The following is a 50,032-nucleotide window of genomic DNA, read 5'->3' on the forward strand; positions in this document are numbered from 1 at the left end:
TTTATTTTATTGATAGTTATCATCTATTTTCTGAAGCTATACTAGAATCTATAACAATAACAATTTAATATCAAATTAATCAAGTTATGGATACTACAAATATTTCAGAATCGAAAGTTAAATCTCTTATTCAAATTGCAGTGCAGAAGCATCAGTCAGGTCAAAAGAATGATGCTGAATTGCTAGATAAAACAGAAGTAGCTGAAATCCTCGAACTAGCAGTTCAACAGCAACGAGACAATCGTTTAGTGGAAGCGGAACTGCTATATATTCAAGTTCTGGAAAAACAACCTGACAACCCTGAAGCTTTATATGGTTTAGGGATGTTGGCGCAGCAGATGGGGCAATACCAAACTGCTGAACAGTGGCTAAGTGCGGCTTCGCATGTTCAACCAAATTCTGTTAATACTTGGTTCAGTTTAGGTAATTTGCGTTTAGTCCAGGAACAGTTTTCAGAAGCAGAGAAAGCTTATAGGCAAGCTTTAGTTTTGTTACCTAACTCACTGCCAATTTACAACAACTTGGGCTATACTCTGCAACAACAAGGATTATTTGAAGAAGCAATTAACTATTATCAAAAAGCTCTAGAGTTAAAGCCAGACTTTATAGAAGCAGAGACGAATTTGGGCAATGCGCTACACGCTAAAGGTAAGCTCTCCAGCAATCAGAAAATGCACTATGCACAATTAAATAATAAATTGGGTGTTGCCCGGAAAAAAGCTCTTGATTTTAAAAATGCTGTTACTTGTCACAAGCAAGCGATCGCACTACAGCCAGACTTGCAAGAAGCTCATTATAACTTGGGGTTAGCACTGCAAGAACAAGGAGAATTAGAAGAGGCGATCGCATCATATCAAAAACTCTTGGAACTTAATCCCAACTATGGAGAAGTTTACCTCAACTTAGGCAAAATTTACCAACAGCAGAATAATTTAACAGAGGCGATCTCTGCTTATCAACAAGGGTTAAAGCTAATTAATCCACATTATGCCAAAGTATTTGCAGCTACCCAAGAAAACAAAGATGAGATATCAGCAACTCCCCTACTTCTTCAAAAAGAGGTGCAAATAGGTGAGTATTACTTTCCACTAATCCCTTCAGTATCGGAAACGGAAGACAAGCGACCTTTTTGGAGTGTGGTTATTCCTGCATATCAACGTCCTGATTATCTGCTAGAGTCCTTAGTCAGTGTCATAGCTCAATGGTCAGGTATTGAGGAAATGGAAATTCTTGTGATTGATGATGCAAGTACGCCACCTCTGTATCAACTAGTAAATGCGATCGGGCGAGGAATAGTACGCTATTACCGCAATCCGCAAAATCTTAGACAGCAGGGAACTTGGAATGCAGGAGTTAGTAATAGTCGAGGATTGTGGATTCACTTACTTCATGATGATGACTATGTGTTGCCAGGTTTTTATACTCGCCTCAAGCAGAGTCTAGAAGGTTGTCCAGATTCCGTTGGAGCAGCTTTTACAGGTTATGAAAATATCAATGAGACAAGAGAAATTATTTTCCGCCAACAATTGTACGGGCAAAATAGAGGTATAGTTTCAGATTTCTTGCAAGTTATTGGTGTAGCAAACCCATTGAATCCGCCTGCTGTTGTGATTCGTCGAACAACTTATGAACGGCTAGGTGGATATCATACAGAATTAACCTCTACTCTCGACTGGGAACTCTATAAACGTATTACCACCTTCTATGATTGGTGGTACGAGCCAGAAATTTTGGTTCATTATCGTGTACATTCCCAAAGTATGAGAACTGAACTTTCCTTATCTGGAGATCGGATAGCATCCATCCGTCGTTCTATTGAGATTTCTGAGAGCTATCTTCCGGCTGAGTTTTGTGCAGAAATTACGGCAAAATCACGTAGACATTACTTTATTAGTTGTTTAGCAGATATAGAAATTCCTTTAAAAGCTGGTCATATTGCTGGAGCTTTTCGCACAATTCAAGAGGTTCTCAAAATTGATCGCTCTCCTCAAGCATTGGCAAAGTTATTCGCTTGGTTGGAACAAGATAGGGCAGCTCCGTTACGGGATGAGATAGCCTTAAGGTTGACCTCACTACCTTTGAATAATTGTGTAGCAACAACTTGAAGACTGTTCATAACAAAAGAGAATTTATATGGCAATGCTTACTGAAGCCCTCGAACTGGCAAAGCAATATCATCGAGCTAATCACTTAAACGCAGCTGAGCAGGTATACCGTGAAATTTTGGAAAACCAGCCAGACCACCCTGAGGCTTTATACGGATTAGGTTTGCTAGCGCAGCAAAGGGGTCAGAATCAATCTGCTGAGAAGTTGTTTAAGGTAGCTCTTCAAGCCCAACCAGATTTATTCAAGGCTTGGTTCAATTTAGGCAATCTCCATCAAGCTCAAGGACGCTTACCTGAAGCAGTAAATGCTTATCAGCAAGCCTTAGCCATTCTGCCAGACGCAGCTCCTATTTACAATAACCTGGGCTATACCCTCCAACAACAAGGTAAGCTTGACGAGGCGATCGCCTGTTATCAAAAATCCCTGGAGTTGCAGCCCAACTGCACTGAAGCCGATGTGAATTTAGGCAATGTACTATACATCCAAGGGAAACTTTCAACAGAACAACAAGCCCACTATGCAGTATTAAACAATGAGTTGGGCATTGCCCGCAGACAAGCAAATGATTTGACGATTGCTGTTAGTTATTATCGGCAGGCGATCGCTATGCAGCCTGACTTGGTAGATGTGCATTATAACTTAGGAACTGCTCTTCAAGAACAAGGCGAGTTAGACAAGGCAAGTGATTGTTATCAAAAAGTTCTGGAACTCAATTCGAGCTACACAGAATCAATTAATCAACAACTCCTGAAAATGACTCAATCTTACCATCAGCTGCATAGCGAACTAGGAGTCATATCACTCAAGCCAGAAAAAAATAGCCGAGGTAACGTACTTCTCTCATACATTATTAATCCGTTTCTATTAAAGACTGGTCAATCTATCCCCCATAATCACACCGAGTACTGGGAGTCGTTTCAGATCGCTACAACATTTTTAGAGCTTGGCTATTGCGTTGATGTTATTAGCCATAGAAATGTAGGATTTATTCCTCAAAAACACTACTCGTTTTTCATTGATATCCGCTGGAATCTTGCAAGGCTAACACCACTACTTAACGAAGACTGTATAAAAATATTTCATATAAATACTGCTCATATTTTATTCCAGAATGCAGCAGCAGCTAATCGGTTTCTAGCGCTACAACAGCGCAAAGGCATCACCTTGAATCATCAAAAGCACGAAATGTCTAATCTAGGTATTGAAGATGCTGATTGTGCTACTGTTCTCGGCAACGAATTCACCGTCAATACCTATCGATATGCAAATAAACCAATCTATCGCATTCCCATTTCGACACCAGTGGTTTATCCCTGGTCAGAATCGAAAGATTTTGAAGCTTGCCGAAAGCGATTTCTTTGGTTTGGTGGAGCTGGAATGGTGCATAAGGGGCTAGACTTAGTTTTAGATGCTTTTGTAGATATGCCAGAGTACCATCTCACTGTTTGTGGCCCGGTAAAACAAGAGAAGGAGTTCGAGCAGGCTTTTGATCAAGAACTTTATCAAACTCCCAATATTCATACTTATGGTTGGATTGATATTAGCAGTCCAGAGTTTATAAACCTTACAAACACTTGTATTGGGCTAGTTTATCCTTCTTGTTCAGAAGGTGGTGGTGGCAGTGTGATTACTTGTATGCACGCTGGGCTAATTCCAATTGTTAGCTACGAAGCAAGTGTGGATGTGGAGAGCCAGTTCGGTGTGATACTCAAAAATTCTTCCATTGAAGAAATCAAAGATTCAGTACGGAAAATTGCTAACCTTCCTGCTTTACAACTTAAGCAAATGTCCCATAAGGCATGGGAGTTTGCTAGAGCTAATCACACCAGAGAAAAATTTGCAAAGGAATATCGGAAAACGGTTGAAACCCTTATAAACACCCATATTTTATCACCTTCTTAATGCTGCTCTTTTCAAAAACTGATATGAACACCATTTCTTCAAACCTCCAACTTGCTGTGCAGCATCATCGTGCCAATCGTTTAGCCCAGGCTGAACAGAGTTATCGTCAGATACTGGCAGAACAACCAGACCACCCTGAGGCTTTATACGCATTAGGTATGCTGGCGCAGCAAAACGGTCAGTTGGCGGTGGCAGAGCAGTTTTTGAGTGCTGCCGTTCAAGTGCAACCAGATTCTGTTAAAGCTTGGTTTAGTTTAGGTAATTTGTCTTTGGCTCAAGAGCAGTTCTCACAAGGAGCGATCGCTTATCGTCAAGCTTTAGCTCTACGACCGGACTCACTACCAATTTACAACAACTTGGGCTTTGCTCTGCAACAACAAGGACTATTTGATGAAGCAATTAACTACTATCAAAAAGCCTTAGAGTTGAAGCCAGACTTTACAGAAGCCGAGGCAAATTTGGGTAATGCACTCCACGCCCAAGGCCAGCTTTCAAAAGAACAACAAATCTACTATGCTCAATTGAATCACCAGTTGGGTGTTGCCCGGAAACAAGCAGGAGATTTGAAAACTGCTGTGGCTTTCTATCGAGCTGCGATCGCTTTACAGCCTGATTTACTAGATGCTCACTATAACTTGGGAGTTGCGCTTCAAGAACAAGGTGATTTTGAAGAGGCAATAATCTCTTATCAAAAAATATTGGAACTGAATCCTCACAACGGAGAAATTTACTTCAAATTAGGCAAAATTTACCAAGACCAAAACAAATTACCAGAGGCAATCGCTGCCTATCAACAAGGGTTGAAGCTCACCAATCCCCAGTACCTCAAAGCATTTATAGCTGAACCAGGAACCGAAAAAGCTGAGGAAGTACCGATTACACCGGAACTTCCTCAAGGAGAGGTAATTGTGAGAAACTATAAGTTTCCCAAGATTCCAGCAGTTGCAGCTAGTGAAAAGAAGAGGCCATTCTGGAGTGTGGTGATTCTTGCATATCAACGTACTGACTATCTTCTCGAATGTCTAGCTAGTGTTTTAGCACAATGGACTGGCGAAGAGGAGATGGAAATTTTAGTAATGGACAATGCCAGTACGCCGCCACTCTTCGATCTAGTGAATGCTATTGGCAGAGGTATAGTAAGCTACTACCGTAATTCGCAAAATATTGGGTTAGTAGGAAACCATAACACAGGTATTACACTCAGTCGAGGGCAATGGATTCACATACTTCACGATGATGATTATGTTCTCCCTGGTTTTTATTCCCAACTCAAGCAGAGTCTGGAAGATTGTTCGGATTCTGTTGGAGCAGCTTTCACAGGTTTTGATAATATTGACGAAAAAGGGGTGTTTCTTTCCAAAGGGGATATTTTTTACTGGTATGGAGAAGACAGAGGTATTATTCAAGATTGGCTGTCACAGATTGTAGTGACAAATCCGTTGAGACCCTCGGCAATAGTTGTTCGTCGGCAAACCTATGAAAGACTAGGGGGATATTGTTCTGAGTTGAGCGATCTTAACGGGTGGGAACTGTGTAAACGGATTGCTACTTTTTATGATTGTTGGTATGAACCAGAAATTTTGGCTTGTTATCGCGTAGATACGAGTTGGTACACTAACAAAATGTCGAATAAGCTTTTTTTGACAGGAAATCACGCAGTATTTCTTCGCCGTGCCATCGAGATTACAGAGAGTTATCTTCCTACTGATTTTTGTACAGAGATTACAGCAAAAGCCCGTAGCTATAACTTTGAATATATTCTAAAAAGGAGGGTAATCATTCCTCTCAAAGCTGGTAATCTGACTGGTGCTTTGCGTATGCTCCAAGAGGCTCTAAAAATCGATCGGTCTCCTGAAGCGGTAGCAAAGTTATTTGCCTGGTTGACTCAAGATGAAGCCGCTCCCCTCAGAGATGAGATTGCTGCCAAGTTGCTTGCTGTTCCTGGAGAAAATATTCCAGACAATATTCCTACTGAATTAAAATCCCCACAAACTGCGATCGCACCATAGGATATGAAAATACTTGTAACTGGAACTGAAGGTTATATCGGCTCGTTATTAGCTCCCCTCTTAATCCAACAAGGTCATGAAGTTATTGGGTTGGATACTGGCTTTTATAAAGTAGGTTGGCTATATAACGGCACCAAGGTAACTGCCAAAACCCTCAACAAAGACATCCGTCACATTACAACAGAAGACCTGCAAGGCGTAGAAGCAATAGTTCACATGGCAGAACTCTCCAACGACCCTTTAGGTCAGTTAGCCCCTGATATCACCTACGATATCAACCACAAAGGCTCAGTACATTTAGCGAAGCTGGCGAAAGCAGCCCGAATCCAACGCTTTGTCTATACATCATCATGTAGCGTCTATGGTTTTGCCACTGAAGACTACGTTAGCGAAGAGTCTACCATCAATCCCCAAACAGCTTATGCCAAATGCAAAGCACTTGTCGAACAGGATGTGAAACTCCTTGCTGATGATAGCTTCTCTCCCACCTTTCTCCGAAATGCCACAGCCTATGGCGCCTCTGGGAGAATGCGCTTTGATATCGTCTTAAACAATCTAGCAGGTTGGGCATGGACAATTAAAGAAATCAAGATGAACAGCGACGGTACACCTTGGCGTCCCTTAGTGCATCTGTTAGATATCTGCAAAGCAATTATCTGTACCTTAGAAGCTCCGCGTGATGTAATTCACAACCAAATTTTCAATGTCGGTGATACAAATAGCAACTATCAAGTCAAACAAATTGCTCAAATAGTTGCAGAAGTTTTTACAGATTGTAAATTGAGCTTTGGTAAACATGATCCTGACAACCGCAGCTATCGGGTTTTATTTCATAAAATTAACCAAAATTTACCAGGATTCAAATGTGAATGGGATGCCCAGCGCGGTGCCCAACAACTCTATAATGTCTTCCAGCAAATTGATATGGATCGAGAAACATTTGAATTTAGAGGCTTTACTCGTCTGAAACAACTGGAATATCTCATTCGCACTCAGCAAATCAATCGAGATTTATTTTGGCAGACTGTTTAAAATATAAGTTATGAATTTACTAAAATCAACAAATAATCAACCAATAACTGGTAACTGTCTGTTCTGTGGGACAGGCTTACACCATACCTTCGTAGATTTAGGTATGTCTCCTCCCTGCGAAAGTTATCGCAGTCTCAAACAACTCAATGAATTAGAGCCATTTTATCCTCTGCATGTCTATGTTTGTGAGAAGTGTTTTTTAGTTCAACTCCAAGAATACATTAGCCCAGAAAATATTTTTAGTGACTATGCTTATTTTTCTTCATACTCTGATAGCTGGTTACAACACGCTCAAAAATATGTTGATTTGGTAGTAGAACGTTTCCAATTAAACCAGGAAAGTCAAGTAATAGAAATTGCTAGTAATGATGGCTACTTACTGCAATACTTTGTTGCCAAAAGCATCCCAGCGCTGGGAATAGAGCCAGCAGCAAATGTTGCTGAGGTAGCAATTAAAAAAGGTATTCCTACAGTTGTCAAATTTTTTGGTCAGGAGACAGCAAAAGAACAGGTTGCTAAGGGCAAACAGGCAGATTTATTACTCGGAAATAATGTCCTTGCTCACACACCATATCTCAATGATTTTGTCAAAGGAATGAAAATTATTCTCAAACCGCATGGTGTAATTACTATGGAATTTCCACACTTGATGCGGTTAATCGAGGAAAATCAGTTTGATACTATTTACCATGAGCATTTCTCTTATTTTTCCTTTCTGACTGTAGACAAGATTTTTGCTGCTCACGGTTTGACAATTTTTGATGTAGAAGAATTAACTACTCATGGTGGTTCTTTGAGAATTTATGCCCGCCATAATGAAGATTCTTCTAAACCTATTACTGACCAAGTATCAGAACTGAAAAATAGAGAAGAAGCAGCTGGTTTTACGCAATTAGAATACTATTTTTCTTTTGGAGAACAAGTTAAAGAAACGAAACGCAACTTATTAGATTTTTTGATCGAAGTTAAGCGAGAGGGAAAATCGATTGTTGGTTACGGTGCTCCCGGTAAGGGAAATACTCTCTTAAACTATTGCGGTATCCGCACAGATTTTCTTGACTATACAGTAGACCGTAACCCTTATAAACAGGGTCAATTTTTACCAGGAACTCATATTCCGATTTTTCATCCAGATAAAATTGCCGAAACAAAGCCTGACTATATACTAATTTTGCCCTGGAATCTGAAAAATGAAATTATGAAACAAATAGCTTACATTCGGGATTGGGGAGGTCAATTTGTTGTACCAATTCCTGAAGTTAATGTCTACTCTTAAGTATTTAATATTTTTGATCGTCAACAAGGGGTAATTGAGATGAAAGTAGTTTTATTTTGTGGTGGTTTAGGAGCCAGAATGAGAGAATATTCAGAAAGTATTCCTAAGCCAATGGTGAATATTGGTTATAGACCAATATTATGGCATGTCATGAAATACTATGCTCACTATGGACACAAAGATTTTATCTTATGTCTTGGTTACAAGTCTGACCTAATTAAAAGCTATTTTTTGAATTACAATGAATGGCTTTCAAATAACTTTACCCTTTCTAACGGTAGCCAAATTCAGTTGTTTAATCGAGATATTCAAGATTGGAATATTACATTTGTAGATACAGGCTTAACTGCCAACATTGGTCAAAGATTCAAAGCAGTAGAAAAGTATCTAGAAGGAGAAGAAGTATTTTTAGCTAATTATAGTGATGGTTTGACAGACTTACATTTACCAACGTATATTAATAATTTTCATCAGCGTGATAAAATCGGTAGTTTTTTATGTGTCAGACCGAGCCAAACTTTTCACTTAGTTGACATGAAAGAGGATGGGTTGGTAAAAAATATCCAAGATGTAAAACAATGTGATATTTGGATTAATGGAGGATATTTTATCTTTAAAAAAGATATTTTTAACTATATAAATTATGGTGAAGAACTTGTCCTTGAGCCTTTTCAAAGATTGATTGCCAAAGAAGAACTTTTTGCATATAAATACACTGGCTTTTTCGGAGTAATGGATACGTTTAAAGAGAAACAACAGTTGGATGATATGTATGCTCAAGGCAAAAGACCTTGGGAAGTTTGGGGAGATGAACAAGTACAAGTCGACCATGTATGATCCAACTTAGTTTGAATAAGATAGAAGAATCTGAGTACAAAATCCTTTGTCTCGGTTCTCATTGTGATGATATCGAGATTGGTTGTGGAGGCACAATCTTAAAGCTGATAGAGAATTACCAAGATGTTGTTATCTATTGGGTTGTCTTTAGTTCCAATGAGCAAAGAGCAGAGGAAGCAACCACAAGCGCTAGTCTCTTCTTAAAAGAAATCCCAGTCAAGAAAATTATCATTAAAAATTTTCGAGATGGCTTTCTACCTTTTCAAGGGATAGAGGTGAAGGAATGCTTTGAACAGTTGAAGCAAGAATTTTCACCAGATATAATCTTTACTCATCATCGAGACGATCGCCATCAAGATCATCGCTTAATTTCTGACTTTACTTGGAATACCTTTAGAAATCATTTAATTTTGGAATATGAAATACCCAAATATGATGGTGATTTGGGTATTCCTAATTTCTTTGTCCATTTAAATGAAACACTCTGCTGTCGAAAAATTCAATATATTTTGGATGCGTTCCCTACCCAGAATAATAAGCAGTGGTTTACAGAAGAGACTTTTCGTTCAATTCTCAGAATTCGCGGAATTGAATCAAATTCACCGAGTAAATATGCTGAAGCATTTTACTGTCGAAAAATAGTTTTCTGAAAAATTAGAATTTGAATTTTCTCTCAAGTTTACAAATTTATGATATTTACTGAAACTAAAATAAAAGAAGCATTTATTGTTGATTTAGAGTTGCATCAAGATATTCGGGGCTTTTTTGCTCGGAGTTTCTGTACTCAGGAATTTCAAGATCGTGGTTTAAAATCTACTATTGCCCAATGCAATTTATCTTTTAACTATAAAAAAGGAACGTTGCGGGGTATGCATTATCAAATGCCTCCTTCTCAGGAAACAAAATTGGTGCGTTGTATCAGGGGAGCTATTTATGATGTAATTATCGATTTGCGTCCAGAATCTCCTAGCTATTTATCTCATATTGGTATAGAGTTGACTGCTGAAAATCGTCTTGCTCTCTATATCCCAGATAGGTGTGCTCACGGTTTTCAAACTCTGAGCGATGAGACGGAGGTGATGTATCAAATGGGTGATTTATATGCACCAGAATATGCTGGTGGGTATCGCTACGATGACCCAGCTTTTGGTATTGAATGGCCTCTACCTGTGACTGAAATTTCGGAAAAAGATAGGGCTTGGAGTTTATTTGAATCGAAAAAAATTGTAACGCCTGCGGTGACGTAATGCTTTTAAGAACAATTTCTATAGGATTAGTATAACGCAGAGGCACAGAGACACAGAAAATCAGAATTTAAAAAATTGAATTTTGAGTTTTATACTCAACACTGTGTTCAAACTTTGTTACAGCAGATGAGGGGGGGAAGTGAATACAATTTATTTTGATTCGACTTTTAGTGATGAAATCAGACGCAAGCATCTCTACAATGGACAAATATTTGTTTTTTCTCCTTGCGCCAGTGCGATCGCTCTATGTGATTTTGCTCGTGGCATGGTTAAAGAAGCATTTGCCCCTTTAGATCCGAGAGAAGCACAACATAGTTTGCCTGTAGAGAAATACGTTGAGATTTTAGCACAACTCAAGCCAGCTTTTATCCATCATCCTGAATCTAAACAACTCATTCAAAGCATCTTGAAAGAGAGTGGATGTGACTTGAACAAAACCTATTTCGATGTACCTCGCCTGAGAACAGCAACTAGCGATCGCTATCTGACTGCTGGTATTGCTTACGCTTTCCATCCTCATCGTGACACCTGGTATTCTGCTCCTCAGTGCCAGATCAACTGGTGGCTTCCTGTCTACGATATTACCTCAGAGAATACGATGGCATTCCATCCCCGCTACTGGAGTCAACCAGTTAAGAATAGCTCAAGAGATTATAACTACGCTCAGTGGACTAAAGAAAGTCGCAAAAATGCGGCACAGCACATTAAAACAGATACGCGCAAGCAACCCCATGCGGAAGAAACTTTAGAAATGGAGCCGCAATTGCGGTTAATTACACAAGTCGGTGGCATGATTCTCTTTTCAGGAGCGCAGATGCACTCAACTATTCCCAACACATCAGGCTATACCCGTTTCAGTATTGACTTTAGAACTGTACATTTTGATGATGTCATAGCTCAACAGGGTGCGCCAAATATTGATTCAGCTTGTACAGGAACTTCTTTAGGCGACTTCTTACGAAGCAGAGATTTCTACTCTATTCCAGAATCTTTAGTGGCTTTGTATGACACTCCAGCACCAACACTACTCCAAAACTGAATTGCAACAATAGTACTCTCATCATGGTAACTTTAATAGGTCAGGTTGCAGTTGTCACAGGAGCTAGTAGCGGTATCGGTAGAGCGATCGCCTTGGGTTTAGCGGCACAAGGTGTACAACTTTGTTTGTTAGGACGCAACCTTGAAACCCTACAAATAGTTGCTGCTATCGCTAAGGAAACTTCCCCTAAAGTTGTTTGTTATGCAATCGATTTGATGGTTGATGAAGATATCAGCAAACTACAAACAAGTCTTGAGCGAGATTTTGAACAGGTCGACCAGCTCATTCTAAGTGCAGGTATGTTCTCAATGGGGACATTTCAAAAGAGTTCTGTTCAAGACTTTGACTTGCTTTATCGGGCCAATGTTCGTGCGCCCTATATCTTGACACAAACTTTACTCCCCATGCTTTTATCCAGTCAGGGACAAATTTTGTTTATCAACTCCAGTGTAATTATGAGTCCCAGAGCAAATGTAGGACTATTTGCTGCTACTCAACACGCCCTCAAGGCGATCGCTGACACTCTCCGTATAGAAGTTAATGCCGACCAAGTGCGGGTCATGAGCGTGTTTCCTGGACGTACTGCTACTCCTCGACAAGCAATAATTCACGAGATGGAGGGTAAACCCTATTACCCTGAACGTCTTATGCAACCAGAGGACGTGGCCGCTGTAGTCATTAACGCCCTGAGTTTACCTCGAACTGCTGAAGTTACTGATATTAGCCTCAGACCATTCGTGAAACCCTGATTTGCTCAAAGTTCAAAATAGCTGAAACTGACAAAGACATGAGCCTTAACCCGATCACAACACTTTCAGATCACATTGCTCAGGAAATTTATCAACTCATCTTCCAGCTATATCCCATTTGCCGTAGTATTACAGGTAATGGTTTTAGAGAAACTTTAAAAATTCTCCAGCAGTATATTCCTTTATCAGTTCATGAAGTGCCAACAGGAACTGAGGTATTTGATTGGACAGTTCCTAATGAGTGGAATATTAAAGATGCCTATATTAAAAACTCTCAAGGTGAAAAGATTGTAGATTTTACTAATTCAAATTTGCACGTTGTTAACTATAGTATTCCCATACATCAAAAATTATCTTTTCAAGAACTGAAATCACATCTATTTACACTTGCCGATTATCCTAATTGGATTCCTTACCGAACTTCATATTACAAAGAAAGTTGGGGTTTTTGCCTCACTCACAATCAATATTTGCAACTAGAAGATGAAGAATATGAAGTATGTATTGATTCTTCTCTAAAACCAGGTTATTTGACTTATGGGGAGTATTATATTCCAGGAGACAGTACCGATGAAGTCTTGATTTCTTGCCATGCCTGTCATCCTTCACTGTGTAATGATAATCTTTCGGGAATTGCGATCGCTACTTTTATCGCTAAATATTTAAGTCAAACTACACCAAAATATTCCTATAGATTTCTTTGGATTCCTGGAACCATTGGCTCAATTACATGGTTGGCTCTCAATGAAGCTAAAGTCAATAACATTAAACATGGCTTAGTATTAACTTGTTTAGGAGATTCAGGCAACTTTACCTACAAAAAAAGCCGTAGAGGTGACACTGAAATCGATAAAGTTGCTGCTTATGTACTCAAAAACTCAAAACAAGATCACAAAATTATAGATTTCTTCCCCTATGGCTATGATGAGCGACAATATTGCTCACCTGGATTTAATTTAGCTGTAGGTTGCTTCATGCGATCGCCTCATGGTAGTTTTCCTGAATACCATACTTCAGCTGATGATTTAAATTTCGTTCAACCCCAATATCTTGCCGAGTCATTCTTTCAATGTCATTCGATGTTGTATATCCTCAACAATAACGAAATCTACTACAACAAAAATCCTAAATGTGAGCCCCAGTTAGGTAAAAGAGGAATATATCGGACACTTGGTGGTAACAAAGATAGTGGACTAAATGAAATGGCAATCCTGTGGGTTTTAAATTTATCTGACGGTCAGCATACTCTATTAGATATTTCAGAAAGGTCTGGAATGTCATTTGATGTGATTAAATCTGCTGCCGATACATTATCAACACATGACTTATTAACAATTAAAACCAACTAAGTACAGCTAACCCTGAAGTTCGTAGCGAATGGACTCAAACAAACTTTGCGCTCCTTTGCGCTATACTCTGTGTCCCTCTGCGTTTAAACTCAAACCCTCAATTAGGCAAGTCCTGCTCACCAGCTAGTCTAAAAGAAAATCCAGGCTTGAAAACCCCTGGAGGTGGGTTTGATGTGTGTAGCCGCGAATTCTATTTGCTAGGGCAGCCAACTTTTTCTATATTATTATCCCCAATTGTTCTGTGAGAATACTTATTGTGTATTGATATACTTAATGTTATTTTTACATTTTATTTAGAATTACTGCCCGGAAAATAGCTTAACTTTATAATCTAGAATAAACTTCACCTCTTCATTATTGCTTGGAAAAATATCCTATTTAACTTCATGATTACTTGAACTAAATGTCCTTACTTATACCATTGTAAGAGCAGTTTAGATGATTGATATTAGAGAAGTAGTTTAAAAACATACCTTGTCTAGTACATGAATAAAAAATGGGCTGTTAAACGACTTACAATCAATCTCACATCAGGCGAGGCACAGAAGCTTGAACAATACTGTTCAACAACGGGGAGACCAGCAACTGATGTAATTCGAGAGTTAATTCGCTCTCTTTATCCTAAAGATGAAAAAGCCTCTGAAACCTCGTGAATCAGACTGCAAAAAAATCAAACAGGATAAGTACATTTTAATTTGTGACTGAAATATGCTGCTTAACAGTTATCAGCTAACAGTGAATCCCCATAACTAAAGTTAGGGAATTTAAAGAAAAATACTCTCTTACAAAGTTCAGAGCCGAGGAAATCTTCGCTCTGACTTTTGCTTTGGATATGGTGCAATCATCTTGATACATTTGCATAATTAAAAATATCAAATTAATTAAAGAAAAGGTAGAATTCAGAATTAAGATGCTCTTGCTATAGCAATCCTAAATGAGATTGGGAAAGTTTTTGTCACGGTCGTCCTTGGTCATAAGTCATTCGTCATTTGTGATTCAAAGACAAATGACTAATGACTGAAAAAGACTCATGATACAAGCCCCTAAATTTATTTATGGAGAAAAAAATGTATTTCGAGACGCGTTGCACGAGAAATACGGCGTCCGTTTACTTGCCCCTAAATTTATTTATGGGGATTAAAAATGTTTGACTTTTGACTTTTGACTTCCCCGTTCGCGTAGCGGACGCACCAGAAGGGGCTGACTGCCAACAGAAAAATATTTCACATTTAGGACTGTTATAGCTTGCTTACCCGTAGCGTTAGCGAGTCCGCAACGTTTTGCAAACCACCAAACTTCAAGTTTTGTGGGTGTATTTAACCAAGGATGGAACCGCGTAATTGAAGAACCATTCAGCGTCCTTGATATTCAGTCAAATACCCAGTCTTATGAATTGGGCTATCGGCAACCACTGGTGCAAAAACCAACCCAAGAGTTGGCAGTGGGGCTATCGTTCTCGCGCCAGTCAAGCCAAACTGAGTTGGGTATTGATAACATTGGGCCGTTTCGACTCTCTCCAGGTGCAGATGCGAACGGAAAAACCAATATTTCGGTTCTGCACTTTTTTCAAGAATATACCCAGCGAAGCAACCAGTATGTATTTGCGGCGCGATCGTAATTGAGTTTTGGCGTAGATTGGTTCGATGCTAATGTCAGCGATAATGAACCAGATAGCCGCTTTTTCGCGTGGCGGGGACAGGCGCAGTGGGTGCGGCAATTAGCACCAGATACTCTATTTTTAGCTAGGGGCGATTTCCAATTGGCAGCAGATTCCTTAGTACCTTTGGAGCAATTTGGTCTTGGCGGACAGCTAAGTGTACGAGGGTATCGCCAAGACGCATTACTCACAGATAATGGTCTGTTATTTTCGGCGGAATTTCGATTGCCAATTGTGCGCGCTGCCAAAATTGGCAAAGTGTTGCAACTGACACCCTTCATTGATGTAGGTAAAGGCTGGAATACCAAAGGCGAAAATTCATCACCGAGTACCCTTGTTAGTACTGGGTTGGGGCTGTTGTGGAAACAGGGTGATGACTTCTTGGCCCGCCTAGATTGGGGCATTCCCCTAATCTCAGTGGACGGTGAAAAGCGATCGCTCCAGGAAAATGGACTGTATTTTTCAGTGAGTTACTCAGCATTTTGAGGAAAGCGATCACCTTGTTAATGGTTCAAGATTATACCTTTTTGGGCAACCTAAAATACAAGGTATAAATAAAGGCTTGGCAATGACAACGACTTCCATTTGGTTGGGTCTGTGCAGTAGAATAGTGCCGTTGATGGTAATGCCACTTTGGTGCGGCTTTGCCAACGCCCAGGTAACTCCCGATGGCACCCTCAATACTACTGTCTCCCAAAGCGGTAATAATTTCACTATTACTAACGGTAGTGCCGCCAACAGTAACTTATTTCATAGTTTCCAGCAGTTTTCGGTTTTCACTGGCGGTTCGGCTACTTTTGATTTAGCGAACACGCCCAACATTTCTAACATCTTTAGCCGTGTTACTGGCGGTAATATCTCTAACATTGATGGCTTGATTCAGACGATTAACGGCAAAAACCCTGTTAGTCTCTTCTTGATCAACCCTAGTGGGATAATCTTTGGAGCCAATGCTCAACTGAACATTGGGGGTTCGTTTATTGGTACAACTGCCGGCAGTATTAAATTTGCCGATGGCGTTGAGTTTAGTGTAATTAATTCTGAATCTGCCCCGTTGTTAAGTATCAATGTTCCTATTGGGTTGCAACTGGGTAACAATCCCGCACCCATCAACATTCAAGGCACAGGACACTCTTTGATTAATCGCAGTGGACTAGCACTGGTTCCTCCGATTCAGATTCCTAGTTCTACAAAACTGCGGGTACAGCCGGGAAACACGTTAGCTTTAGTGGGTGGCGACTTACATCTAAATGGGGCAAACCTGGTTGCCGAAAGAGGGCGAGTTGAATTGGGTAGTTTAAGCGGTACAGGATTGGTAAAGCTGATACCAACCGTACAGGGCTATACACTGGGATATGAGGATGTACAAAGCTTTGGCGATATTCAGCTGGCACAGCGATCGCTATTAGATATCAGCGGCGTGAATGCAGGTTCCGTTCAAATTCAGGGTAGGCAAATTCAATTCACCGATGGCTCTCTGGTACTGGCGCAAAATTTTGGCAATCTCCCCGGTGGTGACATTCGCTTTCAGGCTACAGAGTCCATCGATCTGATTGCCAAAACAGCTGATGGCACAATTCGGAGCGGAGTGCGTAGTGATGCTCTGGGTATCGGAGCTAGTGGTAATATCAGCGTGATTACTCCCAGACTGACCATCAATCGGGGAGCGGGGTTGAATAGCACAACTCTTGGAGCAGCTACCAGTGGCAATATTTACATCAATGCTACCGCCATTGAACTGTCAGGCTTTTCACCCACTAATCCTGCTGACGTGACCACAATTAACACTACTACACTGGGCACTGGAAATGCTGGTGATGTTTTCGTCAATGGTAATAGTTTACTAATATCAAGCGGAGCCTCACTATCTTCGGCTACCTTTGGCAGTGGTTCTAGCGGTAAAGTGATAATTCGCAACACCAATACCACGGTGATCGGAGAAAGTCCCTCTGGACTTTACAGCAACATTAGCTCAACTACATTTGCAACCGGAAGTGCCAAAACCTTGACCCTGGATACTGCCAAATTGCAAATTCTGGATGGGGGAGCAGTTGCCACCACCTCATTTTTTGCAGGTAATGGGGGAGATTTGAGCATCAATGCTACTGAAGCGATCGTCATCAGTGGTCAAGGTCGGGCAACTAATAGTAGCATTAACGCCTCCACCATCCGACCCAATCCGTCATTGCGCAAACGATTCGGTCTGCCAGATATATTAACAGCCAATGCCGGCACTGTGAGCATTACCACACCGAACTTAACGCTGACGGATGGCGGGACAGTCGGTGTCACCAATCAAGGTAGTGGAAATGGTGGCAATCTTAACATCAGTGCAGATACCATCCAATTAAAGAATCAAGGGTTTATCCAGGCACAAACAGAATCCGGTAATGGTGGCAATATTACATTGTCCGCCAAAAACCTGCTGCTTTTGCAAAACAATAGCCTAATAACCTCAACAGCTATGGGTTCAGGGAATGGAGGTAATATAAACATCAATGCACCGATCATCGCTGGCTTAAAAAACAGCGACATTATTGCCAATGCAGTGCGAGGCAGAGGTGGTAATATCCAAATCACCACTCAAGGCATCTTTGGGCTGAAGTTCCGCAACCAACTCACTCCTGATAGTGATATTACAGCCAGTTCCCAATTTGGGGTAAGTGGCACGGTTCAAGTTAATACTATCGGTATCGATCCAAATTCGGGTTTAGTCGAACTACCAGTAAATGTCACCGATCCATCCCAGCAAATTGCTACAGGCTGTGAAGGCAATGAAGGCAGCCGCTTTGTGGCAACGGGACGAGGTGGTATACCGCAAAATCCCAATCAACAGGTGACGAGTGATGTCTACGATGGGCTACGCCTACGCACCTGGGATGATGTGCGAGATTTGTCTGCTTACCGCAAAACGGGTGAGCTAAATGCCCAGATTCCAGCATCCTCAAAGGTTCTCGTCGAAGCCACAACCTGGCATCGCAATGCTGACGGTAAAATTGAATTAATTGCGGTTCAACCAGCCCATGTACAACCATCTTTAACCTGTGCTACGGTGTCAAATTAGTCAGTCACGACGCTGGAAATGGTAAAGTCCAAACAAGCGGAGGTTTTGATATGGCTCAAGCTTTACCCAAACTATTTACCTTTGAAGAATTTATCGAATGGCTGCCGGAAAACACTCTTAAGCGTTACGAATTACACGACGGGATAATTGTTGAAATGCCTCAGCCGAGTGGAAAACATGAAAAAGTTACGGGATTTTTAGCAGGAGAAATTACTGTTGAGTATTAAACGCTTGAAACTGCCATACTTTATCCCCAAAACAGTGTTAGTAAAACCACCAAGAAAATCATCGGGTTACTCGCCGGATGTCGTATTAATCAACGATGCTAATTTACAGAATGAGGAATTATGGGAAAAAGAATCTACGGTGACTCAAAGTAAATCCATTCCTTTGGTTATTGAGGTAGTAAGTTCAAACTGGGAAGACGATTATTACACCAAATTAGGTAATTATGAAGCAATGAAGATTCCCGAATATTGGATTGTTGATTATGCAGCTTTGGGGGCAAGAAAGTTTATTGGGAATCCGAAACAACCAACTATTTCTATTTATCATCTAGTTGATGAAGAATATCAATTCACCCAATTTCAGAATTCGGAACGTATTATATCCCCTACTTTTCCAGATTTGAAACTGACTGCTAATCAGATTTTTAATGGTGCTTTGTAGAGCCTTTTTTTATCTACAACTCCAGAAAACTCCCGATAAAATTATAATAGCTGCTAATTATTTTGATTCCACGCAAGGGTGTTACCAACACGATTATTTCGGGAATCCTAAGACTATCAGTTCAAGGGAAGTATTTATGCTATGAGAGCGATGTCTAAGGACAAGCCCTTCTCTACGAGAGGCTGCGCCAACGGGTTCGGGGGATCGCAATCGACGGGAACCGCCAAGACAAGACTGCGACCCCTTCACCGCGAAGCGTCTACGCTTTTCTATTTATATTCACAAGTGGCTTATTAACTCCAGGGATGATGCTAAGGGCGATCGCTCAGGTGACATCTGATGGTACTACCAATACCAGTGTCAACCCAAGTGGTAATAATTTTAATATTCTTAACGGTATACAAAAAGGTAAGAATTTATTTCACAGCTTCAGTAATTTCTCTATATTTATATCATGTCCGGCTGATTAGTTATGATTCTTGCATCTGTGCAAAAATCTGAAAACTCTTTCTCCCCCAGCAAGAACTGCCTTCTTAATGATAAGTCTTTAACCGGACATGATATTACGGGTGGTTCAGCGACTTTTGATTTAATCAACACACCAAATATTACTACCATATTTAGTCGAATCTCTCACACATATACAGCAGTCCTTAACCTGTGCTGCGTTTGCCAGGAGTTAATTTGCCCCAGGAATTCAAACGGTTTAATGCCAAGCGATGTCTAACGACAAGCTGCTTCTCTACGAGACGCACTCGCGTTCGCGCCTACGCAAGTACACAAGAGCGCTCAAAGAGTTTCTTTGTGCTTGCTGTTAAAAGCAATACCATTTAGGGAATATTAAATTGGGTATAAAAGGAGGCTTTTTCATGAAGGTCTTTTCTGTTTGCTTGGGTTTGCTTAATCGAATATTGGCAGCTTCTATGCTTCTGCAATAAAGTTGAGTTAATTGTGGCGCAATCTCCTGCACATATACAGCCGCCCTTAACTTGTGCAGCTGTTCCAAAAAGTTAATTTGCCCAGGAATTCTGTAACCAAGTTCATTAAAAACAAGTAATAAAATATACAATTTATTAAAAATATTATCGGTAATTCTTTATGATTTTCCTTATTAAACAACGTCGTTGGCTATATATTAGTCTGAGTATTTTGAGCTTGTGTTTGGCAGTAACCATTACACCTGCTAGAGCATCTTTGCAAATACCAACAACTTCTATCCTGAATGTGTCAGTATCCACTTCTTCCCAGCCGACCAATTGGCTAGAACAGGGGCGAAACCTCTACCGTTCGGGACGCTTTGCAGAAGCAGTAACGATTTGGCAAACGGCAGCACAACAGTATCATACCCAAGGCGATCGCCTGAACGAAGCTCTAAGTTTCAGTTACCTCTCATTGACACAACAGGAGCTTAATCAATGGCAAGCAGCCCAACAATCTATTGAGCAAAGTCTGAAACTATTGCAAACTTCTATTCCCTCTGCTGATGCAATTCTTTGGGCACAGGTACTCAATACCCAAGCAAATTTGCAATTGCACACTGGCAAAGCCGAAACCGCCCTCGAAAGTTGGCAACAAGCTGAAAAATTTTATGAGCAAGCAGGCGACACAATGGGAAGCCTGGGTAGTCAAATCAACCAGGCACAAGCTTTACAAACTTTAGGATTTTACCGCCGTTCTAAACAACAGTTAGAGGTACTGACTCAAAAACTCCAAGGGATGCCGGATAATGAAATCAAAGTCAGTGGACTGCGATCGCTTGGTTTAGCTCTGCAAATAATTGGTGATAGTAAAAGTCAACAGATTTTAGAGCAAAGTTTAGCGATCGCTCGCCAAATTTCAGCCCAACCCCAGTTAAGTTCTATTCTGATCAGCCTGGGCCAAACTGCCGTTGACTTGCAAGATCCAGAAGCCGCATTAGATTACTTTGAACAGGCTCAACTCTTAACAACTAACCCAAGCGATCGGTTACAAGCGCGTTTAGCTCAGTTCAAACTTTTCCTCAATTACGACAAACTAGAGTTTGTTAACCCACTCGCACCTCAACTACTCCAAGAACTCCGGGAACTGCCCCCCAGTCACACTTCACTCTACGCAGCGATCAATTTTGTTGCCGCCCTCAACCGCCAGTCAAATTCTGACCCAATCCTACCGCTGAAAGATTTGGCACAACTGATGGCAGTCACAGTCAAATCTGCACAGCAAATCCAGGATACTCAAGCCGAAGCTCACGCACTAAATCAGTGGGGAAAACTCTATCAGCGTACACAGCAGTTATCCCAAGCACAGGAGTTAACTCAGAAATCCCTCAACATTGCCCGCCAACTCCAAGCTAACGATATCATTGCTCAATCTGCTTGGCAGGTGGGACAGTTGTATAAACAACAAGGCGATCGCTCAAAAGCGATTACCACCTATACAGAGGCAGTCAACGCCTTAAAGGCACTGCGGGGAGATTTGGTGGCTATCAACCCTGATGTCCAGTTCTCTTTTCGCACCAGTGTAGAGCCGGTCTACCGGGAACTGGTTGATTTACTTCTAGAGGATCAACCGAGTCAAGCAGAATTAATACAAGCTCGTGAATTGATTGAGGCACTCCAAATTGCGGAACTTGATAACTTTTTTCGGGAAGCCTGTTTAGATAGAACTCAACAAATTGATCGAGTCGATCCCACTGCAACCGTCCTTTATCCCATCATCCTGCCAGATCGTTTAACAGTAATCCTCTCGAAAGCAGGGCAACCACTCCGTTCCTATGTCATTCACAAATCTCAAGCTGAAATTCAGCAGACTCTAGACAACTTTTTGGTTGCTCTTAACCCTGTCTCAGATTCTAAAGACCGGGATCGAGTGTCTCAACAGATTTATAATTGGTTGATTCGTCCAGCAGAAGCAGATCAAGCATTCATTGATACCAAGACATTGGTGTTTGTTTTAGATGGTCGGTTGCGGAATATTCCCATAGCAGCTCTTTCTGACGGTAAGCAATATCTGATCGAGAAGTATGCTGTGGCGCTCTCACCAGGATTGCAACTGATGGCTACGCGATCGCAAAATCAAAACCAGATGAGTGCGATTGTGGGTGGCATTAGCCAATCTCGCGCTGGCTTTAGTGCTTTACCCGCCGTGGAATCAGAAGTGAAACAAATCTCCAAGGCAGTATCTTCCTCTGTGTTGCTGAACCAGAAATTCACCAGTCAAGCCGTTGCTGAACGTGTGAAATTTAGTAGTGCAAGTATTGTTCACTTAGCAACCCACGGACAGTTTAGTTCCCGCCTCGAAGACACCTTCTTGCTCACTTGGGATGGAGAAGTCAATGTTAAGGAGTTATCTGAACTCCTGAAAAATCGGGGTAACAATCCATCGAAAGCCATCGAGTTGCTGGTACTAAGTGCCTGTGATACAGCAGCAGGAGACGATCGCGCCGTCCTCGGACTAGCAGGCTTGGCTGTTAAATCCGGCGCTCGCTCAACTATTGCCACCCTATGGCCCGTCAAAGATCAGGCAGCCGCGATGCTCATGACTCGCTTCTATGACCAACTGCGACAACCCAAAATCACTAAAGCCGAAGCACTAAGACAAGCACAAATTAGTCTAATTCGCCAAACTGATTTCCACGAACCGTTCTTTTGGTCTGGCTTTGTTTTGATCGGCAACTGGATTTAACTAAGTAATACAACGGATTATATTGCAAATAATTTAGGCTATTTTTTACAGCCTTTTAGCTTAAGCTCGCCTATACTGCTAGTAGAAGTTCCCTGACTTTATTGTTACTTAGACTTATTCTTTGAACTTCTGACCATAGTCAAAAGAAACGTATTTTGTTTGTATCACATTTCAATGACATAAGGAAAAGCATTATGAAACGTCGATATTTAGCTAGTACATTAAGCGTCATCGCTTTGATCGCTAGCAGTGCATGGACTAGTGCTCATGCTGTTACATTTACCCCACCCGCCAACAGTGGCTCTCCCAGACAAGCAACTGGAGGAGCTTCTCGCGGTAGTATGTTTGCCCCTGCTGTCGGGAAAGGTGCGCCCAGGCAGGCAACTGGAGGAGCTTCTCGCGGTAGTATGTTTACCCCTGCTGTCGGGAAAGGTACGCCCAGACAGGCAACTGGAGGAGCTTCTCGTGGCAACCTCTTTACACCTGCCGACGGGAAAGGTACGCCCAGACAGGCAACTGGAGGAGCTTCTCGCGGCAAGCTCTTTACACCTGCTGTTGGCAAAGGCGCTCCCCAACAAGCAAGTGCGGGTGCTTCTCGCGTTGGTACTTACTACTTGAATCCATCGACCATAAATACAACGCAACCAGCAGCGCTAATCGCCCTCTTGCCTCAAAATTTCTATGGCACAACAGTATCTGAACGTCCCACAATATTGGTGTATCTCCCGGCTTCCAATGCCGAAGAAGCAGTATTCAGCCTCAAGGATGAAGCTGGCAATATGCAACATCAGATGAACATTTCAGTTGCAGGGAAAACTGGGGTAATCGCGATCGAATTACCAGCCAATGCGGCCGCTTTAGCTGTTGGTAAAAACTATCAATGGTTCCTAGCACTCAAAGTAGATGGGCAACTCAGTCCAAGTACGCCCTACGTCAATGGTTGGGTTCAGCGTATCCAGCCTGGCGCTGAGTTGGCAACAGCAATCCAAGAGCAAGATGCTCTGAAGCGGGCTACTATTTTGGGTAAAAACGGTGTTTGGTATGACTGTGTGGCAACACTTGCATCGGTATACACCGCTCAACCTCACAATCCAACTCTTGGCAAACAATGGGAAGAACTTCTATCCTCAGTGAGTTTGAAGGAGATTGTAACAGCGAACTTATTAGCATCTACTAACTAATGGCAGTTTGGGTATTGGGTATTGGGCAAAACAGTTCCGAGTTCCTCGGCTTAGGCGTAGGTTGGGTTGAGGAACGAAACCCAACATTATCAAGGCTTTGTTGGGTTGAGCGTAAGCGTTACCCAACAAAGCTATTCTTCTTAACCCAAGCGTATTGTCCCCAATCCCCATTTATATAGTACAAATATGTGGCGCAAATTCCAGGCTTTTGTCCAACGTACTCGCAGCGTTTTGATTATTACTCCCAGCGTTGCCTTGACGGTTATGGTTGGGCAATCGTTGGGACTTTTCAATTTACCGGAATGGAAAATTCGCGACGAATGGGTTCGTCAGCGATCGCCACAGGCGATCACTGATGAGATTGTGATTGTGACAATCGATGAGCGCGATATCCAATCGGTGCGTAAATGGCCAGTTCCAGACTGGGCGCTAGCACGATTACTAGAAAAAATCCGGGCGCAGCAGCCGAGAGCCATTGGCTTGGATCTCTATCGAGATTTACCGGAAGGAAGCGGACACGAGCAACTTGTTCAAGTTTTTCGCAACACTCCCAATTTGTTCGGAGTTGAAAAAATTACTGGCGAACGCGTTAATCCCCCACCGGAATTGAAAAAACAGGATCAGGTAGGATTAGCAGATTTAGTGTTAGATGGTGATCGCTTTGTACGTCGTGCGCTGCTGACAGCTGAAGATGCCAAAGAGAAAAACACCATTAAAGCCGGACTAGCAACCCTTGTAGCTCTAAAGTACCTCGAAGCTGAAAAAATTAGCTTAGAAAGCATTGACCCCCAACAGCAAAAGTTTCACTTGGGTAAGGAAATTTACTTACCACTGCAAAATCAAGAAGCAGGTTATACCGATGCCGATTTAGGAGGCTATCAAATTCTGCTGAATTGGCATGGAACAGATGCCGCATTTCGGACAGTTGCGATGCGCGATGTCTTAGCAGGGAAAATTCCCGTAGATTTGATGCGCGATCGCATGGTATTTATTGGGTCAATTGCCTCCAGTACCAATGATTTCTTCAGCACACCCTTCTCTTCCTGGATATCTGCTCAAAAACCGACTCCAGGTGTGGTTGTTCATGCGAATATTGCTCATCAACTAGTTCGAGGAGCAAAAACAGGAAAAGCCAGTCTGCACGGTGTTTCTGGCATTTCTTTATCACTCTGGATTGTTTTGTGGTCTGTTATTGGTTCTACAGGCAGTTGGTTGTTATCCAGTAGCAAGCTGCGGGTTCCCGGCGGCAAAATTCTTTGGGCAACTGTAGGCATCAGTGGAGCCTGTATATTGTGTGGCTATGGAATGTTTTTGTATGGTGTTTTAATTCCGGTAACACCCACCTTAGCGGCGTTTATCGGTAGTGTGATTGCAACAACTAATGCCTATAAACAGCAGAAGTTAGAAGAAACAAATCGCCAACTGGAAATTGCCAACAGTCAACTATTAGATTATTCCAAAACCCTAGAGACGAAAGTCGAAGAACGAACTCATGAATTAGTCGAGGCAAAGCAAGCTGCCGATGCTGCCAATCAGGCTAAGAGTGAGTTTCTCGCCAACATGAGCCACGAACTACGCACACCTCTTAATGGCATCCTTGGTTTTGCCCAGGTACTAGAAGGATCGCCAAACATGACAGCTAAAAACCTCGAAGGAGTTAGCATTATCTACCAATGCGGTTCGCATCTTTTGATGCTGATCGATGACATTCTCGATCTCTCGAAGATAGAAGCCAGGAAATTGGATTTGGTTGTCACTAGTGTGCATCTGCCCAGTTTCTTACATGGTGTAACTGAGATTTGTGGTATCCGGGCTGAACAGAAAGGGATTGGATTTAATATCTCAATTAGCGATCGCTTACCACTTGCCATTGAAGTCGATGAAAAACGGCTGCGGCAAGTGTTAATTAACTTACTGGGCAACGCAATCAAATTTACAAATAGCGGTAGCGTAACGTTCAAAGTGGAAGTCATTAGTCAAGAGTCTAAACAAATGACGCCACTTGCTACAAGCCGGGAAACCCGTCCAACGCAGTGGCTCACTAATGACAATGGACAAATGACACATCAAAATATTCGTTTTCAGATTGAAGATACGGGTATTGGAATGTTACCAGAGCAACTTGAGAAAATCTTTTTGCCGTTCGAGCAAGTGGGTGAAGCAGGACAACGATCTGAAGGTACTGGCTTGGGATTGGCAATTAGCCAAAGAATTGCGGCATTGATGGGGAGCCAAATTCAGGTGCAGAGTCACTTGGGCGAAGGAAGTCTGTTTTGGCTAGATTTGACAGTATCAATACCACTCGTTCATGACTGGCGTGGAGGAGCGATGTTTACGACGGATTACACTCCAACTCCCCAGAAAATTATCGGGATTCAGGGTAGTGCGCCTCAAATTCTAATTGTCGATGACGATCGCAACCACTGTTCCATGTTGACCAATCTGCTGCAAGAAATTGGCTGTCGAACCCTAGAAGCAACCGATGGCAAACAAGGGCTACAGGTGGCAATTGAACACAATCCAGATGTGATTCTGCTCGATTTAGCCATGCCCAATATGGATGGTTTTGAGTTAATGGTTCACCTGCAAGCGAATCCCCAAACCTGTTCTATTCCGATTATCGTCTCTAGTGCCAGCGTCTTTGAGTCAAATCGTCAGCGGAGTTTAGAGGCAGGGGCAACAGCATTCCTACCCAAACCTCTCCAGATTGAGGAACTACTCAATAGACTGCGATCGCTGTTGGGAGTGAAATGGATGTATGCCGAATCTTCGCCTCCCAAAGGTGAGCAGATCGGTGCTAGTGAATGGGTACTACCATCCCAAGATGTTTTGCAACAACTCTATCATTTGGCAATGATGGGAGATATCTCGGCGATTGAAGGAATGTTAAAAGAACTAATTGAGCAAAATAGTCAACTAGCTCCCTTTGCAGCAGAGTTAAGCAAACTCACTGCCAATTTCCAAACCGGAAAAATCCGTAAGTTACTCAAATCATTTGTCACAACGGAGTTACATCCATGATCGCTGTTCCTCTCTCGAAACCCATACATATTCTGTTAGTGGATGACAATCCCAACAATCTCAAGGTGTTATCTGAAGCGATTCAGAGGTGTGGCTGGAAAGCCCTGATGGCAACAGATGGAGAGTCAGCCATCGAACAAACAGAATATGCTCATCCCGATCTGATTCTCTTAGATGTAATGATGGCAGGTATTGATGGATTTGAAACTTGTCGCAGACTGAAAACCAATCCCATCACTCAGAATATTCCAGTAATTTTCATGACTGCCCTATCCGATTCTACAGACAAGGTGGCCGGATTGGAAATAGGTGCAGTTGACTATATTACCAAACCTTTTCAACATGAAGAAGTCATTGCCCGTTTAAAGTTACACCTAAAAATTTCCCATCTTACCCGCACTTTAGAAGAACGGGTGCAAGAACGCACCACAGAATTAACTCAATCTTTACAGGAGTTACAGCAAACCCAACTACAAATGATCCAGAGTGAGAAAATGTCCATTTTAGGGCAGATGGTTGCAGGTATTGGTCATGAGATTAATAATCCGGTTGGTTTTGTTGGCGGAAATTTATCTTATATTGAGGAACATGTAAATAATCTGCTTCGCCTGGTGAACCTGCAACAGCAGAAGCTACCTCAGCCAGACCAAGAAATTCAAGAGCTTGTTGAAGAAATTGACTTGGAGTATATGGCAGAGGATCTACCGAAACTACTGGGATCAATGCACCAGGGAATTACCCGTCTTAAAGAGATCAGTCTCTCTCTGAGAACTTTTACTCGCGCAGATATTTCATCTCAGGTGGAGTTTCAGATTCACGAAGGAATTGATAGCACCTTAATGCTGTTGAAACATCGACTCAAAGGCAATGGCGATCGCACTAAAATCCAGGTTGTCACACAATACGGTAAGTTACCTCCAATCAGTTGCTATCCCGGACAACTGAACCAGGTGTTCATGAATATCATCGCCAATGCCATTGATGCATTTGATGAACTCCATCAAAATCATTCTGATCGAGAGATTGCTGCTTGCCCGAACATCATCACCATTACCACATCGGTTAATCCCCAACAACAAACCGTCACAATTTGCATCCAAGATAACGGCCCCGGTATGCTTACTGAGGTGCAATCTCGAATTTTTGAGCAATCTTTCACAACCAAGCCCGTAGGTAAGGGAACCGGGCTGGGATTAGCGATCAGCTACCAAATTATTGTTGACAAACACAACGGACAAGTCAACTGCTTGTCAGTACCTGGTGAGGGGACAAAATTTATTATTACTCTGCCCATGTAACTGAATATATAACAAAGTGCTGAGTGCTGTACATGGATAGCGGGGCGTTTAGCCCGTGCTGAGTAAAAACCCAGTTAAATCAAGGCTTTTAGCAATCAACATTGTCCTAACCTATGTGGCTACGGCTATACATTGCTTTTATCGAAAATTCCGCAACTCTACATAACTGAAATCGAACCACAGAGGACGCAGAGGTCACGGAGAAATAAGAGTTTGAGAGGGTTTTTGCATAAGTCCTAGATTATTTAGAAGTTTACAACAAATCAATTATCCAATCTTGTCAGATGGACTGAAAAGCCTGCATTTGGCTACGGGCAGGCGAGATACCCACCCTAATTATGCAATTTCAATTTGGAATAGCTGATTTCAGAGCGCAGAACCATCAAACGCAGTTTTGTAAGCATCAGCAGTTTCTATGCCAAAACCTCCAGCTTCGACATGACGAACTAGCGATTGAATAATGGGTGTAGCAATACTAATACCAAATAAAGCATTGAAGCCTGCAACAACAATTGGTGCTGACAAAATAACTGTAAATTCTGGAAATAAAGCTAACACAGCTACCAAGACCAAAAAAACAATTGGTGTAGCAATACCTGCTGCCTTTGCTGCTTCAAAAATTAGATTTTGATACTCTTCAACAGTAATGTCGCCTCGATAAAGATCCAAAGAGTAGGAAATCGCCGTTACTACAACCTGAGTGAGAATAGCTGTTCCTGTTGCAGTAATCCCAAGTTTTGCAATTGTCCCAGAATTGCTGACAATTGAATCTACCGCATTATAAACCCGAATATAAAACTGTTCGCCAACGGTCATGACTTTGGCTCCTCGGCGGAGATTATCAACACCTACTTCCCAAAGGATATTATCAGCAGCATTCGATCCACCTTGGGAACGTGGATTGATGTGGCTACCATGCTTATCTCTAAGAAATTGACGAATTGTATATTCTTTACCTCCAAGCTTTGATGTGCCAGGAATTTTCTCAAAAAGCTTCATGACATCTGCATCAGAGCGAGGTAAGTCTCCCACCCGAACACCAGCACGATATCTCAACCTATTTGCAATCTTGGGCATTTCTTGGGCTAATTCGGCAGCTGTCTTTGGTAAATTTTGCAAAGCATCAGCCATAACCATGCTAGATGCGGCAACTCCAACAGCAGTTTGTTGAAATGTTTTACTAACATTTTGAACAGTTTGAAAACCTGATTGTGTTGCGGTGGTTGACAAACTTTGTAAATCATTAACTGCACGGACACTTGAAGTCGTTATATCGCTAGTAGCGTTCTTGATTCCATCAACTACCTCATTCATCCCGTTTACTACATTGTTGGCTGCTTCTTGAGCTTTATCTCTAACGGTATCTGCCAAATTCTGTGCTTGGTTGAGAAAATCCATGTTTTAGTAACCTTTAATTTCTGCTGTAGAGTGTTTGCTCCAGTTTCTCTTTTTCCAACTAAGAAACACCTCAGCATTCATAACGAATTTACTTCCAAAGTTTTTAAAGAGATAGTAATCACTTTATATTGTTTGTGTATCTATCGTTGTTTCAAAAACTGAACTATCCGACTAGTTTTACCAGCAATTTGAGATTTTGGATTAAAAGAATTATTACCAAAGTTAAAAATTTGTGGAGGTTACTCTGTTCCACGATCATACTCTGCTGCCAGATAGAACTTTCTTCAATGCGATCGCAGTTAACGGCACTAAAAATACCCTTTGAAATTTATTAATTTAATTTTTCAAGTTACAAAAATATTGTGAATACTCGATTGCGCGACTCTTAACTCACGAACTTCGACCTTTGAACTCGAAACTTCGACCTTTTTACTCGAAACTTGAGCTTCAGAACTCGGAATTTGAGCTTTAGAACTTGAAACGTCAAATTTTACACTCAAACTCCGAGTTTCTAAGCTCTAACTTTCAACCTCTTAAGCAAAATTGCCGATAGATTTTCTGCACTATTGATGCTTACGGCTGCACTTTTCCAGATTTACAGACGAAATTGCGCCTTCATCAATTTTTAGTTTCTACCTTTGAAAGAGTTTAGCCATTCTTGAACTTGCTCTCGTGCAATATCGCGCCCTCCAAGACCAAAAGCTAGGGCAATAGCAACTGCGATCGCACCTAGTAAAAGTCCAAAGGCTAAATTCACAATATCACTGGCAACTCCAATCTGTTGCAGTGCCATTGCCGAGACTAAGCCAATGATGGCAATCCGCGCCACTTGTCCCAAAATCTGGGTTTGACGGTCGCCGGAACTGGTAATGATATTAAAAGCTAGATTTGCCAGAAATAAGCCAATGGCAAATATTATCAATCCTGCCAAAATCCGCCCGAATACGATCACAATACCAGACACTAATGCCGTCAGGGCTGGAATATTCAGGATATTCACCGCCGCCACCGTTGCAAACAGCATGATCCCCACTAAGGCAACAATGCCTACAATTTCCGATGGCGTGCGGGTTGGAATCGGGGGGGTTGTTGATTCTGTAGAAATTACAACTCGTCTGCTGGGTGTTGTCAGACCCAAAATAGTGAAAATGTTATTAAACCCTAAATTGGTGAGGATACTTGTAACCAAGTCCGCAATAAACCGCCCGACGAAATAGGCAACAATCAAAATTGCCACGGCTGTAAAGATGGCAGGTAGGGCATTGAGAACCTGTTGCAGCATAGCGATCGCAGGTATTGATATTGCATCAATTCGCAAGGCATTCAGCGCTGCGATCGCCACAGGAATCAAAATCAAAACATAGACAATTGTACCGATAATACTCGATAGAGGTTGCACCCCCGTACTTGCAGATAAACCTAACCGACTACCTAAATTGTCGATACCAGTTGTCGCCAGCAAGTTCGTCACAATCCGCCGCACTACATTAGCTATGAACCAGCCAACTACAGCAATTAAGATCGCCGCTAAAATGTTCGGCACAATTAGCAGAACTTCTGTAATTAGAGCTTGTACTGGTTGTAGAGCCTGCTGTAGTCCGAGAGCATCCAAAATTGGAGCGAGAAACAGTAAAAATATAAACCAATACAGAGCATTGCCGATCGTCTCACTTAGAGACAGCTGATTGAGGCTGGGTGCCCTGTCTGCTGGTTCTGGATTCAAACGCTCATCCAGGTTAAATGCCTGTAATGAGCGCACAGTGATAATCTTCACAATGGTCGCCAAAAACCAGGCTGCTACCAAAAGGATTCCCGCACCAACCAACTTTGGTAAAAAGCCAATAAGTTGATTGAGAAAATTATTCAGGGGTCGAGAGGCTACCTCCAGATCCAATGTCTGTAAAACAGCTACCGCAGTTAACAGGATAATGCTCCAAAAAACTAAGCTGGAGATTAATTTCTCCACTTGGGGAACATCTTGACGACCCGTTATCCCAGCGGCTATGCGGTTATCTATATTTGTGCGCTTGAGGATTCCTTGCGTCACCGCTGCTGCGATCGCTGCAATCAGCCAACCTACTAGTAAGATTGCTACCGCCCCTAAAAGACGAGGCGTAAACAGAATCAACTGTTGAACAATACCTTGCACATCAGCAATTCCTTGATTCACTGCTGGTTGTATTGGTTGCAGACTGGGCGATGATTGTGCCAAAAATTGCTGCACCCTTGTGGATAAACCAACTCCGTAGGCGTAGCCCGTCGTAGACATCACCTGAGTTATTTCTTGCCAAGTTGCGTTCATAGTTTTCGGGAATTATGCTTAAGTATTCGCCGCAAACACTGAGTCAGTGTTTTGCCTATCAATTTACCAGTAAAAACATACATATTTACTCATATTTGATTTAATATACGGGCATTGGGCGTTAGGAGTGCTGAGTGCTGAGTTAGGAGTTTTGTTTATCTCCTTGTCCCCTTGTCCTCCGTCATCCCCCTCATTTCCCCCTACTCCCCTACTCCCTCATCTCCCACTTTGTTGAATTTTGCGTTACTCTAATTGCAGCAACAGCATCAAAGATGTGGAATGTCCCAAGTTTTGGAACAATCAATTCAAATTAATGCTACAGCTACGGTGGTAGAGCGCTGTATTAGCGATTTAGCTCTTATGCACCGCTGGCTCAACCCCGTCCTGCGTTGCGAACCTGTAGGCGAAGCTTGGAGTACCGATGTCGGCAGTGAAAGTCGTTTTATCATTCAAATTCCTCTACTCAAACCCACGTTGAATAGCGTAGTTGTAGAACGACAACCGGGTTTGGTAGTCTGGGAATTTCAAGGGTTTTTTCAAGGGCGCGATCGCTGGGAATGTCAGCCAACAGAAAAGGGAACGCGCCTACTCAACCGCTTTGAGTACGATATCCCTAACCCTTTAATTAGTTGGGGTTTTAACACCTTTGCTGCGTCTTGGACAAAAGAAGATATGCAAGCCCAGCTACGCCGCCTTAAACAAGTCGCAGAAGGACAAGAATAATTCGATCATTAGTCATTTGGTATTGAGTTTTCCCCAGTATTCGTGCCAAAAGCTGTCGGTGGCTAACTAGTACAACGGGCGCGTAAATAAACATACCATTCAAAATGACGCGAAAGCCCGGAATACAATACTTTTGAATGCGTGACTTCCGCGCAGCGGTACTAGTGCAAGAAGGGAGAAGGCAGGGAAAGCAGAGAAGCACACAGAGCAGGGGAAGAATAATAACTCTTGACTCCTGACTTAGCACTTAGGACTCAGCATTCACAATTCAGCGAGAAGTCGAGTCAGTGCGTTGGGGAGCCAGCGCGGTCAACTCCTGCGGGGAGACGATGCCGCGCATAGCGCAGCCTCTTCGAGTCCGCGAGCGTCTGGGGGTTTCCCCCATGAGCGACTGGCGTCGGGTTTCCCGACTTGTACTCCTACAAAGAAGCAAGCTAGCAAGAGCGTCTTTAACAGAGAAGCAACTGAGTTGTTGAGAATACTCCTTGATCATTATCTTAAGTATAAACACAGGTTCTAACCTCTGGTATATGTGGTTACAAGCTTTTTAAAACATGTATTTTTACCTTTTTTCCGCACATTAATAGCTTTATTTCTCAGTTAATTTTCTGTAAGATAGCTAAAAAGGTTTTTACTCATTAGAAACACGTATTAGAGGTTGTTTGAAAAGTGGTTGGCTGTGATTTTAATCGAATTTTTACCCCCCTTAATCTCCCCTTGTAAAGGGGGGAAACTGGAAAATCTAGTTCTTTCCCCAATACATACGGGGAGGGTTAGGGTGAGGTAAAAAACGTTGATACACCAATTAAGACTTTTCAAACATCCTCTTAGGATTGAAGCGTTGAAGGCAGACAAAAAGATTCGTTTATAAGGTAAATAACGGAATGGCTAATGTAAATGTTTTGACAAAGTTATCACTGTCTACAGTGGGAACAGCAGTTATTGCACTGGGAGCAGCAGGAACCGTACAAGCTGCAACTTTTACTGAAGTGGGTGATGCAGGTCAGACTTTAAATACCGCCCAAAATCTTCCTGGTGGCATTAATGTCATCCAAGGAACTATCTCTTCTAGCGACGATGCTGACCTCTTTTCTTTCTCTTGGGGTGGTGGGCTATTCAACGCTACGACAGTCGGTGGTACACCCTTCACCTTCGATACCATACTACAACTGTTTGATTCGTCAGGTACGCTAATCGCTCAGAACGAGAACGATTCTGAGTTGACGCTGCAATCCACTCTCAACCTGTTTGCAGATAGTGGTGAGTACTTGTTGGGAATATCATCCTTCGCCAACTATGCCGAATCTGGTCCTACTTATGGTTCTGTTAGTCCTGGTTTTTCTTCTGACAGTTACTCTATCAGCCTAAACCAGGAGACTGCTTCTGTTCCCGAACCCGCTTCTCTCATCGGTATCTTAGGCTTAGGTGCTTTCGGCATTACCTCTGTTCGCAAGCGTAAACAACAAGCCGCAGTTAAGGCATAAGCATCAATTTTTATTTAAGCCGTTTAATTTAACTAACCATTGCTGTGTCAATATGTTGCTGACACAGCATTTTTGATTTTGATACTTAAGTTGCAATTAAAGCTATTGTATCTTTCTCACCCAGTCCTTTTACTTGATTCAACCATTCTTACCCAATTCGGTAAGTAGCCGCCGAATCACAGATGCATCCTCGGCATCGGGAACTTTTGCTAAATAATTTTGTAAGTCGTCTACGGCTTGGGGGTAGTAACCGAGTTGATAATAAATCAAACCGCGATCGCGCAATTCTAAAGTTAAACCAGGAAACAGCAACAAAATTCGTTCAACTGCTGCCAGCGTTTTTTCTAACTCTTGCTGTTTGAGGTAAATAAATTTTAAATTTGTCAACATCCGGGTCAAAAATTGCCGATTACTAACTACAGCTAAAAATTCTGGTTGTAGCGTCACAGGTTGCTGATAAAGTTGAGACAGCCGTTCCTCACAATCTTGGGCAAATATTATTTCACCGCCATTGAAAGCATCCACAAAAATCTCTATATCGGGAATATCTGGGCGGATCAGGAAATGTCCTGGCATTCCCACACCTACCATCGGAAAATCAATCCGTCGGGCAACTTCCAGGTAAACCAGCGCTAAGGTAATGGGAATCCCCAATCGGCGGTCAATTACATCATTGAAAAAGCTGTTACGTGGGTCGTAATAGTCAATTTTATTACCAGAAAACTTTAAATCTTCGTAGAGATATTGATTAATACTTTGAACTATCCGCAAAGGATAACGTGAATCAGGCAGGCGTTCTTGAAGCTCCCACGCCATTGTATCAAGGGCATTGAGGTATTCCTCTGGGTCTAGGTTGGGATATTCTTCTAGTGCAATATACAAAGCTGCCTTTGCTAGGTCAATGTGCTCGTCAGACTGCTGAATCTCCTGGTAAAAATATTGTCGTGCTGACGAGAAATTCATAAGCTATTGCTCGGTGGAGGTGTGAAGATGAAGCGTAGACTAGCTCAAACCACAGGCATCACGGCTTGGCTAAAAGCAGTTTTTCGTATCTATCTTTATCTTATGGATATTCAGAAGATTTGGAAATGTAGTTTGTACATTTAGTAAATCAAAATTTTTGATTCTTTGGTGTATTTCCCTTATCCTGCATAGGTTTGAGGCTTGTTTCTCCCTCAAAAATGTTTAAGTCCTGCTAAGGAAAATTGCCGCTATTCCAGCGGCTTGAACTAAAGCGATCGCAGCTTAAAAATCAAGTTATGAAAGAGCATTTATCTGTCCACCTAAACAAGCTAGAACTCTATGTGATGAATTACACAATGAAGGATTGAAAATCTCTCTTTCTATGACCAATGACGCCAGTTGCTGCGGGAACGTTAAGAGCAAACAAGTCGGGCATTGCCTGCCCAAACTGGCTCCCCAATGCCCAATGCCCGATTTTCAACACAGTCAGAATCAGAGTTATAACCAAGGCTGCCAAGCTTCTTTTTAAGGAATTACTAACAGAGTTATGTCCCCGTGCGGTGCTAAAGTGAAAGGTGACATTGTTTAATTTTATGTCTTCTCCGACCTTAATCTGAAATCTAGCTTCACTCATTAGGCGCAGCATGGTAACAACCGCAGAAAAAACAAACATTGGCTACATTACCCAAATCATTGGCCCAGTTGTAGACGTTAAATTTCCCGGCGGGAAATTGCCACAAATCTATAACGCATTGAAAATCGTTGGCACCAACGAAGCTGGACAGGAAATCAACATCACCGTTGAAGTACAGCAACTGCTGGGCGACAACCAGGTGCGGACTGTTGCGATGAGTTCCACCGAAGGCTTAGTGCGCGGTTTTGAAGTCACCGATACAGGCGCTCCCATTACCGTGCCAGTTGGTAAAGCCACTTTGGGCCGGATTTTCAACGTCCTTGGCGAACCTGTAGATAACAGGGGACCTGTAAATGCTGAGGCAAGTTTACCCATCCACCGCTCTGCTCCCAAATTCACTGACCTGGAAACCAAACCTTCGGTGTTCGAGACTGGGATTAAAGTTGTTGACCTTCTGACTCCCTATCGACGCGGCGGTAAGATTGGTCTGTTCGGCGGTGCTGGTGTTGGTAAAACCGTGATCATGATGGAGTTGATCAACAACATCGCTACTCAGCATGGTGGAGTATCCGTTTTTGCTGGCGTGGGTGAACGCACCCGTGAAGGCAATGACCTCTACAACGAAATGATTGAGTCTGGGGTTATCAATAACGAGAACCTCAACGAATCAAAAATTGCTCTAGTTTACGGTCAAATGAACGAGCCACCCGGAGCGAGAATGCGGGTTGGTCTTTCAGGATTGACGGTAGCAGAGTACTTCCGGGATGTGAACAAGCAGGATGTGCTGCTATTTATTGATAATATCTTCCGGTTTGTGCAAGCAGGTTCGGAAGTGTCGGCGCTCCTGGGTCGGATGCCTTCTGCGGTAGGATATCAGCCCACATTGGGAACCGACGTAGGTGAACTGCAAGAGCGGATTACCTCAACTACCGAGGGTTCCATTACCTCCATTCAAGCAGTGTACGTACCTGCGGATGACCTCACCGACCCCGCACCTGCTACTACCTTCGCCCACTTGGACGGAACCACAGTACTGTCTCGCGGTTTGGCAGCTAAGGGAATTTATCCTGCAGTTGACCCCCTTGGTTCAACTTCCACCATGCTCCAGCCCAATATTGTCGGTGACGAACACTACAATACTGCGCGGGCGGTACAATCAACTCTGCAACGTTATAAAGAACTCCAAGACATTATCGCCATTCTCGGTCTAGATGAATTGTCTGAAGAAGACCGTCTGATCGTCGCGCGGGCGCGGAAAGTTGAGCGTTTCTTGTCTCAGCCGTTCTTTGTAGCAGAAGTATTTACTGGTTCTCCTGGTAAGTACGTGAAGTTGGAAGACACCATCAAAGGGTTCCAAAAAATTCTGTCTGGTGAGTTAGATGCTTTACCAGAACAGGCTTTCTACTTGGTTGGCGATATTAACGAAGCGATCGCCAAAGCTGACAAAATCAAAGGTTAGTCATTAGTCATTGGTCATTAGTCATTGGTCATTAGTCATTAGTTCAAGTGCTAATGGCTAATGGCTAATGGCAAAAGACAAGTAACAAATGACGAAGGACAAAGGACAAAAGACAAATGACATTAACTGTTCGTGTAATTTCCCCAGATAAAACAGTCTGGGATGCTCCAGCTGAAGAAGTCGTTTTGCCTAGCACTACTGGTCAACTAGGTATCCTAACTGGACATGCACCACTTTTAACCGCTCTCGATACTGGTGTCATGCGAGTTCGTGGCGCTAAAAATCAGAATTGGGAAGCGATCGCCCTTTTGGGTGGCTTTGCCGAAGTTGAAGAAAATGAAGTGACAATTCTGGTTAATGGTGCTGAACGTGGCGACAAAATTAACCTTGATGAAGCTCGTACTGCTTACAACCAAGCAGAAACACGTCTGAATCAAGTTTCCGCAGACGATCGCCAAGCCCAAATTCAGGCAACCCAAGCCTTCAAACGGGCCCGCGCTCGGTTTCAAGCTGCTGGCGGTTCGGTCTAATTTAACTTTATATTTTCACTTTGTAGGTTGGGCAATGTCCAACCTACAAAATATTTATTAAATTTAAAAAAATTACATCAAGTTTAAGAAATCGAGGCAAGCCTTAGTGAAGTGTTAATTTAGCTAATTAGTTGCCCAGATGGGCACAGATTATGAAAAGGTTTTCATCTTTACTTGGTACTCGTAAACAAAATAAGGTAGCTCGCTTTGCAGCATCTGTCGTAGCAACCTTAGCGATCGCTGCGTCAACGTCTTTAACGAACGCTGGAAATATTCACTCTGCCAATGCGGCTCCTGTAAAAATAACTACTGCATCAGTCCAGCTAAATCAGACCAAACCAAATATTTCCCAGTTACAAATTAGCAGGACTCAATATCAAGCTGCTGGAATCGATCCTTTTGTACTAATCCCCATCGTCCTTGTCGGGGGTTTAGTTATATTTGTCCCCCTATTCTTTGGCGGACTTGTAGTAATTGGCGAACGTGAAGTCGGTATTGTAGTTAGAAAATTTACCCTTTCCGGGCGGGGACTCCCCGCTGGAAGTTTGATTGCCCTCAACGGCGAAGCTGGCTTGCAGGCAGATACTTTAGCTCCTGGCTGGCATTGGGGCTATTGGCCTTGGCAGTATTCTGTAAAAAAAGAGCCGGTAGTTGTCGTTTCCCAAGGGGAAATCGCTTTGATTGTGGCAGCAGATGGTCAACCCAACCCACCAGAGCGGATTTTGGGTAAAATTGTCAGTTGTGACAACTTCCAAGATGCTCGAAAATTCCTCACCCAAGGCGGGGAAAAAGGACGGCAAATGGGTTTTCTCACGGCTGGTACGTACCGGATTAACACTGCCTTGTTCAAAGTGATCATGGCAGCAAATGCCAGCACTCATGGCATGACTCCAGAACAGTTGCGGGTGTACAGTCTGGCATCTGACAAAGTTGGCATTGTCACTACCTTAGATGGTTTACCAATCTCTGTCGGTGAACTCGCAGGACCGACAATTGACGGACACGACAACTTCCAAAATGGTCAAAAATTTATTGATGGCGGTGGACGGCGAGGTTTACAAGAACAGATATTGCTTTCGGGTTCTTGGAACTTGAATCCTTGGTTTGTCCAGGTTGAGCAAGTACCGATGACGGAAATTCCGATTGGGTATGTGGGTGTGGTAATTTCTTTCGTGGGTAAGGCACATCAAGATGTCAGCGGCGCAGCTTTCACCCACGGTAACTTGGTGAATCCTGGACATAAGGGTGTGTGGGTCGAACCGCTATATCCTGGTAAGCACCCGATTAATTCCCGGATCATGAAGATGGAACTCGTGCCAACGACTAACATTGTATTAAATTGGTCAGATCGCACCGAACGTCACAGCTATGATGCTCAACTGGCTTCTTTAACAGTGCGATCGCGTGATGGGTTTGCCTTTGATTTGGAAGTAGCACAAATTATCCATGTCGGTGCTTTAGATGCCCCGAAGGTAATTTCTCGCGTTGGTGCAATGCAAAATCTGGTAGACCATGTATTAGAACCAACTATTGGTAATTATTTCCGCAACTCAGCCCAAGACTATACTGTACTAGACTTTCTGACTGCTCGGAGTGAACGGCAAGCTGAGGCTGCTGAGTATATTAAAACAGCATTACGGGCTTATGACGTGCAAGCGATCGACACCCTGATTGGTGATATTCAGCCACCAGCGTCGTTAATGCAGACACAGACAGACCGGAAAATTGCTGAAGAAGAACGCAAGACTTATGAAGTCCAGCAGATGGCGCAAACCCAACGGCAGCAACTTGTCCGGGAAACGGCACTGGCTAATATCCAGCAAGAAATGGTGAAATCAGAGCAGAGTGTACATATTGCTGACCTCAAAGCCCAAGCCCAAATTAAGCAGGCGACTGGTGAAGCCGAGGGGACAAAACTCCGGTCAATTGCTGAGGCTGAAGGTATTCGGGCCACAGGTAACGCCAAAGCTGAAACCTACCGCGCTGGTGTGGAAGCTTTGGGACCACAAGGTTATACAGCAATGCAACTGATGCAGATTATCGGCGATCGCAATGTCCGCTTAATTCCAGATGTCTTAGTTGGCAGCAATGGCAGCAATAACGGCTTAGTGGATGGGCTACTATCGATGATTTTATGGAATCAAACTGGTAAGGGTGAATTGACACCAACACCTTTGCATCCACAACCGATAGTTACCCAAGCACAACCAACCTCAGAAAACGGTTATCCACCTATAGTTGTGAATTTTCCTGTAGATAAGTAACATTAGCAACATCTGGTAGGGGCGTAGATATGTGCGCCCCCAATACGGTTTGGATAAGCAGAGGAGGCAAGGGAGGAAATAGTTGCAACGAGCTACGTTCAGCCTCTTCTCCCAAACTAAAATTCAATCGTTTTACCTTCTAATTGTCCGTCGCTCAAGATAGATTCGCTCTACATCAGAACGAGCAGCTATCGTTTGGATTAACAAAGGAGTAACTTCCGCCACCACAATTGGTGTATAAAGAGATTGATAAATGACCCGTTGGTTACTTTCCTTAAGTTGGTTTACAAGAGGTTGCTGAATTGCCTCATAGTGAGATTTAAGAGTATTCAAGTGATTTTGATGCTCAGTGCGGTTCGATCCTCGATAAGGCTGAACTGTTTCTTCTTTTAGATGAAAAATGACTCTGATAGGGCTATTGCTTCCTTGACTAATGCGATTCGCTAATTCGGCTTCCAATTATGCCAACGAAGCCCTTATTGTTGATTGCTTGAATAGCTTGCTCTAACACTTCCTGACTAATTTGATTGCCAGCAGCATCAAGGGATACACCATAGATATTGCCTTGAGGATCTATTAGCTTAAACTGCGTGATTTCAGTATCAGCTAGAGTTGCTTTGTTAGCTACACTGAGGTGGTCAGCCGAGATTCCTGTAGTCTTAGAAACCTCTAACTTAGCTTTTTCAGCTAAATTGTTTAATGTCTGGTTTCCTGAGAGCGGAAGGCTAAAGGCTACTGTAGGCACAAATGAGATAACAGCAGATAAGCAAACGGTTAGACCTAAGAATTTCTGCATCTTGATTTTATACTTGCTCGTAAGCAGTTCCGAGTTCAGGGTAACTAAAAACAGCTATATTTTATTGTGGATGCTATGTAGGCAAAGAAATTTTGCTTTTACAAGAACGTTATCGTTTACTCAAGCAGATTGGTAAAGGGGGATTCTGTAAAACCTTCCTCGCAATAGACGAAGGTCAGTTTCCGCCAGTTCCTTGCGTCGTTCAAGAATTATCGCTGGAATACGAAATATTTAAAAATTTTCAGCAGAAGGCGCAACAGCTAGAAGAATTAGGAAAGCATCCCAAAATTCCCGCTTTATTGGCTTATTTTCAGCATAACAAGCATTTTTATTTAGTGCAGGAGTTTATTGCAGGCACTAATTTAGCTCAGGTAGTTGAAGAAGAAGGCGCTTTTAATGAAACTCAGATTTGGCAACTTTTAGAAGATTTATTGCCAGTTTTTCAGTTTATGAGCGATCGCCACATCATTCACCGCGATATTAAACCCCAAAATATTATCCGTAGATCCCCAATTACCAAGAAGGGGGATTTCGTCATAGTCGATTTTTCCACTGCGAAAATCGTCACAGAAATCGATCGGTTAACATCTGAAACCAGTATCGGCAGTCCAGAATACGCTGCACCAGAGCAGACGAAGGGAAAAGCAGTTTTTGCTAGTGATTTATATAGCTTGGGTGTAACTTGTATTTACTTACTTACTCAGATTTCTCCCTTTGATTTATTTGATATTGCAAATGATTGCTGGGTTTGGCAACAATATCTTACTACCAAAGTTAGCGAGCGCTTGGCGCAAATCCTCGACAAGCTGCTGCAAAATTCTGTTAACCGTCGCTTTCAATTGGCTGATGAAGTTATGCAAGCAATGGGTATGGAATGTAATCAAAATTTTAAATTACCAACTCCTGCTTGGCGATGCTTACATACTCTGAGTGGAGATTCTGGTGTGTTGAGTCGGGTGAATACCATTGCCATCAGTCCTGACGGTTACACTTTAGCCAGTGCTAGTGATGACAAAAACATCAAATTGTGGGATTTAAATAGCAAAAAAGTTCTAGCTAGCTTATCAGGACATTCCCAAGCTGTAAAATCAGTTACCTTCAGTCCTGATGGTCAAATTCTGGCAACTGCTAGCGACGATAAAACTATCAAATTGTGGGAGATTGAGACATTAAAGGAAATCTGCACCCTCTTAGGACACTCACACGCAGTAAAATCAGTTGCTTTCAGTCCAAATAGGCAGATTCTCGCTAGTGGTAGCTGGGATAAGACAGTCAAACTTTGGGATGTAAATACTGGCACAGAGATTTGCACCATCATTGGACACCAATTACAGGTAAATTCAGTAGCATTTAGTCCCCAAGGACAGCTTTTAGCCAGCGCTAGTTATGACAGAACAATTCGCTTGTGGCAGATAGCTGCATTAAAAGGTTCCCAGAGAGAACTTCAAAACCGCCCATGCTATAGCTTGTTAAGCACCCTTTCGGGTCATGCATGGGCGGTTTTGACAGTCGCTTTTAGTCCCGATGGTCAAATTTTGGCGACGGGTAGTGATGATAACACTATTAAGTTGTGGGAGGTAAACACTGGTCAGCTAATTTGCACACTTGTAGGCCATTCTTGGTCTGTGGTGGCTGTGGCTTTTACTGCCGATGGTGAAACGCTCCTAAGCGCAAGTTGCGACAAAACAGTTAAACTTTGGAGGGTAAGCACAGCAGAAGAGATTGCTACTCTCTCTGGTCATGTAGACTCAGTATCTGCTGTTGCTGTGAGCAAAGTTACACAATTAATTGCAAGCGGGAGTCGGGACAAGACTATCAAACTGTGGCAGCTTGTAGAACAGGACAATAGCTAATTTTGTAATATCAAGCGCTACCTGTAAAGGCAACTTCTGGAAATTTCAACTGAGCTTCTGCCATTGGACGGTTTCTGCCTTCCTCTTGCCAGTAGTTAATCACTTCTGTCGCTTTGTTAAGCAACTCGACACGATCCAGATCAGTAATCCAATGTTTGGACTCTAATTCCTTTTTTAACTCTTCCCAGGCATCATTTCTGGGCCAAAAAAAGTACTTAGTCAAGGGACTGGTGCCTTTGCCTACAACTTGATCGACTGCTAGAGCAACGTTCTCGTCTAACCACAGAATTTTCAAAATAAACTTGGTCAATCACACCTCCGGGAATTTCCGGGCATTACTTAACTAGGATAGCGATCGCTTATTTTAACGCAATACTCTATCAAATGACCAAACAGTGATTGAGAATGGGCTACCATAAGGTTTAGTCGATGCTAACTAAAGATGCTTGTTACCGAAACAGACTTATGATGCAGACCAAGTAAATCTGTTTATGGGAATTTTGAATTTTGAATTTTAAATTTTGAATTCGGAGCGTTCGCGCAGCGTCTCGTAGAGAAGCGACGTGACTGCCCAACTGCCCCAATCTCAAACAACATCTGGTTCTTCTTTGTATGAGCAAGACTTTTACCTGTGGATTCAAACCACGGCAGAACTCGTCAAACAAAAGAATTTCACACAACTGGACTTAGACAACCTGATTGAAGAAATTGAAACGATGGGGAGAAGTGAAAAGCGGGCATTGGAGAGCAATCTGGAAGTGTTGCTGATGCATCTGCTCAAATATCAAATTCAAACTGAAAGGCGCTCAAAAAGTTGGCAGTACACAATTTTGGAACACCGCAGACGAGTCCAAAAGGCACTCAAGGAAAGTCAGAGTTTGAAGCCTCACTTTGATCAAGTTTTCGATGAAAGCTATCAAACCGCTAGACGACTGGCTGTAATTAAAACTGGATTAGCGTAGGCGTAGCCCGTCGTAGACATCGCCACTTTCCCTGAACAATCTCCCTTTACACTAGAGCAAGTCCTTGACTCTGATTTTTTACCGGAGTCATAATCTCACACTCTGGTTTGGATGAATAATCAGTGAAAGTAAGCCATCAATGAGGCGATCTTCCTCTATTGACATAATATCTCCACCATGCAGTAGATTTCGCGTAATCACAAAATGGATCAGCGTTCCGATAAACGTTCGGGCTGCAACTTCTGGGTCGGCAAGCTGAAGTTTAGGATGAGTAGCAAAGTATTGGGTGATAAAGTCAAGATTTGGTTTCTCAACATTTTGGAGAAAAGCGCGTCCTAGTTCTGGAAAGCGACCTGATTCACCAATGACGATTCTAAAAAGTGCTACATCTTGCGGGTTTTGAGCAACACAGTTAAGCATTTTAGTAGCATGACGTTTCAAGAATACAACGGGTTCTTCTTGGGATGAGGGGAAGTCTTGTTGCTGAAAAAAGTTTACTCTCACTGCCATTCGTTGGATTAGGGCGGTAAACAATGTCTCCTTATCGGCAAAGCGTCGGTAGACTGTGGCTTTAGAAACCCCTGCGGCTGCCACAATTTTATCGATCCTGGCTCCTGCATAGCCATGCTCCAGAAACTCCTGCATCGCTCCACGCAGAATCGCTTCAGTTTTTTCGGGGGATAAATCCCGCTCAACACTCTTAACGTTACTCATCACTCAATTTTCCCGGTTTGCTGGGTATCCACTAATACTATTGACTGATTTCTATCATACCCATTGACAAGACGAAACTGTTTTGTTTAATTTTTTTATAGTCAAAACGAAACAGTTTAGTTTTGAAATCACCATTAGGGACTTCCAACAAATAAATTATCCAATCTTGTGGGGTGGGCGTCTCGCCCGCCTTTGACACCTATGGCAAGATGCGCACCCCACAAGAAGTAGTTGAGTATTTTTTTATTTGTCAGTCCCTTACCAACATCAACAGATCAACTATTGTGATTTTCCAATTTTTTCCAAGGGAGATTGAACTATGCGATCGCCAGCAGAGATTGATGAAACAAATGATGCTCTACCGATTGTGATTCTAGGGGGTGGTTTTGGAGGATTATTCGCAGCACTCCATCTGAGAGATTCACATTCCCGCCCGATTATTTTGATTGACCAATCGTGGAACTTCGTCTTTAAGCCACTGCTGTATGAACTGCTCAGTAGCGAAGTCAAGCTAGAGTTAATCTGTCCCCGCTACGATGCATTGCTGCACAAGAGCGATATTACCTTTGTACTTGGGACAGTAGAGGTGATCGACCTGGATCAAAAGCAAGTCAAGCTCGACTCTGGCTTAAAGTATTCCTACCGTAATTTGGTACTGGCATTGGGCAGCACTACAAGCTACCTTGGGATACCTGGGGCAAAAGAACATACGCGATCGTTCCGCACCGCTTATGATGCCTTTGCGTTAGGGCAGCACTTACGAAACCGCTTGCAGCTGGCAACCCAAACCGAAGATATAGAGGAACGCCGTGCTTTGCTGACTGTTGCGATTGTGGGGGCTGGTGCATCTGGGGTGGAAATGGCGGCAACCCTGGTGGATTTGCTGCCAACCTGGTACATTCCTTTAGGCGGGAACCCCCAGGAAATTCGGATTGTGATTTTGCAGCGTGGTTCAGAGATTCTCAAAGAGTCCACAAGCGATCGCCTCCGTGAAACTGCACAGTCGGCGCTGAAAGGGCGAACTGCCTCCGTCGAGGTATTGCTAGGATCTGAAGTCAAAGCGGTTGATCCGGGAGCCGTAGAGTTTGAGCGCAATGGACAATGGTGGCGATTAGCAGCCGCTACAGTGGTATGGATAACTGGGAATGCGACGCATCCCGTGATTGACGCACTGCCGATCGCGCCTGAAAACCGGGATAAATACAATCGCCTCCAGGTTAAACCGACTTTGCAACTGCCAGAATTTCCAGAGGTGTTTGCGGCGGGAGATTGTGCGATCAATCTTTTGAATCCACAACCTGCTATCGCTCAGGTTGCCTATCAGCAAGGAGCGGCGATCGCTCACAATATCAAGGCGCTGATTGGCGGTAAATCTCCTACCTCTGCAACAGTCAATCTGCGGGGTACGTTAATGAAAGTGGGACTGCACGAGAGCGCTGTGGAAATCTTTGATCGCTACGAAATCAAAGGCCAGTTGGGTCAGGCAATTCGCCTAGCAACCTATCTCGAACTTATGCCGACTCCAGCCCGCAACTTTGTCAACCGGACGGAATGGTTTACCGAGGAGATTTTGAAGCGGATTGTTGGCGTATAAAGCCAACTTCAGTTTCTGTAATAGCTAATTATAAGAAAAGTGTAGTCTTATGAATAGGTTCTCTCTCGCTGACATCACAGCACACCCTCAATTTGCAGCTTCAATTACTCAACAACCCGATCAAACTAACCTCACTTACACACAAGACCAGATTGATAGTTTGTCTGGAAGCCTTTTACTTATAGCTTGTCTTTGTGTTGCAGCAGGCTTCTTCTATATCGGAGTTGCCGTTGGAAGGCGGCATACAAGACATCACCAATTAATAGCAATCCGGCTACGGCAAATTCAAACCTTAGAAAGAATTTGGCAAATGACAGCTGAACGCAGAGATTAAACTGTCAACATTTTTGAAAAATATTTACGACATATTCAAACCTGGAAACCCAGATTTCATCTGAATTACAAATCTTGACCAATGATTCCTTGATGGTTAATCCAAAATCCAAAATCCAAAATCTAAAATCTAAAATTGTCTGACGGAGTTAAGTATCTTATGTCATTCGATCGCCTAATTATATCTGGATCTTCCGATCAAACTCATGATTTGAAGAACAGTGCCGGCTGTAACAACCGCCCAGGCACAACTAGAAGCTAAACGAGCCGATCAAGTCAAAGCTGCCGCAGATGTGAAATTACAGCAAGTGCAGTTCCAGCAAACCAAGATGCTTGTAACTGAAGGCGCACAGGCAAGGCAAGAACTCGATATTGCTAAAAATAACCTAGATGCAGCGATCGCCACCCTAAATGCTGCCCAAAAGCAGGTAAATGCAGGACAAGCCAGCATCAATCAGGCACAGTCCAACGTGCAGCAAGCCCAGGCTCAAGTTGCCTCAAGTCAAGTTAATCAGAACCAGAAGCAGATAGTTGCACCACTTGATGGTATCATTGGCGATTTCTCCGTCAAAGTGGGCAATTATGTGAATACTGGCGGCAACTTGACCACAATTACCAAAAACGATCTCCTGGATATGCGAATTTCGGTGCCGTCCAACAATGCTGCCCAATTGCGTCGGGGATTAGCTGTGGAGCTATTGGATGCTAACACAGGTAACGCGTTTAACCACCGGCAGTATTAACTTTATTTCGCCGCAAGTGAATACATCTGGCCAATCTATTTTAGTGAAAGCTCGATTTACTAATTCAAACGGCAAATTGCGGGATGGGCAATATGTTCGCGCCCGAATTATCTGGAACCAGCAGCCGGGAATTTTGATTCCGACTCAAGTAGTGACTCGCATTGGCGGACAGAGTTTTGTCTATGTGGTGGAAGAAAACAAGTCAACCGAAAAGGTGGTGGAACCAGACAAGTCAAAGGAAAAGCCGCGATTCGTCGTGCATCAAAAACCTGTGAAGTTGGGTGAGGTGCAGAACGATCGCTATCCCATTTTAGAGGGAATTAAACCAGGCGATCGCCTAGTGGTGTCTAACATTCTCAAACTGCGAGATCAGACCCCCATTCAACCAGAATCTTAGTTTAAACGCAAAGGGGCGCAGAGGGACGGAGAATTCACTAAAGTTGTACTTATACCAATTCTCTATGAAGATGCGTCTAATTATTATAAAACCTCTGCGTACCTTTGCACTAACCTCTGCGTCGGCAGTCGCTCATGGGGGAAACCCCCAAGACCGCGCTGCCTCACCTTTGCGTTGAAAAAAAGCTAGGATTTGGCGCAGCTTTATAAAAAAACGGTATTAGGAGTAATTATCATGTCCATTGCAGACAATTTTATCAAGCGACCTGTCTTATCAACGGTTTGCACCATAATAATCTTGCTGATTGGTGGCATCTGTATTCCTTTATTGCCGATTAACAACTTACCGGAAATTGCCCCCATTCAAGTGCAAACCAGCAGCGTCTTTATTGGCGCAGATGCCCAAACCGTTGAAGATACCGTATCAACCGTGATTGAGCGGCAAGTAAACGGGGTTGAGGGGATGCAGTACATGACTTTAAGCAGTGGTAATGACGGCTCCAGCACCATTTCAACTCAGTTTGACCCAACGAGTAACCGTAACATTAACCAAGTTAACGTGCAGAATCGAGCTGCGATCGCCCAACCGACTTTACCTGAGTCTGTGCGGCAAACTGGGGTAACCACTATAGCACGTTCCAACAGCATTCTGCTAGTTTATGGCTTCTATGCCGAAAATAGCGAGTATGACAATATCTTTTTGAGTAACTATGTTGACCTGTACGTCACCGATGCCATCAAGCGAGTCCCTGGTGTAGCGGATGCAATGCTGACAGGCGAACGCCAATATGCGATGCCGCTGTGGCTTGACCCGAACGCTTTAGCCAGTCGGGGATTAACGGCAACGGATGTCAGCAGTGCGCTAACTTCTCAGAATGTTCAGGTGGGGGCAGGGTCGATTGGTCAAGCGCCCACGAAGACGGATCAGAACTCGAATTTCCCACTTCGCATCAATAGTAGATTAAAAGATGTCAAAGAATTCGAGAATTTGGTAATCAAGTCTGACACCAACGGCACACTGGTTAAACTCAAGGATGTGGGACGAGCCGAGTTAGGCGCGAAGGACTATACAACATCGGCATTGGTACAGGGCAAACTGGGCGTTGCCATGTTGATCTATCAGCTTCCAGACAGCAATGCGCTAAATACTGCCAAAGCGGTGGAAGCGCAAATCGCAGAGTTAGAGAAAAACTTTCCCCCAGGGGTGAAAGCCGTCATCGCCTACGACACCACCAAGTTTGTGGAAGTCTCAATTGAAGAAGTGGTCAAGACGCTGATGGAAGCGATCGCCCTAGTGGTGGTGGTGATTTTCATTTTTTTGCAAGATTGGCGGGCGACGATCATTCCGGCGATCGCTATTCCTGTATCTCTGGTTGGTGCATTGGCCTTTGCATATCTCTTCGGCTTCTCGCTCAACACGTTAACCACGTTTGGATTGGTACTGGCAACGGGTTTGGTGGTAGACGATGCAATCATCGTCGTTGAGGGGATTGCTGCCAAGATGGAACAAGGCTTAGACCGACGACAAGCTGCTTTTGAGGCGATGGGGGAACTTTCAGGGGCGGTGATTGCCACCTCCTTGGTGTTGATGGCGGTATTTATCCCGGTGTCTTTTTTTCCGGGCGCGATCGGCATCATGTATCGGCAGTTCGCACTGATCATTATCTTCTCCATCGGCATTTCTTTGTTCAATGCCCTCAGTTTCACTGCCAGTATGTCTGGACTCTTCCTGCATCATACCGAGGGTGAAAGGCGAGGGCCGCTGGGCTGGTTCTTTCGTCAGTTCAACTGGGGCTTTAGCTGGGTACTGAAGCAATACGAGCGTCTGAGCAAGTTTCTGATCCGCATCCGTATGTTCGTAGTCGGGCTATTTATCCTCGGACTGGCGGCAACAGCGTTTATGTATATTTCCGTCCCTAGTGGATTTGTGCCAGATGAGGATCAAGGTATTATCGTTGGTATTATTCAGGCTGCCGATGGTGTCTCCCTCGCCTCCACCGAAAAAGTTGTTAACACTGTGGCTCAAACTCTGCAAAAAGAAGTGCCGGAGATGGAAGTGTCTCTCGTTATTGCCGGTTTTGGTCTTAACGGCAATGGGCCGAATCAAGGGACATTTTTCTTTAAGCTGAAAGATTGGAAAGAACGCAAGGGTGAAGAACATTCGGTGAAGGGGATCGTGCAAAGATTGAATGGCATCTTCGCCCAGAATCAAGATGCGTTGATCTTCACCTCCAACCTGCCCGCCGTCTCTGGTTATGGGGTAACAGGTGGCTTTGAATTTCAACTTCAAGACCGCACCAACGGACAACTGAGTATCGATCAATTTCTGGCGATCGCGCAACAGATGATTGCCAAAGCCAATCAGAATCCCGCCTTGCGCCAAGTGTTCACTCAATTTACCGCTAGCACCCCCCAGTACCAGATTGACATTAACCGCGATCGCTTAGAAGCCCTTGATGTCGATTTTAGTCACGCAATGAATACGCTGGGCGCTTACATGGGTGGGCAGTATGTCAACGATTTTACCTTCTCCCAGCGCAGCTACCGCGTATACATCCAAGCCGATGAACAGTTTCGCAACTCTCCAGACAATATTGGTCAAATCAATGTCCGTTCCAGAGGTGGTAATCTGGTGCTACTGAATGAAGTCGCCAAAGTGACTCCAATTACAGGGCCGCAAACAATCAGCCACTTCAACTTATTCCGCTCGATCAAGATTCAAGGCAGTGCTCCCTGACTATCTAATTAGTATTTAAGAGCTTGAGACTCAAGCACAGCGAGAAGT

Annotated in this window: 36 protein-coding genes and 2 pseudogenes; 30 read left to right on the forward strand and 8 right to left on the reverse strand. The window is 43.1% G+C overall.

All coding sequences use genetic code 11. From position 1 onward, the window contains the following. Positions 1-86 precede the first annotated feature (86 nt). The 18 genes and pseudogenes from HWQ58_RS01265 (at position 87) to HWQ58_RS01355 (ending at position 28,099) form a co-directional block, all read left to right on the forward strand. Positions 87-2,105, forward strand: coding sequence for a tetratricopeptide repeat protein (locus tag HWQ58_RS01265; protein ID WP_292856796.1), 2,019 nt, complete (start codon positions 87-89; stop codon positions 2,103-2,105). A gap of 28 nt (positions 2,106-2,133) precedes the next feature. Beyond that, positions 2,134-4,008, forward strand: coding sequence for a tetratricopeptide repeat protein (locus HWQ58_RS01270; RefSeq protein ID WP_292856798.1), 1,875 nt, complete (start codon positions 2,134-2,136; stop codon positions 4,006-4,008). 23 nt (positions 4,009-4,031) lie between these two features. Beyond that, positions 4,032-6,017 (forward strand): tetratricopeptide repeat protein, encoded by a 1,986-nt coding sequence (locus HWQ58_RS01275; RefSeq protein WP_292856800.1) that lies wholly within the window; start codon positions 4,032-4,034, stop codon positions 6,015-6,017. Between the two features lie 3 nt (positions 6,018-6,020). Further along, on the forward strand, positions 6,021-7,049 hold the full coding sequence (locus HWQ58_RS01280) for an NAD(P)-dependent oxidoreductase (RefSeq protein ID WP_292856801.1): 1,029 nt from the start codon (positions 6,021-6,023) through the stop codon (positions 7,047-7,049). Positions 7,050-7,059: 10 nt separating this feature from the next. Continuing rightward, a complete protein-coding gene (locus tag HWQ58_RS01285; protein WP_292856802.1) occupies positions 7,060-8,325 on the forward strand; it encodes a class I SAM-dependent methyltransferase in 1,266 nt (421 codons plus the stop codon). Between the two features lie 39 nt (positions 8,326-8,364). Beyond that, entirely contained in the window at positions 8,365-9,162 is a 798-nt protein-coding gene (locus HWQ58_RS01290; RefSeq protein ID WP_292856804.1) for a sugar phosphate nucleotidyltransferase, read from the forward strand. Beyond that, on the forward strand, positions 9,159-9,812 hold the full coding sequence (locus HWQ58_RS01295; RefSeq protein WP_292856806.1) for a PIG-L deacetylase family protein: 654 nt from the start codon (positions 9,159-9,161) through the stop codon (positions 9,810-9,812). Before HWQ58_RS01290 ends, HWQ58_RS01295 begins: the two co-directional genes overlap by 4 nt. A gap of 39 nt (positions 9,813-9,851) precedes the next feature. Further along, on the forward strand, positions 9,852-10,409 hold the full coding sequence (rfbC, locus tag HWQ58_RS01300; protein WP_292856808.1) for a dTDP-4-dehydrorhamnose 3,5-epimerase: 558 nt from the start codon (positions 9,852-9,854) through the stop codon (positions 10,407-10,409). Positions 10,410-10,548: 139 nt separating this feature from the next. Next, the gene (locus tag HWQ58_RS01305; protein WP_292856810.1) at positions 10,549-11,448 is read left to right on the forward strand and encodes a hypothetical protein; all 900 of its coding nucleotides are present in this window, start codon (positions 10,549-10,551) and stop codon (positions 11,446-11,448) included. 23 nt (positions 11,449-11,471) lie between these two features. Then, entirely contained in the window at positions 11,472-12,197 is a 726-nt protein-coding gene (locus HWQ58_RS01310) for an SDR family NAD(P)-dependent oxidoreductase (RefSeq protein ID WP_292856812.1), read from the forward strand. Positions 12,198-12,235: 38 nt separating this feature from the next. Further along, on the forward strand, positions 12,236-13,546 hold the full coding sequence (locus HWQ58_RS01315; RefSeq protein ID WP_292856814.1) for a DUF4910 domain-containing protein: 1,311 nt from the start codon (positions 12,236-12,238) through the stop codon (positions 13,544-13,546). A 1,315-nt stretch (positions 13,547-14,861) separates the two neighbouring features. Beyond that, a pseudogene (locus HWQ58_RS01325) lies at positions 14,862-15,689 on the forward strand (ShlB/FhaC/HecB family hemolysin secretion/activation protein); the annotation flags it as partial. Between the two features lie 133 nt (positions 15,690-15,822). Beyond that, positions 15,823-18,267 carry an S-layer family protein gene (locus tag HWQ58_RS01330; RefSeq protein ID WP_292856861.1) on the forward strand — a complete coding sequence of 815 codons (2,445 nt, stop codon included), beginning with the start codon at positions 15,823-15,825 and terminating at the stop codon, positions 18,265-18,267. 50 nt (positions 18,268-18,317) lie between these two features. Then, a pseudogene (locus tag HWQ58_RS01335) lies at positions 18,318-18,936 on the forward strand (Uma2 family endonuclease). Between the two features lie 1,098 nt (positions 18,937-20,034). Then, complete coding sequence (locus tag HWQ58_RS01340) at positions 20,035-22,599, forward strand: CHAT domain-containing protein (RefSeq protein ID WP_292856816.1); 2,565 nt, start codon at positions 20,035-20,037, stop codon at positions 22,597-22,599. A gap of 194 nt (positions 22,600-22,793) precedes the next feature. Next, on the forward strand, positions 22,794-23,780 hold the full coding sequence (locus tag HWQ58_RS01345; RefSeq protein WP_292856818.1) for a DUF928 domain-containing protein: 987 nt from the start codon (positions 22,794-22,796) through the stop codon (positions 23,778-23,780). 186 nt (positions 23,781-23,966) lie between these two features. Continuing rightward, on the forward strand, positions 23,967-26,801 hold the full coding sequence (locus HWQ58_RS01350; RefSeq protein WP_292856820.1) for a CHASE2 domain-containing protein: 2,835 nt from the start codon (positions 23,967-23,969) through the stop codon (positions 26,799-26,801). Next, on the forward strand, positions 26,798-28,099 hold the full coding sequence (locus HWQ58_RS01355) for a response regulator (RefSeq protein WP_292856822.1): 1,302 nt from the start codon (positions 26,798-26,800) through the stop codon (positions 28,097-28,099). Before HWQ58_RS01350 ends, HWQ58_RS01355 begins: the two co-directional genes overlap by 4 nt. A gap of 366 nt (positions 28,100-28,465) precedes the next feature. On the opposite strand, the gene HWQ58_RS01360 is transcribed toward HWQ58_RS01355, so the two are convergent. Then, positions 28,466-29,497, reverse strand: a complete 1,032-nt coding sequence (locus HWQ58_RS01360) for an HNH endonuclease (RefSeq protein WP_292856824.1) — start codon at positions 29,495-29,497, stop codon at positions 28,466-28,468. Positions 29,498-30,122: 625 nt separating this feature from the next. Continuing rightward, on the reverse strand, positions 30,123-31,799 hold the full coding sequence (locus HWQ58_RS01365; RefSeq protein WP_292856825.1) for a mechanosensitive ion channel: 1,677 nt from the start codon (positions 31,797-31,799) through the stop codon (positions 30,123-30,125). 279 nt (positions 31,800-32,078) lie between these two features. On the opposite strand from HWQ58_RS01365, the gene HWQ58_RS01370 reads away from it, so the two are divergent. Both HWQ58_RS01370 and HWQ58_RS01375 read left to right on the forward strand, forming a co-directional pair. Beyond that, positions 32,079-32,522: an SRPBCC family protein gene (locus tag HWQ58_RS01370; protein ID WP_292856827.1), complete on the forward strand. Its 444-nt coding sequence runs from the start codon at positions 32,079-32,081 to the stop codon at positions 32,520-32,522. A gap of 884 nt (positions 32,523-33,406) precedes the next feature. Beyond that, the gene (locus tag HWQ58_RS01375) at positions 33,407-34,006 is read left to right on the forward strand and encodes a DVUA0089 family protein (RefSeq protein WP_292856829.1); all 600 of its coding nucleotides are present in this window, start codon (positions 33,407-33,409) and stop codon (positions 34,004-34,006) included. Positions 34,007-34,144: 138 nt separating this feature from the next. On the opposite strand, the gene HWQ58_RS01380 is transcribed toward HWQ58_RS01375, so the two are convergent. Next, positions 34,145-34,969 carry a SirB1 family protein gene (locus HWQ58_RS01380; protein ID WP_292856831.1) on the reverse strand — a complete coding sequence of 275 codons (825 nt, stop codon included), beginning with the start codon at positions 34,967-34,969 and terminating at the stop codon, positions 34,145-34,147. Positions 34,970-35,318: 349 nt separating this feature from the next. Beyond that, positions 35,319-35,603 (reverse strand): hypothetical protein, encoded by a 285-nt coding sequence (locus HWQ58_RS01385; protein ID WP_292856833.1) that lies wholly within the window; start codon positions 35,601-35,603, stop codon positions 35,319-35,321. Between the two features lie 10 nt (positions 35,604-35,613). Here HWQ58_RS01385 and atpD point away from each other — a divergent pair, with 10 nt between their 5' ends. From atpD to HWQ58_RS01400, 3 genes are all read left to right on the forward strand, one after another. Then, the gene (gene atpD, locus HWQ58_RS01390) at positions 35,614-37,062 is read left to right on the forward strand and encodes a F0F1 ATP synthase subunit beta (RefSeq protein WP_292856835.1); all 1,449 of its coding nucleotides are present in this window, start codon (positions 35,614-35,616) and stop codon (positions 37,060-37,062) included. 116 nt (positions 37,063-37,178) lie between these two features. After that, positions 37,179-37,592, forward strand: a complete 414-nt coding sequence (gene atpC, locus HWQ58_RS01395; protein ID WP_104905493.1) for an ATP synthase F1 subunit epsilon — start codon at positions 37,179-37,181, stop codon at positions 37,590-37,592. Between the two features lie 152 nt (positions 37,593-37,744). Beyond that, complete coding sequence (locus HWQ58_RS01400) at positions 37,745-39,856, forward strand: flotillin family protein (RefSeq protein WP_292856837.1); 2,112 nt, start codon at positions 37,745-37,747, stop codon at positions 39,854-39,856. A 132-nt stretch (positions 39,857-39,988) separates the two neighbouring features. Here HWQ58_RS01400 and HWQ58_RS01405 read toward each other — a convergent pair whose 3' ends face one another. Next, the gene (locus tag HWQ58_RS01405) at positions 39,989-40,315 is read right to left on the reverse strand and encodes a hypothetical protein (protein ID WP_292856839.1); all 327 of its coding nucleotides are present in this window, start codon (positions 40,313-40,315) and stop codon (positions 39,989-39,991) included. After that, positions 40,287-40,652, reverse strand: a complete 366-nt coding sequence (locus HWQ58_RS01410) for a hypothetical protein (protein WP_292856841.1) — start codon at positions 40,650-40,652, stop codon at positions 40,287-40,289. Before HWQ58_RS01410 ends, HWQ58_RS01405 begins: the two co-directional genes overlap by 29 nt. A 92-nt stretch (positions 40,653-40,744) precedes the next feature. On the opposite strand from HWQ58_RS01410, the gene HWQ58_RS01415 reads away from it, so the two are divergent. Then, entirely contained in the window at positions 40,745-42,505 is a 1,761-nt protein-coding gene (locus HWQ58_RS01415; protein WP_292856843.1) for a serine/threonine-protein kinase, read from the forward strand. A gap of 10 nt (positions 42,506-42,515) precedes the next feature. Here the strand turns inward: HWQ58_RS01415 and HWQ58_RS01420 are convergent, their stop codons facing one another. Beyond that, complete coding sequence (locus tag HWQ58_RS01420) at positions 42,516-42,815, reverse strand: 30S ribosomal protein PSRP-3 (RefSeq protein WP_094333099.1); 300 nt, start codon at positions 42,813-42,815, stop codon at positions 42,516-42,518. Positions 42,816-43,068: 253 nt separating this feature from the next. Here HWQ58_RS01420 and HWQ58_RS01425 point away from each other — a divergent pair, with 253 nt between their 5' ends. Further along, positions 43,069-43,467 (forward strand): DUF29 domain-containing protein, encoded by a 399-nt coding sequence (locus tag HWQ58_RS01425; RefSeq protein WP_366837156.1) that lies wholly within the window; start codon positions 43,069-43,071, stop codon positions 43,465-43,467. 87 nt (positions 43,468-43,554) lie between these two features. On the opposite strand, the gene HWQ58_RS01430 is transcribed toward HWQ58_RS01425, so the two are convergent. Then, positions 43,555-44,181 (reverse strand): TetR/AcrR family transcriptional regulator, encoded by a 627-nt coding sequence (locus tag HWQ58_RS01430; protein WP_292856845.1) that lies wholly within the window; start codon positions 44,179-44,181, stop codon positions 43,555-43,557. 319 nt (positions 44,182-44,500) lie between these two features. Here HWQ58_RS01430 and HWQ58_RS01435 point away from each other — a divergent pair, with 319 nt between their 5' ends. The 5 genes from HWQ58_RS01435 (at position 44,501) to HWQ58_RS01455 (ending at position 49,984) form a co-directional block, all read left to right on the forward strand. Then, positions 44,501-45,775: an NAD(P)/FAD-dependent oxidoreductase gene (locus tag HWQ58_RS01435; RefSeq protein ID WP_292856847.1), complete on the forward strand. Its 1,275-nt coding sequence runs from the start codon at positions 44,501-44,503 to the stop codon at positions 45,773-45,775. A 49-nt stretch (positions 45,776-45,824) separates the two neighbouring features. Continuing rightward, positions 45,825-46,109, forward strand: a complete 285-nt coding sequence (locus tag HWQ58_RS01440; RefSeq protein ID WP_292856849.1) for a hypothetical protein — start codon at positions 45,825-45,827, stop codon at positions 46,107-46,109. 220 nt (positions 46,110-46,329) lie between these two features. Continuing rightward, positions 46,330-46,851: an HlyD family efflux transporter periplasmic adaptor subunit gene (locus HWQ58_RS01445; protein WP_292856851.1), complete on the forward strand. Its 522-nt coding sequence runs from the start codon at positions 46,330-46,332 to the stop codon at positions 46,849-46,851. Between the two features lie 16 nt (positions 46,852-46,867). Continuing rightward, positions 46,868-47,248, forward strand: a complete 381-nt coding sequence (locus HWQ58_RS01450) for a hypothetical protein (protein WP_292856853.1) — start codon at positions 46,868-46,870, stop codon at positions 47,246-47,248. Between the two features lie 234 nt (positions 47,249-47,482). Beyond that, positions 47,483-49,984: an efflux RND transporter permease subunit gene (locus HWQ58_RS01455; protein WP_292856855.1), complete on the forward strand. Its 2,502-nt coding sequence runs from the start codon at positions 47,483-47,485 to the stop codon at positions 49,982-49,984. The last annotated feature ends 48 nt before the right edge of the window (positions 49,985-50,032 follow it).

The organism is Nostoc sp. LPT, assembly GCF_017115165.1.
Classification (GTDB): domain Bacteria; phylum Cyanobacteriota; class Cyanobacteriia; order Cyanobacteriales; family Nostocaceae; genus Nostoc.

Coding starts and splice junctions, on each gene's coding strand:
- HWQ58_RS01265 (WP_292856796.1), top strand. CDS start 87: ATGGATACTACAAATATTTCAGAATCGAAAGTTAAATCTCTTATTCAA.
- HWQ58_RS01280 (WP_292856801.1), top strand. CDS start 6,021: ATGAAAATACTTGTAACTGGAACTGAAGGTTATATCGGCTCGTTATTA.
- HWQ58_RS01350 (WP_292856820.1), top strand. CDS start 23,967: ATGTGGCGCAAATTCCAGGCTTTTGTCCAACGTACTCGCAGCGTTTTG.
- HWQ58_RS01360 (WP_292856824.1), bottom strand. CDS start 29,497: ATGGATTTTCTCAACCAAGCACAGAATTTGGCAGATACCGTTAGAGAT.
- HWQ58_RS01355 (WP_292856822.1), top strand. CDS start 26,798: ATGATCGCTGTTCCTCTCTCGAAACCCATACATATTCTGTTAGTGGAT.
- HWQ58_RS01385 (WP_292856833.1), bottom strand. CDS start 35,603: ATGAGTGAAGCTAGATTTCAGATTAAGGTCGGAGAAGACATAAAATTA.
- HWQ58_RS01430 (WP_292856845.1), bottom strand. CDS start 44,181: ATGAGTAACGTTAAGAGTGTTGAGCGGGATTTATCCCCCGAAAAAACT.
- HWQ58_RS01290 (WP_292856804.1), top strand. CDS start 8,365: ATGAAAGTAGTTTTATTTTGTGGTGGTTTAGGAGCCAGAATGAGAGAA.
- HWQ58_RS01295 (WP_292856806.1), top strand. CDS start 9,159: ATGATCCAACTTAGTTTGAATAAGATAGAAGAATCTGAGTACAAAATC.
- HWQ58_RS01440 (WP_292856849.1), top strand. CDS start 45,825: ATGAATAGGTTCTCTCTCGCTGACATCACAGCACACCCTCAATTTGCA.
- HWQ58_RS01380 (WP_292856831.1), bottom strand. CDS start 34,969: ATGAATTTCTCGTCAGCACGACAATATTTTTACCAGGAGATTCAGCAG.
- HWQ58_RS01270 (WP_292856798.1), top strand. CDS start 2,134: ATGGCAATGCTTACTGAAGCCCTCGAACTGGCAAAGCAATATCATCGA.
- HWQ58_RS01435 (WP_292856847.1), top strand. CDS start 44,501: ATGCGATCGCCAGCAGAGATTGATGAAACAAATGATGCTCTACCGATT.
- HWQ58_RS01285 (WP_292856802.1), top strand. CDS start 7,060: ATGAATTTACTAAAATCAACAAATAATCAACCAATAACTGGTAACTGT.
- HWQ58_RS01400 (WP_292856837.1), top strand. CDS start 37,745: ATGAAAAGGTTTTCATCTTTACTTGGTACTCGTAAACAAAATAAGGTA.
- HWQ58_RS01455 (WP_292856855.1), top strand. CDS start 47,483: ATGTCCATTGCAGACAATTTTATCAAGCGACCTGTCTTATCAACGGTT.
- HWQ58_RS01365 (WP_292856825.1), bottom strand. CDS start 31,799: ATGAACGCAACTTGGCAAGAAATAACTCAGGTGATGTCTACGACGGGC.
- HWQ58_RS01315 (WP_292856814.1), top strand. CDS start 12,236: ATGAGCCTTAACCCGATCACAACACTTTCAGATCACATTGCTCAGGAA.
- HWQ58_RS01345 (WP_292856818.1), top strand. CDS start 22,794: ATGAAACGTCGATATTTAGCTAGTACATTAAGCGTCATCGCTTTGATC.
- HWQ58_RS01375 (WP_292856829.1), top strand. CDS start 33,407: ATGGCTAATGTAAATGTTTTGACAAAGTTATCACTGTCTACAGTGGGA.
- HWQ58_RS01275 (WP_292856800.1), top strand. CDS start 4,032: ATGAACACCATTTCTTCAAACCTCCAACTTGCTGTGCAGCATCATCGT.
- rfbC (WP_292856808.1), top strand. CDS start 9,852: ATGATATTTACTGAAACTAAAATAAAAGAAGCATTTATTGTTGATTTA.
- HWQ58_RS01370 (WP_292856827.1), top strand. CDS start 32,079: ATGTCCCAAGTTTTGGAACAATCAATTCAAATTAATGCTACAGCTACG.
- HWQ58_RS01410 (WP_292856841.1), bottom strand. CDS start 40,652: ATGCAGAAATTCTTAGGTCTAACCGTTTGCTTATCTGCTGTTATCTCA.
- HWQ58_RS01330 (WP_292856861.1), top strand. CDS start 15,823: ATGGTAATGCCACTTTGGTGCGGCTTTGCCAACGCCCAGGTAACTCCC.
- atpD (WP_292856835.1), top strand. CDS start 35,614: ATGGTAACAACCGCAGAAAAAACAAACATTGGCTACATTACCCAAATC.
- atpC (WP_104905493.1), top strand. CDS start 37,179: ATGACATTAACTGTTCGTGTAATTTCCCCAGATAAAACAGTCTGGGAT.
- HWQ58_RS01310 (WP_292856812.1), top strand. CDS start 11,472: ATGGTAACTTTAATAGGTCAGGTTGCAGTTGTCACAGGAGCTAGTAGC.
- HWQ58_RS01340 (WP_292856816.1), top strand. CDS start 20,035: ATGATTTTCCTTATTAAACAACGTCGTTGGCTATATATTAGTCTGAGT.